35 protein-coding genes and 2 pseudogenes are annotated in these 40,860 nt (G+C 65.1%); 25 read left to right on the top strand and 12 right to left on the bottom strand.

Annotated features, from left to right (window positions below; all coding sequences use genetic code 11):
* Positions 1-283: 283 nt before the first annotated feature.
* Positions 284-1,021: an IclR family transcriptional regulator domain-containing protein gene (locus tag GVY41_RS18735; RefSeq protein WP_170301240.1), complete on the bottom strand. Its 738-nt coding sequence runs from the start codon at positions 1,019-1,021 to the stop codon at positions 284-286.
* Positions 1,022-1,161: 140 nt separating this feature from the next.
* Here GVY41_RS18735 and GVY41_RS18740 point away from each other — a divergent pair, with 140 nt between their 5' ends.
* Genes GVY41_RS18740 through pcaF form a run of 3 tightly spaced genes read left to right on the top strand, consistent with a single transcriptional unit; the run spans position 1,162 to position 3,760 of the window.
* Positions 1,162-1,896 carry a 3-oxoacid CoA-transferase subunit A gene (locus GVY41_RS18740; protein WP_161348531.1) on the top strand — a complete coding sequence of 245 codons (735 nt, stop codon included), beginning with the start codon at positions 1,162-1,164 and terminating at the stop codon, positions 1,894-1,896.
* Positions 1,893-2,558, top strand: a complete 666-nt coding sequence (locus GVY41_RS18745) for a 3-oxoacid CoA-transferase subunit B (protein WP_161348530.1) — start codon at positions 1,893-1,895, stop codon at positions 2,556-2,558. Before GVY41_RS18740 ends, GVY41_RS18745 begins: the two co-directional genes overlap by 4 nt.
* Positions 2,559-2,560: 2 nt before the next feature.
* Positions 2,561-3,760 carry a 3-oxoadipyl-CoA thiolase gene (pcaF, locus tag GVY41_RS18750; protein WP_161348529.1) on the top strand — a complete coding sequence of 400 codons (1,200 nt, stop codon included), beginning with the start codon at positions 2,561-2,563 and terminating at the stop codon, positions 3,758-3,760.
* 305 nt (positions 3,761-4,065) lie between these two features.
* On the opposite strand, the gene GVY41_RS18755 is transcribed toward pcaF, so the two are convergent.
* From GVY41_RS18755 to GVY41_RS20645, 5 genes are read right to left on the bottom strand one after another with little or no spacing between them, the layout of a single operon-like run.
* Positions 4,066-5,520 (bottom strand): NAD-dependent succinate-semialdehyde dehydrogenase, encoded by a 1,455-nt coding sequence (locus tag GVY41_RS18755; RefSeq protein ID WP_161348528.1) that lies wholly within the window; start codon positions 5,518-5,520, stop codon positions 4,066-4,068.
* Positions 5,517-5,957 carry an acyl-CoA thioesterase gene (locus GVY41_RS18760; protein ID WP_161348527.1) on the bottom strand — a complete coding sequence of 147 codons (441 nt, stop codon included), beginning with the start codon at positions 5,955-5,957 and terminating at the stop codon, positions 5,517-5,519. The genes GVY41_RS18755 and GVY41_RS18760 overlap by 4 nt, the downstream gene beginning before the upstream one ends.
* 1 nt (position 5,958) lies before the next feature.
* A complete protein-coding gene (locus tag GVY41_RS18765; protein ID WP_161348526.1) occupies positions 5,959-7,116 on the bottom strand; it encodes an iron-containing alcohol dehydrogenase in 1,158 nt (385 codons plus the stop codon).
* Between the two features lie 42 nt (positions 7,117-7,158).
* Positions 7,159-7,914 carry an SDR family NAD(P)-dependent oxidoreductase gene (locus GVY41_RS18770; RefSeq protein ID WP_161348525.1) on the bottom strand — a complete coding sequence of 252 codons (756 nt, stop codon included), beginning with the start codon at positions 7,912-7,914 and terminating at the stop codon, positions 7,159-7,161.
* Between the two features lie 32 nt (positions 7,915-7,946).
* Complete coding sequence (locus GVY41_RS20645; RefSeq protein WP_161348524.1) at positions 7,947-8,711, bottom strand: SRPBCC family protein; 765 nt, start codon at positions 8,709-8,711, stop codon at positions 7,947-7,949.
* A 192-nt stretch (positions 8,712-8,903) separates the two neighbouring features.
* Here GVY41_RS20645 and GVY41_RS18780 point away from each other — a divergent pair, with 192 nt between their 5' ends.
* Genes GVY41_RS18780 through GVY41_RS18795 form a run of 4 tightly spaced genes read left to right on the top strand, consistent with a single transcriptional unit; the run spans position 8,904 to position 13,429 of the window.
* Positions 8,904-9,794, top strand: coding sequence for an FAD binding domain-containing protein (locus GVY41_RS18780; RefSeq protein ID WP_161348523.1), 891 nt, complete (start codon positions 8,904-8,906; stop codon positions 9,792-9,794).
* 13 nt (positions 9,795-9,807) lie between these two features.
* Positions 9,808-10,281, top strand: coding sequence for a (2Fe-2S)-binding protein (locus tag GVY41_RS18785; protein WP_269150505.1), 474 nt, complete (start codon positions 9,808-9,810; stop codon positions 10,279-10,281).
* On the top strand, positions 10,278-11,039 hold the full coding sequence (locus tag GVY41_RS18790; protein WP_161348521.1) for an N-acyl homoserine lactonase family protein: 762 nt from the start codon (positions 10,278-10,280) through the stop codon (positions 11,037-11,039). Before GVY41_RS18785 ends, GVY41_RS18790 begins: the two co-directional genes overlap by 4 nt.
* Complete coding sequence (locus tag GVY41_RS18795; RefSeq protein ID WP_161348520.1) at positions 11,036-13,429, top strand: xanthine dehydrogenase family protein molybdopterin-binding subunit; 2,394 nt, start codon at positions 11,036-11,038, stop codon at positions 13,427-13,429. The genes GVY41_RS18790 and GVY41_RS18795 overlap by 4 nt, the downstream gene beginning before the upstream one ends.
* 10 nt (positions 13,430-13,439) lie before the next feature.
* Here GVY41_RS18795 and GVY41_RS18800 read toward each other — a convergent pair whose 3' ends face one another.
* Complete coding sequence (locus GVY41_RS18800) at positions 13,440-13,907, bottom strand: MarR family winged helix-turn-helix transcriptional regulator (protein WP_161348519.1); 468 nt, start codon at positions 13,905-13,907, stop codon at positions 13,440-13,442.
* Between the two features lie 127 nt (positions 13,908-14,034).
* Here GVY41_RS18800 and GVY41_RS18805 point away from each other — a divergent pair, with 127 nt between their 5' ends.
* The 7 genes from GVY41_RS18805 to GVY41_RS18835 all read left to right on the top strand — a co-directional run bounded on the left by GVY41_RS18805 (position 14,035) and on the right by GVY41_RS18835 (position 24,178).
* On the top strand, positions 14,035-15,834 hold the full coding sequence (locus GVY41_RS18805; protein ID WP_161348518.1) for an AMP-binding protein: 1,800 nt from the start codon (positions 14,035-14,037) through the stop codon (positions 15,832-15,834).
* The gene (gene bktB / locus GVY41_RS18810) at positions 15,831-17,024 is read left to right on the top strand and encodes a beta-ketothiolase BktB (protein WP_161348517.1); all 1,194 of its coding nucleotides are present in this window, start codon (positions 15,831-15,833) and stop codon (positions 17,022-17,024) included. The genes GVY41_RS18805 and bktB overlap by 4 nt, the downstream gene beginning before the upstream one ends.
* A 12-nt stretch (positions 17,025-17,036) precedes the next feature.
* Positions 17,037-19,388: a 3-hydroxyacyl-CoA dehydrogenase/enoyl-CoA hydratase family protein gene (locus GVY41_RS18815; protein WP_161348516.1), complete on the top strand. Its 2,352-nt coding sequence runs from the start codon at positions 17,037-17,039 to the stop codon at positions 19,386-19,388.
* Positions 19,389-19,456: 68 nt separating this feature from the next.
* Positions 19,457-20,590: an ABC transporter substrate-binding protein gene (locus GVY41_RS18820; protein WP_161348515.1), complete on the top strand. Its 1,134-nt coding sequence runs from the start codon at positions 19,457-19,459 to the stop codon at positions 20,588-20,590.
* A gap of 69 nt (positions 20,591-20,659) precedes the next feature.
* Positions 20,660-21,694: a branched-chain amino acid ABC transporter permease gene (locus GVY41_RS18825; RefSeq protein ID WP_161348514.1), complete on the top strand. Its 1,035-nt coding sequence runs from the start codon at positions 20,660-20,662 to the stop codon at positions 21,692-21,694.
* Between the two features lies 1 nt (position 21,695).
* Positions 21,696-23,459, top strand: a complete 1,764-nt coding sequence (locus tag GVY41_RS18830; protein ID WP_161348513.1) for a branched-chain amino acid ABC transporter ATP-binding protein/permease — start codon at positions 21,696-21,698, stop codon at positions 23,457-23,459.
* Positions 23,456-24,178: an ABC transporter ATP-binding protein gene (locus tag GVY41_RS18835; RefSeq protein ID WP_161348512.1), complete on the top strand. Its 723-nt coding sequence runs from the start codon at positions 23,456-23,458 to the stop codon at positions 24,176-24,178. The genes GVY41_RS18830 and GVY41_RS18835 overlap by 4 nt, the downstream gene beginning before the upstream one ends.
* Positions 24,179-24,229: 51 nt before the next feature.
* Here GVY41_RS18835 and GVY41_RS18840 read toward each other — a convergent pair whose 3' ends face one another.
* The 5 genes from GVY41_RS18840 to GVY41_RS18860 form a co-directional block, all read right to left on the bottom strand.
* Positions 24,230-25,192 carry a winged helix-turn-helix transcriptional regulator gene (locus tag GVY41_RS18840; protein WP_161348511.1) on the bottom strand — a complete coding sequence of 321 codons (963 nt, stop codon included), beginning with the start codon at positions 25,190-25,192 and terminating at the stop codon, positions 24,230-24,232.
* Positions 25,193-25,277: 85 nt separating this feature from the next.
* Positions 25,278-26,276 carry a branched-chain amino acid ABC transporter permease gene (locus GVY41_RS18845; RefSeq protein WP_202456134.1) on the bottom strand — a complete coding sequence of 333 codons (999 nt, stop codon included), beginning with the start codon at positions 26,274-26,276 and terminating at the stop codon, positions 25,278-25,280.
* 1 nt (position 26,277) lies between these two features.
* Positions 26,278-27,165 (bottom strand): branched-chain amino acid ABC transporter permease, encoded by an 888-nt coding sequence (locus GVY41_RS18850; protein WP_161348510.1) that lies wholly within the window; start codon positions 27,163-27,165, stop codon positions 26,278-26,280.
* Positions 27,166-27,174: 9 nt separating this feature from the next.
* Positions 27,175-27,879 carry an ABC transporter ATP-binding protein gene (locus tag GVY41_RS18855; RefSeq protein WP_161348509.1) on the bottom strand — a complete coding sequence of 235 codons (705 nt, stop codon included), beginning with the start codon at positions 27,877-27,879 and terminating at the stop codon, positions 27,175-27,177.
* Positions 27,872-28,633, bottom strand: coding sequence for an ABC transporter ATP-binding protein (locus GVY41_RS18860; protein ID WP_170301239.1), 762 nt, complete (start codon positions 28,631-28,633; stop codon positions 27,872-27,874). Before GVY41_RS18860 ends, GVY41_RS18855 begins: the two co-directional genes overlap by 8 nt.
* A gap of 274 nt (positions 28,634-28,907) precedes the next feature.
* Here GVY41_RS18860 and GVY41_RS18865 point away from each other — a divergent pair, with 274 nt between their 5' ends.
* The 11 genes and pseudogenes from GVY41_RS18865 to GVY41_RS18915 all read left to right on the top strand — a co-directional run.
* A complete protein-coding gene (locus GVY41_RS18865; protein WP_161348508.1) occupies positions 28,908-30,098 on the top strand; it encodes an ABC transporter substrate-binding protein in 1,191 nt (396 codons plus the stop codon).
* A 52-nt stretch (positions 30,099-30,150) separates the two neighbouring features.
* Positions 30,151-30,921, top strand: coding sequence for an enoyl-CoA hydratase-related protein (locus tag GVY41_RS18870; protein ID WP_161348507.1), 771 nt, complete (start codon positions 30,151-30,153; stop codon positions 30,919-30,921).
* A 41-nt stretch (positions 30,922-30,962) separates the two neighbouring features.
* The gene (locus GVY41_RS18875; RefSeq protein WP_161348506.1) at positions 30,963-32,480 is read left to right on the top strand and encodes a class I adenylate-forming enzyme family protein; all 1,518 of its coding nucleotides are present in this window, start codon (positions 30,963-30,965) and stop codon (positions 32,478-32,480) included.
* A gap of 185 nt (positions 32,481-32,665) precedes the next feature.
* A pseudogene (locus GVY41_RS18880) lies at positions 32,666-32,836 on the top strand (IS110 family transposase); the annotation flags it as partial.
* 217 nt (positions 32,837-33,053) lie between these two features.
* Positions 33,054-33,844: pseudogene (locus GVY41_RS18885) on the top strand (IS5 family transposase).
* Between the two features lie 916 nt (positions 33,845-34,760).
* The gene (locus GVY41_RS18890) at positions 34,761-35,135 is read left to right on the top strand and encodes a hypothetical protein (RefSeq protein WP_161348505.1); all 375 of its coding nucleotides are present in this window, start codon (positions 34,761-34,763) and stop codon (positions 35,133-35,135) included.
* Positions 35,136-35,142: 7 nt separating this feature from the next.
* Complete coding sequence (locus GVY41_RS18895) at positions 35,143-35,508, top strand: hypothetical protein (RefSeq protein ID WP_161348504.1); 366 nt, start codon at positions 35,143-35,145, stop codon at positions 35,506-35,508.
* Positions 35,486-37,345: a relaxase/mobilization nuclease domain-containing protein gene (locus tag GVY41_RS18900; protein WP_161348503.1), complete on the top strand. Its 1,860-nt coding sequence runs from the start codon at positions 35,486-35,488 to the stop codon at positions 37,343-37,345. Before GVY41_RS18895 ends, GVY41_RS18900 begins: the two co-directional genes overlap by 23 nt.
* Positions 37,346-37,589: 244 nt before the next feature.
* The gene (locus tag GVY41_RS18905; protein WP_161348502.1) at positions 37,590-39,503 is read left to right on the top strand and encodes a DUF927 domain-containing protein; all 1,914 of its coding nucleotides are present in this window, start codon (positions 37,590-37,592) and stop codon (positions 39,501-39,503) included.
* A 547-nt stretch (positions 39,504-40,050) separates the two neighbouring features.
* Entirely contained in the window at positions 40,051-40,416 is a 366-nt protein-coding gene (locus GVY41_RS18910; protein WP_161348501.1) for a hypothetical protein, read from the top strand.
* A 326-nt stretch (positions 40,417-40,742) separates the two neighbouring features.
* A partial coding sequence (locus GVY41_RS18915) for a transposase (RefSeq protein WP_161656903.1) occupies positions 40,743-40,860 on the top strand: 118 nt, incomplete at its 3' end.

Below are 40,860 nucleotides of genomic sequence, written 5' to 3' on the forward strand. Positions count from 1 at the left end.
CGATCGCTGTATTGCTGCTCTGACGGCGTGCGTGGTCGTGGCGCTCCCGTGACGAACTTGTCCCATAGTGCTTCCTTCCATTCCTTCGAAAGGATCGCACCATCAAACCATGGGATCAAACACCTAGCTGCCCGGATAACCCCTTTGGATTTGCAACCCTGTCTGGACTGGGTTCCGGTCAAGGAAAGCGAACTTGCTGGCCGAGCATGGAGCGGCAATGGCGAAGGTCGTGCAGGACCGTCACCGCACGGGCCGCCCGACCCTTGAACCGCCTCAATCCTGTTCAGCGCAAAACGGCCCGCGTTTCGACGGCCACTGCCCTCAGCGCCGGCAGCAACGTCTCGGCGGTTGTTTCAAGGGGAACCTGACCCACAGCCAGCCCCACGTTCAGCGCGGCCACGGTCCTCCCATGCGTGTTCAGCAGCGGCACCGCGACCGACCGCAGCCCCAGTTCCACCTCCTGGTCGATGACCGCAAACCCCTGTGCCCGCACCTGCGCCAGTTCAGCCAGGATCGCCTCTGGGTCGGTGCGGGTGAAGGACGTGCGCGCCACCGGCGGGTGTGCGGCCAGCAACGCGCGCACCTCCGCCTCTGGCCGCGACGCCAGCAGCACCCGGCCCATCGAGGTGCAGAAGGCCGGCAGGCGCGAGCCGGGCATCAGCGCGATGGACATCAGCTTGCGCTGCGCCGCGCGCGCCACATAGACGATCTCGGCCCCGTCGAGGATCGACACCGAGGAGCTTTGCCCGATCCGGTCCGACAGCTCATCCAGCAGCGGCTGCACGATCTGCGGCAGCGGCATGGTGGCCAGGCAGGCGGTCCCCAGCCGCAGCACCCGCGGTGTCAGCGTGAAGAACTTGCCGTCCCAATCGGCATAGCCGTGATGCGCCAGCGTCAGCAGGCAGCGCCGCGCCGTGGCCCGGTCGAGGCCAGAGGCCGCCGAGACCTCGGCAATCGACTGGCGCGGGCGGTCCGCGGTGAAGGTCTCGATCACCAGCAGCCCCTTGGCCAGCCCGCCCATCGTGTCGCGCTCGCTGATCGTCACCTGCGCCCCGTGCGATATGTCAACAAATGCAGCATATCGCACAACCTTGGTAGACGGAAGCCCCACGCTGGCCCTATTCCTTCCTCAGCCCCTGCGGGCCTGAGGAGAGTGCGAGCATGGACAAGACCCTTCCCGATCTCGCCACCGCCGTGGCCGGGATCGACGACGGCATGACCGTGATGATCGGCGGCTTTGGCGGCTCTGGTGCGCCCATCGAGCTGGTTCACGCGCTGATCGACAGGTTTCTGGCCACCGGCCATCCCAAGGATCTGACGGTGGTCAACAATAACGCCGGCAACGGCCATGTCGGCCTTGCCGCGCTGATCGAGGCGGGGATGGTGCGCAAGCTGATCTGCTCCTTCCCGCGCTCGGCCGATCCGGTGGTGTTCACCGAGGCCTACCGCGCCGGGGCCATCGAGCTGGAGCTGGTGCCGCAAGGCACGCTGGCCGAGCGCATCCGGGCGGGCGGGGCGGGCATCCCGGCCTTCTACACCCCCACCAGCTTTGGCACCGATCTGGCGCAGGGCAAGCCGGTCGAGGAGTTCGAGGGGCGACCCTATGTGCAGGAACGCTGGCTCAAGGCCGATGTCGCGCTGGTGAAGGCGCATCTGGGCGACCGGCTGGGCAACCTGACCTACCGGATGGCGGGGCGCAACTTCAACCCGCTGATGTGCATGGCGGCAGCGCAGACCATCGTGCAGGTGAGTCATATCGTGGAACCGGGCGGGATCGACCCCGAGGCGGTCGTCACCCCCGGCATCTTCGTGCAGGGCGTGGTCGAGGTGGCAAGCCCCGCGCAGGAAGAAGACCTGAACCGCGCAGGCGCGGTCTATCCGGAGGCAGCAGCATGAAGCTTACCCCCAGCCAGATGGCCTGGCGCGCGGCGCAGGATATCGCCGACGGCGCCTATGTGAACCTTGGCATCGGCTTCCCCGAGATGGTGGCGAAATTCCAGCCTCCGGGGCGCGAGGCGATCTTCCACACCGAGAACGGCATCCTTGGCTTTGGCGAGGCCCCCGCGGCGGGCACCGAAGACTGGGACCTGATCAATGCCGGCAAGAAGGCGGTCACGCTGAAGCCCGGCACGGCCTTCTTCCACCATGCCGACAGCTTCGCGATGGTGCGCGGCGGGCATCTGGATGTGGCGATCCTCGGTGCCTATGAGGTGGCCGAAACCGGCGATCTGGCGAACTGGTCCACCGGGCCCAAAGGCGTGCCGGCGGTGGGCGGGGCGATGGATCTGGTGCATGGCGCCAGGCAGGTCGCCGTGCTGACCGACCATGTCACCAAGGACGGCAAGCCCAAGCTGGTGCAGCGCTGCTCGCTGCCGCTGACCGGGGTGGGCTGCGTGACACGGATCTATTCCAGCCTCGCGGTGATCGACGTGTCGCTCGGCCGCTTCGTGCTGCGCGAGAAGCTGGCGGAGCTGACCCTCGAAGGCCTTCAGGCGCTGACCGGCGCGACCCTGCATCTTGACGGCCCCGTAGCCGATCTGACCGTATCGGAGCTTTGACCATGACCGACGTCTTCATCTGCGACTATATCCGCACCCCCATCGGCCGCTATGCCGGCGCGCTGTCCTCCGTTCGCCCCGACGATCTGGGCGCGGTGCCGCTGCGGGCGCTGATGGCGCGCAATCCGGGCGTGGATTGGGAGGCGGTCGATGACGTGATCTTCGGCTGCGCCAATCAGGCGGGCGAGGATAATCGCAACGTGGCGCGCATGTCGCTGCTGCTGGCAGGGCTGCCGGTGGGCGTGACCGGCACCACCATCAACCGGCTTTGCGGGTCGGGCATGGATGCGGTGCTGACCGCCGCACGGGCGATTGCCGCAGGCGAGGCGGGGCTGATGATCGCGGGCGGCGTGGAAAGCATGTCCCGCGCGCCCTTCGTGATGCCCAAGGCTGATGCCGGCTTCAGCCGGCAGGCCGAGATCCATGACACCACCATCGGCTGGCGCTTCATCAACCCGGCGATGCACAAGGCCTACGGCACCGACTCCATGCCGCAGACCGGCCAGAACGTCGCCGACGACTATGGCGTGAACCGTGCGGCGCAAGATGCGATGGCGCTGGCCTCGCAGGCCAAGGCCGCCGCCGCGCAAGGTAGCGGACGGCTGGCGCGAGAGATCACGCCGGTGAGCATCCCGCAGCGCAAGGGCGATGCGCTGGTGGTGGACCGCGACGAGCATCCGCGGGCGACGACCCCCGAGGCGCTGGCCAAGCTGAAGCCGCTGTTCCCGAATGGATCGGTCACCGCCGGCAATGCCAGCGGCGTGAATGATGGCGCGGCGGCGCTGATCCTGGCCGATGCGGCCACGGCTGCGAAATACGGGCTGACCCCGATTGCCCGCATCCTCGGCGGGGCCACGGCGGGCGTGCCGCCACGGATCATGGGCATCGGCCCGGCGCCGGCCAGCCAGAAGCTGCTGGCGCGGCTTGGCTTGACCCAGGCCGATTTCGACGTGATCGAGCTGAACGAGGCCTTCGCTGCCCAAGGCATCGCCACGCTGCGCCAGCTTGGCATTGCCGATGACGATGCCCGCGTGAACCCCAATGGCGGCGCCATCGCACTTGGCCACCCGCTTGGCATGTCGGGCGCGCGCATCACCGGCACCGCCGCGCTGGAGCTGCAACTGACCGGCGGGCGCCGCTCGCTCTCCACCATGTGCATCGGCGTCGGCCAAGGCATCGCCGTCGCGCTGGAGCGGGTATGATCGGCAGATCGGACCGCCGTTCGATGGTCAATGCTCCTATCCGTTGGATAGCAGTCACCAAGCGCTGATCTCGGGCGATAATGTTGAACTGGGGCCCAGCGGTTGGTGGTTCACCTTGGCAGCGTTTGCACGCTGGTCCTTGAAGACAGTGTTTGGACATTGAACCTCCGTCTTTGGGGCATGGCGCGTGTTGGGTCTGCTAAGCGTATGCCTTGAGAGACCGACCTGAAGTCAGGCCGCGCCCTTCCCGCCCCGCGGCTATGCGCCCGCGATGGCACCCGGAGCGCGGCCGCCCGCTGCGACCCTCAGAGCTGCAGGCAAAGGTATTTCACCTCGAGGTAGTCCTCGATCCCGTATCGGGACCCTTCCCGGCCCTGCCCGCTCTCCTTGATCCCGCCGAATGGCGCGGCTTCGTTCGATATGAGGCCCGTGTTCACGCCGACCATGCCGCATTCCAGCTTCTCTGCCACACGGAAGATCCGGCCGACGTCTCGCCCGTAAAGGTAGGAGGCCAGTCCGAACGGGGTGTCATTCGCAAGCCGGATCACTTCCTCCTCCGTCTCGAACCGGAAAATCGGCGCAACCGGCCCGAAGATCTCTTCCTCGAAGAAGGCCATTTCTCGGGTCGTCCCGGTGACGATGGTCGGTTCGAAGTACGTGCCGCCAAGCGCATGCGCCTTGCCGCCGACCGCGATCGTCGCGCCCTTGGCGGTGGCGTCAGCCAGGAGGTCTCGCACCTTGGCAACTGCTGCATCATCGATCAGCGGCCCAATTTCTGTGCCGGGCGCGGTGCCCTCTCCCACACGCAAGGCTGCGACCCGCTCCGACAATTGGCGAACAAAGGCATCATGGACGCCAGCCTGAACGAACAGGCGGTTCGCGCAGACGCAGGTCTGCCCGGCATTGCGGTACTTCGAGATGATCGCGCCCTCTACCGCGGCCTCGATGTCGGCGTCGTCAAACACGATGAAGGGCGCGTTGCCGCCAAGTTCCATGGACGTGCGTTTCACCGTGCCAGCGCATTGGCGCATCAGTTCCTTGCCGACCTCAGTTGACCCGGTGAATGACAGCTTGCGGATCGCCGGGTTCGAGGTGATCTCTGCCCCGATCTCGCGTGCGGCACCCGTCACGACCGACAGCAGCCCAGCCGGGACACCCGCGCGTTCCGCAAGCGCGACCAGTGCCAGGGCGGTCAATGGCGTCTGACTTGCGGGCTTGAGGATCATCGCGCAGCCCGCGGCAAGCGCCGGGGCAATTTTGCGCGTCACCATCGCGGCCGGAAAATTCCAGGGCGTGATCGCTGCGGTGACGCCGATCGGCTGTTTCAGGACAATAATCCGCCGGTCAGCCGTCGGGCCGGGGATCGTGTCACCATAGATCCGTTTTGCCTCTTCCGCGAACCACTCGACATAAGAGGCCGCATAGGCGATCTCGCCCCTCGCCTCCGACAGGGGTTTGCCCTGTTCGCTGGTCAGGATCAGCGCAAGATCTTCGGTGGCACCAAGGATGAGGTCGAACCACATTCTCAGAACAGCCGCCCGCTCCTTGGCGGGGCGGGCCGCCCATGCGACCTGCGCGATTTCGGCAGCCGCAATCGCCCTTGCCACTTCAGCGCACGAGACGGAGGGTACGGCTGCGATCAATGCCCCTGTCGCGGGGTTTGTCACGGTGATGGTCCTTCCGCTCTGCGCGGTAACCCATTCCCCCGCGATCAGATTGCGTGTCTCGGGAAAGGAAATGTCCTTGAGAGCGAGCGTCATCCAGCCTCCTTGACCAGCCCCTTCAGGGCGGCACGGGTCTCTTCGGGAATCGGGCAGGGCCGGCGGGTCTGCACGTCCACATAGACATGGACAAGGAACCCTTCCGCTGCAGCGGCATCGTTGTCTTCGGGAAACAGGCCCATCTCGTAGCGGACAGATGAGCTTCCCAGCCTTGCCACCTTCAGCCCGGCCGTTATACCCTGCGGATAGGTCATCTCGCCGTGGTAGCGGCAGCCGGTCTCGGCAACCAGTCCGATGGCCGGGCTGCTCCTGGTATCCAGCAAGCCGTTTCTAATCAGCCATTCGTTTACGGTGGTGTCGAACAACTGATAATGCACCACGTTGTTCAGGTGGCCATAGGTATCATTATCATTCCAGCGCGTCGTGTGCGGGCGGAAATGCACATAGTCGGCACGGGTTCCGGGCGGGGCGCGCATCTCACCAGGCCTCCTTGTAGATCGCCAGCGCATCGGCCTCGGTGACCGGGCGCGGATTGTTCACCAGAAGCCGCTGCTGTTTCATCGCATCCGCGGCCATGCGCGGCAAAGCATCGGCAGGGATGTTCACGTCCCGCAGCCTGGGTGGCATCTGAAGCCGGCCGATCAGGTCCTGTAACGCCGCCACGAATGCCTCGGCGCGGTCTTCCTCGGGAAGGTCCGCCAAATGCGGGAAGGCATCGGCCGCAATCTCGGCATATGCCGCGGCGGCCACGGGACGGTTGAATCGCAGCACAGACGTCAACACCAGCGCATTCGACAGGCCATGCGGGATATGGAAGATGCCGCCCACCGGATAGGCAAGCGCATGGACTGCGGCAACCGGCGAGTTGGCGAAGGCCTGCCCGGCCAGCATCGAGCCCAGAAGCATCCCCTCGCGCGCGGCGACGTCCGAGCCGTCCGACACAGCGGTCGCAATGTGCTGTCCCAGCAGCCGCAGGGCCTCGCGGGCAAGGCTTCGCGACAAGGGGTTGTTGTTGGGATTGGCCGAGGCATAGGCCTCGATCGCATGTACCATTGCGTCCACGCCGGTTGCGGCGGTGATGTGCGGCGGTAGGCCGAGGGTCAGCTCTGCATCAAGCACGGCGATATCGGGCAGCAGGATCGGCGAGGAGACGCCGCGCTTTTCATCCCCGCCGATGGTCAGGATGGCGACCGGCGTCACCTCGGAGCCTGTTCCCGAGGTTGTCGGGACCAGAGCCAGCGGCAGACGCGGGCCTTTGGCGTTGTTTACGCCCCAGGCCTCGTCCAGCGGCTGGCCGGAGCCCAGAAGCAGCGCCGTGACTTTCGCAACATCGAGCGAAGAGCCGCCACCAAAGCCGATGACGCCTGTCGCCCCCGCCCCAAGGCCTGCATCGACGGCAGCCATGACCGTGGCGACCGAAGGATCCGCCTCGACCGCGTCGAAGACGGTGACCTCATGCCCCGCGTCTCGCAGTCCCGCGATTGCTGGCTCGGCCAGGCCGAGCCGGCGAAGACCCGGATCGGTCACCAGCAGGACCTTAGCACCCAGCAGTTCGCCGGCATGTCGGCCCAGTTCCCGCGCTGCGCCAAAGCGGAACAGGATGGATTTCGTGGTATTGAAGACGAAGGGATTCATGTTTGCCTCCGGTTGCCGGTCTGCGCCTCGGGTTCGAGACGGTTAGACCATCGAGAATCCGCCGTTCACGCTGATGACCTGGCCGGTGATCCAGGATGCTGCGTCGCTGACCAGAAAGGCAACCATCGGCGCGACGTCGTCGGGCCGGCCGATGCGGCGCAGCGGGTAGGCCTTGACGATCTTGTCCATGTTCTTGGCAAGGAAATCCGCATCGCTGTGCGAAGTCTGGATCAGCCCGAGCGCCAGGGTATTCACCGTGACATTGTTTCGGCCAAGCTCGCGCGCGATGGATTTTCCCAGCTGCACGGTGGCGCCCCGCGACGCCGCGGCAAGGGCAAGACCGGCCTCGCCGATGCGCGAACTGTCACCGACGATATTGACGATGCGGCCGCCATCCTGTGCGATGAAGTGCGGCGCAACGGCGTGGCAGCAATGAAGCGCGCCATAGAAGCAGGTATCGACCTGCGCCTTCCAGTCGTCCGGGGTGCTGTCCACGAACTTCTGGTACTTCACGTAGCCGGCGTTGTTGACCAGAATATCGATCCGCCCGAAATCCGCAGTGATCGCGCCAATCATCGACTGCACCTGGTCATAATCGGAAATGTCGGCCCGATAAGCCTTGGCCTTGCCGCCGGCCGCCGTCAGTTCCGCGACCAGATCGGCAGCCTCGGATTCGGATTTGCGGAAGTTGACGGCGACCGTCGCCCCGATAGTGGCCAGTTCGCGGGCGATCTCGGCGCCGGTATCACGGCCGCCGCCGGTGACCAGGGCCACCTTGCCGGACAGGGAAAGTTGCATGAAGAGACTCCTTTGTGTTCGACCGCTCCGTTTCAGCGATCCGAGAGGCGACCGAAGAGATATCCGACCGCTGCGACGAGGATGAGCTGCACCGCAGCGCCGAATTCGGGCGAGAGCGGCGCAGTGGCGGCCAGCTGCGGGACGCCCCCCTGCCGGGAGGTGAGCCACAGGAAGCCGAAGACGAGCGCCAGCACCAAGGTAGCAAGGAACGCCATCCGGTAAGACCCAGCAGGTTCGGCGAGAGGCGGCTGGGCAAGGGGGGAAACCCCCACAGCCACACCCGGCGAAGCTTGCGGCAGCGGTGCAGGCGGGACAGCGCTGGCACCGCCTTCCGTGGCAGCGCCCTCGCCATGGTACTGGCGCCGGATTTCCAAGGCGAACTTCTCGAAGAACGCTTCCGACATCTTTTTCGCCGTCGCGTCGATCAGCCGCCCGCCAAGCTGCGCAAGCTTGCCGCCCACCTGCGCATCGACCGTGTAGGTCAGCATCGTGCCGCCCTCGACGTCCTCCAGCTGGATGAAGGCCTCGCCCTTGGCGAAACCTGCAACCCCGCCCTGCCCCTCTCCGGTGATGCGATAGCTGATCGGCTCGTTCAATTCAGAAAGTGAAACCCTGCCGCCGAACTTGGCCGAGACGGGCCCGACCCTGATGGCGGCAACGGCCTGCATCTCTGTTTCGGACGTCTTTTCAAGCGACTGGCATCCCGGGATGCAGTTGCGCAGAATCTCGGGACTATTAAGGGCTTTCCATACATTTTCCCGCGTTTCGTGAATCAGTTTTTGGCCCGACATATGCATGGAAGCGCCTCCTCAACCCGCAGGGCCAGATGAACTATGCGTCCGGCCCTGCCCGCTGCTCTTCCATTGACATGCCTCATAGTAGTCTAGTAAAGCAAGTGAAAAGTTGAGTTCTACTGACAGACGGTGAACTCGGAGCGTTTGATGTCCAACGTCAGGCGAGCCTTGTCAGCCGCGCGGGAGGCGAAGGTTATGAAGCCAGCAAGGTTCGACTATGTCCGGCCTGACAGTGTCGATCAGGCGCTGGACCTGCTGGCGAGATATGGCGGCGATGCCAAGATCATCGCCGGCGGGCAGAGCCTAATGCCAATGATGAACTTCCGCCTGGTCAAGCCAGCGGTGCTGGTCGATATCAACCGCATTCCCGGGCTTGAAGTGATCGAGGATCAGGGCGAACGGGTGCGGATGGGCGCTTTGGCGCGCCACCGCATGACGGCGACCGACAGCATGATCGCCAGCAGGATCCCGGTTCTGCACGACGCGATGCACCATGTCGCTCATATGACGGTCAGGAACCGTGGCACCTTCTGCGGAAGCGTCTGCCATGCCGACCCCGCCGCCGAAATTCCCATGATTGTGCTGATGCTGGACGGCCAGGTGGAAGTCGCCTCGGCGTCGCGCAGGCGCGTTCTGCCTGCCGCCGAGTTCCTCGTCGGGTCTTTGGTGACGGCGCTGGAGGCCGACGAGATGGTTACCGGCATCACCATCGGCATGTCGGACCCGCAGTCCGGCTGGGCCTTCGAGGAATTCTCGCGCCGGCACGGCGATTTCGCACTGGCAGCGGTTGCTGTCACGCTGGGGGTCGATGCCGACGGCGCCATACGCAACCCGCGCATCGGCATGACCGGGGTCGGCGAGACGGCGATGCGCATGCGGGGCGTGGAAGCCCTGATCGACGGCTGCCATCCCGACGAGGATATGCTGGGCGAGGTCTCGGAATGGCTGAACGACAATCTTGTGCCGAACACGGATATTCACGCCGGTGCCGATTACCGGCGCCACCTGTCCGGGGTGCTTGCCGGCCGCGCGATCCGCGCTGCATATGCCAGGGCCCGGACACTGAGGGGGAAACAGGATGAGTGAACACACAGACGATCTGGTTGCCGTTACCGTCACGGTCAATGGCATGACCCACAGTCGCCGGATCGAGCCCCGGATGCTGCTGTCCGATTTCCTGCGCCATGGCCTGGGCCTGACAGGAACCCATGTGGGTTGCGAGCATGGCGTCTGCGGGGCCTGCACGATCTCGGTCGGCGGGCGGTCGGCCCGGTCGTGCCTGATGCTGGCGGTTATGGCTGAGGGGCTCGAGATCGAGACCATCGAGGGCCAAGGTACGCCCGAAGCCCTGTCGCGGATCCAGAAGGCGTTTCAGGACCATCACGGCCTGCAATGCGGCTTCTGTACACCGGGCATGGTCATGGCCATTGCCGATCTTCTGGCGCACCACCCGCTAGAGACGGATGACCAGATCCGTGAGGGGCTTTCGGGGAACCTCTGCCGTTGCACCGGCTACATCAACATCATCGCCGCTGTGCGCGAGCTGGCGCGGGAAAGGGGACCGCTGACATGAAGATGGATGTTATTTCCGCCGGACGACTGAAGATGCGCAAGTCCATCTACATGCCTGCCGAGAACAAGGATGACATGGTAGAGCTTCCGGTGGTTTCGGTGCTGCTGCGGCACCCCTCGGGCAATGTGCTCTTCGATACCGGCTGCGCACCGGAGGCCGGGGAGGACCCGATCGCGCGTTGGGGGGGTCTCGCGCGAGTGATGCAGCCGATCTTCGGACTTGGCGACACCGTGGTTGCGCAGTTGCCCCGGTTCGGTCTGGGTGCCGACGATATCGATGTGGTGATCTGCTCTCACCTCCACCCGGACCATTGCGGCTGTAACGCGGCCTTCGCACGGGCCACGGTCATCGCCCACCGCGCCGAACTGGCCGCGGCCCGCGCCGAGGACGGGCCGCGGCAAGGCTACCTGCCGCAAGAATGGGACATCCCGCAGGGGTATGAGGAGATCGAGGGCGAGAAGGACCTGTTTGGCGATAATCGCATCGTGCTTGTGCCGATGCCGGGCCATTCTCCGGGCCTGACGGCCGCGAGGGTGGAGCTCAACCGCGACGGCACTTTCCTTCTGGCGTCGGATGCCGCCCCGATGATGTGCCATGTCGATGAGACCCGTGCGCCGAAGAACAGCTGGGATATCGGCCTTGCCACAAATGCCCTGGCCGAGATCCGCGCCGAGAAAGACCGGGGCACGACGGTGATCTGCGGCCATGACGATGCGCAATGGCAGGAGCTTCGTGCCCGCAAGGAGGGCTTCCGGTGAACAAGCCCGACTATTCCGATGTCGTGATGCGCCCCAAGCTTGTGGGCAAGCGGATCAAGCGCACCGAAGACCTGCGCCTGCTGACCGGCACCGGCGAATATGTCGACGATGTTCAGGCGGCCGGGATGGTTCATGTCGCCATCCGGCGATCCGACCGGCCTCATGCGCGCATTATCGCGGTCGATGCGCATGCCGCCTTCGATATCCCGGGGGTGATCGGTGTCTATGACATGACCGATTTCGAGGGCGAGTGCGAGCCGGCGGTGCCGACATCGCGGATGAAGGACTATTATGCGACGCCGACCTGGCCGCTCGCCCGCGGCAAGGTACGCTACGTCGGCGAGCCTGTGGTCGCGGTGGTGGCCGAAAGCCGGTATGCGGCAGAGGATGCGCTTGATCATATCGTGATCGACTACGAGCCCCTGCCTTTTGCGATCCGACAGGTCGATGCGGTCAAGGATGACGCCCCCCTGTTGCACGAAGAGGCCGGAACCAATGTCATCGTCAGGCGCGAGTTCGTCCGCGGCGATGTAGAAGAGGTGTTCCGCACTGCGCCTCACAAGGTCGGCGGAACGTTCCGCATGACCCGAAAATGCCCCAGTCCCATGGAAAACCGCAGCTACATGGCGCAGTGGGACAAACGGAACCGCGCGCTGACGCTGTATTCCGCATCGAACATTCCGGGCGTGGTGCGCGACGTGCTGTCCGGATGCCTTGGCCTTTCCAGCCACCAGCTGCGGGTCATCGCGCCGGACGTGGGCGGAAGCTTTGGCGGCAAGGGCTCGCTCTATAGCGAGGAAATGCTGGTCTGCCTTCTGGCACGCAAGCTGCAGCGCCCGGTCAAGTACGTGGCCGACCGGTTGGAGGATTTGGCCGCGATGAGCCAGGCCTTCGACGAATTGATAGAAGCGGAGCTTGCATTCGACGACGAGGGCAGGTTCCTGGGCCTGCGCGCCGATGTGATCGGCGATGTCGGGGCGTTCTCGATCTACCCGTGGACGGCGGCGCTGGAAACCGTGCAGGTCATCAGCTTCCTGCCGGGACCCTACAAGACCGAGGCCTACCACGGCCGGATCCGCGGCGTGCTGACGCCCAAGCCCCCCACCGGCCCCTATCGCGGCGTGGGGCGTCCGTCATCGACTCTTGCGATGGAACGGCTGGTCGATATGGCGGCGCGGAAGATCGGCATGGACCCGGCAGAGATCCGGCGCCGCAACCTGGTGCGCAGAGAAGATTTCCCCTATCGCACCGCGCCCGGCATCATCTGGGATCAGTCAGCCTTCCTGGAATGTCTGGAGGGTGCCTGCGCCGCGCTTGACTACCCTGCCCTTCTGGACCGGCGCGACGCGATGCGCGCCGAAGGGCGATGGGTCGGCCTCGGGTTCGCCAGCTATGCCGAACTGACCGGCATCGGCTCGCGCATTTCCGTGGCGCCGGGCATGCCGATCAACACCGGAACCGAAACCGCGAACATCTCGATCGATGCCACCGGCGTCGTCACCGCGGCCTTCGGTGTTGCGTCGCACGGGCAGGGGCTGGAAACCACGCTTGCCCAGATCATCGCCGACGAGTTGGGGTGCGCGATGGCGGATATCATCGTCCTGCATGGTGACAGCTCGCTGGTTCCGATGAGTACGGGCACCTATGCCAGCCGCTCAGCAGTGCTGGGAGGCGGGGCGGCGACAGTCACCTCGCGCGGTCTTAAAGCCAAGGTTCTCAGGATGGCCGCCCTGCTCATGGAACAACAGACCGGCGATCTCGACCTCCATGACAGCACCGTCACTTCGCGCGCATCCAATCAGAGCCTGACGATCAAGGAAATTGCCAAGGCCGTCTATAACCAGATGGGCCGCATTCCCCGCGATCAGCGCGAAGATCTGGTTTTTCAAGAGACCTATGACCCCTATCTTGGAACAGCGTGCTCATCGACCCATCTGTGCATGCTCGAGGTCGATCCGGGCACCTTCGGTGTCAGGATTCTGGACTATGTGGTTTCCGAGGATTGCGGCCGGATCATCAATCCGATGATCGTGGACGGTCAGGTCCACGGCGCGGTCGCACAGGGTATCGGCGCCGCTCTGCTCGAGGAGGTCATTCACGATGGCGAGGGCCAGAGCGTCGCAGCAAGCCTTGCCGACTATCTGCTGCCGGTCGCGACCGACATCCCCGATATCGCCATCGTCCATATCGAAGCCGAACTTCCCAACAATGTCGGTGGCTTCCGCGGCATGGGCGAGGGTGGAACGATCGGCGCTCCGGCGGCCATAGCGAATGCGATCTCGGATGCGCTGGCGCCGCTGGGGGTAGAGGTCAACAAGCTGCCAGCGACACCGGACCGCCTGTTTGCGCTTGTGCGGGCGGCTAGGCAGGACAAGCCGCCGGCGGAGTGACTGCCCTTCGCTAGGCCCGCAGCCGCGCCACCTTCCAGAGCAGGCTCAGGACGTCCTCGGGCCGGCTCTCCGCCAGCCAGGCACTCAATCTCGCCTCATGATCCGAGAATCGCCGCTTGTGCTCATCCAGCATCAGCCGGCCCGCGTCCGTCAGCTTTAGGCTCTTGTTCCGGCGATCATGCAGGTTGGCTTCGCGGCTGACAAAGCCGGACTTCTCAAGATCGTTGAGGAGCGGCACCATCCTCGGACGCTCGACATCCAGCGCCTCTGCAAGCATCGCCTGATTGATGCCCGGATTGTCGGCGATAACGGCTAGGACCGAGAACTTGACCACGGTCAAACCGTCCTTGCCGAAGGATCGGTAGATATCTGCAAAGACAGCAAGTTGTGCGCGGCGGATGGCATAGCCGATCGTGCCCTCCAAATAGGACATGTCGATCTTTGGCGCGTCATTGCGTTCGGGTTCAGCGTCAGCCACAGCATGTTCCTTTCCGTTTCGTCTGCACGATCACTCAACCCCATACAACACCAAACGAGCGTTGACCACATTAGGTAATGCTGTTATCTAATGTGATGGGCGCTCCATGGCGCTCATGGGAGGAATCATGGAAAACAAGGCGCTTTATGCGCCCGTGGTTGCACATAACGCAGCCACGGGAGAGGTATTGCTGACAGGTCCGCAGCCTCGTCGGAACCCGTTTGACACCGTCGGAGACATGCTTCGCGCCAGTGCAGGGCGCGCTCCGGACTGCTCGTTTCTGATCATGCCCCATGCCCCCGGCGCCAAGACGCTAAGCTATCGCGACGCGCTTGCCGGCGCCGAGGCCCGCGCCCGGGCTATGATAGCAGCCGGGCTGGGGCCCGAACGACCCCTGGCCATCTTGTCGGGAAACAGCATCGAACATGCCCTTATGGCGCTTGGCGCAATGCTGGCAGGAGTTCCCTATGCTCCGCTCTCGGTTCCCTATTCCCAGCTTTCCGACCGGAGCCGGCTTCATGCCATACTTGACTGTCTGACGCCGGGCCTCGTCTGGGTCGAAACCGAGGCTGACTTCCACGCTGCCCTGACAGACGCTCGCGCGCTCGGACTGGCGACCACGACGCCCGAGCGCGGCGCCAATGGCGGTCTGGGTCAGGATCCGGCGGATGTTCCGCTTCCGCTGGTCGGCCCCGCCGACATGGCCAAGGTTCTGTTCACCTCCGGCTCCACCGGTGCCCCGAAGGGGGTCATCACCACCCATCGGATGATCTGCACAAATCAGGAGGCAATGGCCGAGCGCTGGCCATTCCTTCTGGATGAGCCGCCGACCATCGTCGAGTGGCTTCCGTGGAACCACTGCTTCGGGGGCAACCTGGTCTTTGCGTGCGCGCTGCGTCACGCCGGAACGCTGGTCATTGATGCCGGCCGGCCAATGCCCGCCCAGTTCGATGCTACGATCCGCAATCTGCTCGACCATCCACCGACGGTCCATTTTGGCGTTCCGCTCGGATTTACAGAACTGGTGGCACGGCTCGAAGCCGATGAGGGGCTCGCCGCGCACTACTTTTCCCGGCTGAAGCGGATGTTCACCGCCGGGGCTGCTTTGCCCGGCCCGGTCTGGGACAGCTACCTGGCGCTCGCCGACCGTCACGCGCGCCCGGAGTTCCGGGCCCATGTGTCATGGGGCTCGACCGAGACGGCGCCGGTCGTGACCCTCTCGCCGGATGAAAACCGGCTGGCCGACAATCTGGGCGTTCCGGTTCCCGGCTGCGAGGTCAAGCTCGTGCCCAACGATGAAAAGATGGAACTGCGCCTGCGCGGGCCGATGGTGACGCCCGGCTACTGGCGACGCCCGGACCTGACGGGCCAGTCGTTCGACGAAGACGGCTTTTACCGCATCGGCGACGCCGGCAAGCTGATTCATGACGGGGCCGATGTGATCGGGATCCGCTTCGACGGCCGGACCGCCGAGAACTTCAAGCTGGTTAGCGGGACCTGGGTGCAGGTGGGAACGCTCCGACTTGTCTTTGTCGGGGCAACGCGTCCGGTCGTCCAGGACGCTGTTATCACCGGCCATGACCGCGACGAGATCGGCGCGCTGGTCTTCCTGTCGCTGGAGGGTGCGCGGGCGACGGTCGGGCTTCCCGAGGCGACTCTGGCCGAACTGGCGCAGAACACCGTGATCCAAGACAGCATCAGCCGCGCAATGGCGGCGATGGGGGGCCGCGGATCAACGCGGATCGCCCGCGCCTTGATCCTGTCCGAACCGCCATCGCTCGAGCGGGGCGAGCTTACGGACAAAGGATACCTCAACCAGCGCGCCGCCCTGCGCCACCGCGCCGAAGACGTGGCGCGGCTCCATGCCGCCACCCCCTCGCCCGATGTGATCATCCCCGGCCTAACCCCACTGAGAGAACTTGCATGACACAGGAAATCTTCATTCTTGACGGTGCCCGCACCGCCATCGGCACCTTTGGCGGAGGCCTCAGCGGGCTCAGCCCGACAGCCCTGGGAACGATTGCTGCCAAGGCCGCGATCGCACGCTCCGGCCTCTCACCGGCCGACATCGACAACAGCGTGATGGGCACCGTCATCCCGACCGAGGCGGCGGACCTGTTCCTGGGCCGAACCGTGGGGATCGAGGCAGGGCTTCCAATTGAAAGCCAGGGTCTGACGCTGAACCGCCTCTGCGGCTCGGGCGCGCAGGCCATCGCCACGGCGGCGACGATGATCCGGGCCGGGGAAAGCCACATCGCGATTGCCGGAGGCGCGGAAGCGATGAGCCGCGCCCCATTCTCCATCGAGGGCCTGCGATATGGGCGCCGCATGGGCAATGGCCAGGTCTATGACTGGCTCAGCAACACCCTTGCCGACCCGTTCGGCCATGGTGGCATGGGCGACACTGCCGAGAATGTCGCGGAGAAATACCAGATCACGCGCCAGCGGCAGGACGAGTTCGCGCTTGCGAGCCAGACCAAGGCGGCCCAGGCGCAGGCCGAGGGTCGGTTCGACAGCCAGATCGTTCCGGTGACCATCAAGACCCGCAAGGGCGAGGTCGTGGTCAGCCGCGACGAGCACCCGCGGGCAGACACCACGATGGAAGGCCTTGCCGCATTGAAGCCCGCCTTCCGCAAGGATGGCACCGTCACCGCGGGCAATGCCAGCGGGATCAACGATGGGGCAGCGGTGGTGGTGCTGGCCTCTGCGCAAGAGGTTTCGGCCAGGGGCCTCTCGCCGCGCGGCAAGCTGCTTGCATGGGGCGTGGCCGGTGTGCCGCCGGAAATCATGGGCATCGGTCCGGTGAAGGCGGTGCCGCTGGCTCTGGAACGGGCGGGACTGACGATCGGGCAGATCGACGTGATCGAGTCGAACGAAGCTTTCGCAGCCCAGGCCATCGCCGTGAACGACGGGCTCGGCCTGCCGGTCGAGAAGGTCAACCCGAACGGCGGAGCGGTCGCGCTTGGCCATCCGTTGGGGGCCACGGGCGCGATCCTCACGATCAAGGCGCTTTACGAACTGGAACGCACCGGCGGCCGCTACGGCCTCGTCACCATGTGCATCGGCGGCGGCCAGGGCATCGCGCTTGTCGTCGAGAATCTGCGGCGCAAAGACTGAGGGAGGCAACCGATGTTTGAAGGCAAGACTGAAGGCGCGATCCTGCCGCGCCTGCGCGACCCTGGGCTGATCCGTTCTGCGGTGGTCATCGGGGCCGGTTCGATGGGCTCTGGCATTGCCGCGCATCTCGCCAATGCAGGGGTGCCGGTCCTGCTGCTTGACCGGCCCGGCGACGGCGAGGCGCGTAACGCCCCGGCACAAGCTGGCATCACCCGCCAACTCGCCGGCGGCGGATTCATGCATGCCCGGCTTGCCTCGCTTGTCGAGGTTGGCAATGTCGAGGACGACCTGCCCCGCGCCGCAGAGGCAGACTGGATCGTCGAGGCAGTGTTCGAAGACCCGGCGATCAAGCGCGACCTTTATGCGCGCATCGACGCGGTGCGGGCGCCGGGGTCGATCGTGTCGTCGAACACCTCGACCATTCCGCTGTCGGTTCTGCTGGAAGGGATGAGCGACAGGTTCGCCGCGGATTTCGTGGTGACGCATTTCTTCAATCCGCCCCGGGTCATGGAACTGCTTGAAATCGTCACCACGCCCCGTACAGACCCCGCAGTTGCCCGGCGGATCGGCCGGATCGGCCGCGAGGTGCTTGGCAAGACCGTGGTCGAATGCCGCGATACGCCCGGCTTCATTGCCAACCGCATCGGCAATTTCTGGATGTCCGTGGCGGTGCTGGAGGCCAGACGGCTGGGGCTGTCGGTCGAAGAAGCCGACGCCATCATGTCGCGCCCGTTCGGAATTCCGCGCACCGGCATCTTCGGTCTCATGGACTTTGTCGGGTTGAACCTGGTCCCGCTAGTCTGGGGCAGCTTCATGCGCATCCTGCCCGAGGATGACCTTCACCGGCAGTTCGACATCACCGTCGATCCGTTCCTAGCCTACATGCTCGAAAAGGGGCTGACCGGGCGGTTCGGCCCGGGCGGGTTCTACCGCCGCAAGGATGCTTCCGGCCAGCGCGTCGACGAGGTGATCGATTTCACCAGCGCAGAATATCGCCTTCGCGCCGAACCCGCACTGGCAAGCCTGGAAGCCGGGGATTTGCGCACGCTCATGCAGGGCGACGACCGCGGATCTGCCTATGCGTGGTCGGTGTTTTCGGCGCTGATCCGCTACGCCGCCCAGATCGCCCCGGCCATCGCGCCGGATGTCGCCGCGATCGATACCACGATGCGGCTTGGCTACAACTGGCAGCTGGGTCCGTTCACCCTTGCCGACCGGATTGGCGCGGACTGGATAGTGGCAAGGCTGGAGAGCGAGGGGCATGACATCCCGCCTTTGCTCCGCAGCGCAGCCAAGGCGGGGGGCTTCTATCCGGCGCCCGACCGGTTGCTCTCCACGGATGGTGCGACCACGGGCAACAATGCAGCGGCCGTTGCAATGTCCGCTGCCGCCCTGCGCCGGGCGCGTGGGCCTGTCTCGGGCAATGCGGCAGCGTCGGTGCTTGATATGGGCCACGGCGTCGCGCTGCTGGAGATCCACACCAAGATGAATGCCGTGGACCTCGACGTGGTCGAGGTGATCGAAGCCCTGCCCGGGCTGGTGGCGCGCAATTTCCAGGCGCTTGTGATTGGGTCGGACAATGCCCGCGCTTTCTCGGCCGGCGCACGTCTGGATGTCTTCGTCGATCATGTGGCCGGGCAGGACTGGCCCGGCCTTGATGCTTTCGTCGCCCGGGGCCAGCGCGCTTGGTCCGGCCTGAAGTATGCGCCCTTCCCGGTGGTCGCGGCGGTTGGCGGCCTCGCGCTTGGCGGCGGAGCGGAACTGATGCTGCATGCCGACCGGGTTCTGGCCCATGCCGAGGCGCGGATCGGCCTGCCGGAGCGGAAGGTCGGCATCATCCCAGGCTGGGGCGGCGTCACCCAGTTGCTGCTGCGCGCACAAGAGGAGCTTGGCGATCCGGTGGCGGCCGGAATGCGGGCCTTCAACGTGATCTTCGCGGCAGAGGTTGCGGCTTCGGCAGATCTGGCACGGCAAGCGGGCTTCCTGCGCGCAGATGACCGGGTGGTCCTGCAACAGGCAGGTTTGTTGCAGGCCGCACGCACGCTCGCGCTGGCAATGACCGCAGGATACCGGGCTGCCGCGCCTGCGCAACTGCTTGCTGCGGGCGCCGCCCTCAAGGAATCAGCGCGCAGCATGGTGCAGGCGCGTCTCTCGGGCGGCGGCGGGCCTACCGACACCGATGCCGGCATTGCCGAGGTGCTTGCCCATGTTCTGGCTGGCGGCGATGCCGCCGCCGGCACCAGTCTGGCCGAGACGGATTTCTACCGCCTTGAACGCGACGCGATACAGGAACTGGCGCGCCGCCCTACGTCGCAGGCGCGACTAGTGCACATGCTGAAAAACAACCGGTCGCTGGCCAACTGAACGCGACCCGGCCCCAAAGGGCAGGGGACAATCACCACTACGTTCAAAACGATAAGGGAGGAGTGTCCATGAACAGACTACAGACGATGAGTGTCGCCCTGATCGCCCTCACACCGCTTGCGGCGCAGGCGGAGGTCACGATCTGCGCATCGCTTTCGGTAACGGGGCCGGCGGCGTCGCTGGGGATTCCCGAGCAGCAGACGTTGGCCTTCCTGCCGGAAGAGGCCGGAGGGCAAGCGATCCGTTATGTCGTGCTGGATGACGCGACCGATCCTACCAAGGCGAACACCAACGCCCGCAAATGCGTCGAGGATGAAAAGGCCGATATCCTGCTTGGCTCCTCGACGGCCCCCACCTCTGCCTCGGTCGCGGCAGTCGCTGGCGAGACCGGCACGCCGGTCATCGCCCTCGCGCCCGTCACGGTGGATGCAGCGGTGGAACCCTGGGTCTACCGCTCGGTTCAGAAAAACGCGCTGATGGCCAGCGCGCTGATTGAACACATGCAGAAGACAGGCGTAACACGTCTGGGCTTCGTCGGCTTTGCCGATGCTTATGGCGAAGATTGGTTGAAGACGGTGACGCCGATGCTTGAAGCCGCGGGCATCAAGCTGGTGGCGGTCGAACGCTTTGCCCGGACCGATACCTCGGTCACGGGGCAGGTGCTGAAGCTTGTAGCCTCTGCGCCAGATGCGGTGCTGGTCGCTGGCTCTGGCACACCTTCGGCACTTCCCGCCGTGGGGCTGCGCGAGCGCGGCTTTGCCGGGCAGATCTACCAGACCCATGGCTCGGCCACCACCGAATACATCCGCGTCGGTGGCCCTTCGGTCGAGGGCTCGATCCTGCCGGTTGGGCCTGTCGTGGTGGCCCCGCAACTGCCGGTGAGCCACCCGTCGCGCGGTATCGGAGTCGAATATTACACCGCCTATGTCGCGCAGTATGGCGAAGGCAGCGTCTCGGCATTCGGTGGCATGATGTTCGACGCAGGACAGCTTGCTGCCGCCGCAATCGCAGCCGCGGAGGGTACCCCGGGAACGCCCGAGTATCGCATGGCGCTGCGGGACGCGCTGGAAGGCCTGACGGATGTAGTTTCGGTCAACGGGGTCTACAACCTGTCGGCCGATGATCACTATGGCCACGATCAGCGCAGCAGGGTGCTGGTCCAGGTCACGGATGGCGCCTTCAAGTACCTCGCTCTCGACTGAGCCGGATACTGGTACGGGCTGCGCGTTGGTGCGCGCAGCCTTCCCTTCCCTCCAACCGTCATCGGGCCCATGGATTCGACAATCGCTCTGTTCCTCGTGCAGGACGGGCTGATCAACGGAGCAATCTACGCTCTGCTTGCGGTCTGCTTCGTGCTGCTCTTCGCTGTCACGCGGATCATCTTCATTCCACAGGGCGATTTCGTTGCCTTCGCTGGGCTGACTCTTGCCGCGCTGGAAATGGGCGTGGCCCCCGGCTCTGCGCTGCTGTTGGTCTGCCTTGGCGTCGCCTGCGCCCTTTTCGACCTCGCGGGACTGAGAAACTGGCCCCCTGCGGGTTGGCTGCTGCGGCGGCTTGGTGCCTATCTGGCGCTTCCCCTGGTGCTCTGGCTCGGGGTCCGGGACCTCGCGCCGATGGATCTGCCAGTCTGGGCCGACATCTGCCTTACATTGGTGATCGTGGTTCCGATGGGCCCGTTCACCTACCGGCTCGCTTTCGAGCCGATGCGTAACGCCTCAATCCTGGCGCTGCTCATCACCTCGGTGGGGGTGCATCTGGTGATGATGGGACTGGGCCTGCTCTTCTTCGGCGCCGAGGGTTATCGCAGCACCCCGATCTGGGGCGGCACAATTTTGTTGGGTCCGATGATGATCCAGGGACAATCCGCCCTTTTGATGGTGTGCACGCTGGTGATCCTTGGTCTGCTGTGGTGCTTCTTCACCCGCACTCTGGCAGGCAAGGCGTTGCAGGCCGCCGCGGTCAGTGCCCGGGGCGCCGAGCTGGTCGGGATTTCGGTCGAAACCGCAGGCCGCCGGGCTTTCGTGCTGGCCGGGTTGATAGCGGCCATAGCCGGCATCCTGATCGCGCCGATTACCACGCTCTACTATGACAGCGGCTTCCTGATCGGGCTGAAGGGCTTTGTCGCGGCCATCGTCGCCGGCTTCGCAAGCTTCCCCGGCGCGGTGTTCAGCGCCATCGTCCTGGGTATCATCGAAGCCTTCGCGGCGTTCTGGGCATCGGCGTTCAAGGAGGTGATCGTCTTCGGCCTCGTGCTGCCGATCCTGCTTTGGCGGTCGCTGACCAATCCCCATGACGAGGAGCACTGACATGCGCACGCCCCTGCTCACATTTCTTGCGGCGGTCGTTCTGGTGCTGCCGGCAAGCGGCGTTCTGCCTGCCTTCTGGGCAACCTTGCTGAACATGATCGGCATTTCCGCAATCGTCGCCCTTGGGCTTGTGGTGCTGACCGGTGTGGGCGGCATGACATCCTTCGGACAGGCTGCCTTTGTCGGGGTCGCTGCCTACTGTTCGGCTTTGCTGACCACGCGCTACGGGTTCTCGCCCTGGCTGGCCCTGCCGGTGGTGCTGGTCGTCACCTCGATCGCCGCCACCCTGATCGGGCTGGTGACCGTGCGGCTGTCGGGGCATTACCTCCCACTTGGCACGATCTGCTGGGGAATGGCGGTTTACTACCTCTTCGGGAACCTCGATCTCCTGGGCGGATTCAACGGCATCTCGGGCATCCCCCCGGTCAGCCTGTTCGGCCACCCGCTGCTGGACTCGCGCCAGTTCTGGCCGCTGGTCCTGGTCATGCTGGGCGTCTCGCTCTACCTGACGCGCAACCTTCTGGACAGCCGGGCGGGCCGGGCGATCCGGGCGCTTCGCTCTGGCACCACCGCGGCGGAAGCCTTTGGCATCGCCCCCGCCCGGGCCAAGCTTGCGGTGTTCATCTATGCCGGGTTTCTTGCAGGGCTCGCCGGGTGGCTCTTTGCCCATCTGCAACGCAGCGTGACCCCGACGGCATTCAGCCTGAACGCAGGCATCGAGTTCCTGCTGATGGCCGTCATCGGTGGCTCAGGGCGGCTCTGGGGCGCGGTTCTGGGCGCCGCCATCGTCGTACTTCTCAAGAACGCCCTACAGGACTATCTCCCGCTCTTGTTTGGCAGTATCGGCAGCCTTGAAGTCATCTTCTTCGGAGTAGTCTTGGTGCTGACGCTACAAAAGGCACGCGAGGGGTTGTGGCCGGTCTTGGCCGAGCACATCCCGCAGCGCAGATCGCCGGTGGACGAGATCGCCACTGCGCTTGCGATGCCGGTCCGCCCGAAGGGTGAGGGCCCGTTTCTTCTGGAGGCGATCGGGATCAACAAGCGGTTCGGCGGGCTCGTGGCGGTCAACGACGTCAGCTTCTCGCTGGCAAAAGGCGAGATCCTGACGCTGCTTGGCCCGAACGGCGCCGGCAAGAGCACCACCTTCAACCTTCTGACGGGCGTCCTGTCGCTCAGTTCAGGCGAGGTGCGGATCGCCGGGCATTCAGTTGCGGGTGCCTCGCCCTCGCAGATCGCGGGGCTTGGCGTTGCGCGGACCTTCCAGCATGTGAAGCTGGTGCCCGAGATGAGCGTACTCGAAAACGTGGCCCTCGGCACGCATCTGCGGGGCGACAGCGGCTTTCTGCGCTGCCTGCTGCGCCTTGATCGGCCGCAGGAGGCACAGCTTCTGGCCGAAGCCGCCCGGGCGATCCGGCGCGTGGGGCTGGCCGACCGGATCCATTCCCCAGCGGACAGCCTGTCGCTGGGAGAGACGCGGATCGTCGAGATCGCGCGCGCCATCTGTTTGGCTCCACGGGTGCTGTTGCTTGACGAACCGGCGGCGGGGCTTCGCAAGGCCGAGAAGAACCGGCTCGCCGAACTGCTTCGCGAACTGCGCGCCGAGGGTCTAGGGATCTTGCTGGTCGAGCATGACATGGATTTCGTCATGTCGCTGACGGACCGGATCGTGGTGCTGGACTTTGGCACCAGGATCGCGGCGGGCCTGCCGGACGAGATCCGCAAGAACCCCCGTGTCCAGGAAGCCTATCTGGGGAGTGTGGCATGACTGTGCTTCTTTCGGTCGAAGACGCCGCGGTATCCTATGGCGCGGTCGAGGCGGTCCGCGGCGTGGCGCTACAGGTTGCAAGCGGAAGCGTGGCGACCATCATCGGCGCGAACGGCGCCGGAAAGACCTCGCTCCTCTCAGCGCTCGGGGGCCTTTTGCCGATGCGTGGCCGGGTGATCTATGACGGGCATGACATCACCCGGCTCGGCACCGCCGACCGCGTTGCGGCCGGGTTGGCGCTGGTGACCGAAAGCCGGGACTTGTTTGGAACGATGACGGTCGAGGACAACCTTCGCTTGGGCGCATATACTCGGACCCGTGCCGAAGCGGCGCAGGGGATCGAAGAGGTGTTCGGCCGCTTTCCCAAGCTGAAGGAGCGGCGCACCCAGCTGGCGGGCACCCTGTCCGGGGGCGAGCGGCAGATGCTGGCCACGGGCCGCGCCTTGATGTCCCGCCCGAGCGTGCTGATGCTGGACGAGCCCAGCCTCGGCCTCGCGCCGCTCATCGTGCGGGACATCTTCCATATCATCACCGAGCTGCGCAACGACGGAATCGGGGTGCTACTGGTCGAACAGAATGCCCGCGCGGCGCTGCAGACCGCCGACCATGCCTATGTGATGGAGCTGGGGCGCTTTGTCATGCAGGGCGCGGCGGCCGAGATGATGCACGACCAGCGCCTTGTCGAAACCTATCTTGGCATCTCGGGCGCGGGGAATTGACCGGAAGGCAGGATGCGCTGGCCGGGCGCATCCACCACTGCCTGAGCGGGTTTAATCGGCCAGATCGTAGCGGAGGATGTAGCCGGTATCGCGTGCGGTGATGATCTCCTTGCACTCTGAACACACGACGATCGCGGTAAAGTCGCGTCCGCAGCGCTTGTGCCGCAGGCGCGTCGGCGGCTTGCCATCGGTGAGCCATCGGTCTCCCCAGACCATCATCACGATCATCGGCTTGTAGAGAGCCATCCCCTTACGCGTAAGCCTGTACTCCTGCCGATCGCCATTGCCGTAGGGCACCCGGCGGAACACCTCTGCCTCGACCAGCCGGTTCAGGCGATCGGTGAGAATATTGGGGGCAATCCCTAGGTTCTCACGCATCTCCTCGAACCGGCGGACGCCTGTCCAGCCCTCCCGCAACACCAGAAAACTCCAGCGATCACCGATGATGGCAAGGGCGCGGGCGACAGAACAGGGCCGCACCCGCTGCAACAGCGTCGGGTCGGAGCTGCGGCGCGAGCGCGGCCTCGCTTCCACCGTCTCGAACCCGGCGCCGGGACCATCCCGCGGCGCGACGTCCCACGCCTCGACGGGTTCGAAGCATGCGGAGCAGACAGTCATCGGATGGCATTCGCTGCCGCACTGCGTGTGGATCAGTTGCAGCGGGGGAAGGGCACCCGCGGCCAGCCAGGTGTCGCCGAACTCCATCAGCGACAGCATTGCAGGAAACAGGTCCTTTCCCCGCTCGGTCAGGAAATACTTGTGACCGGGCTCGCCAGCCTTGTGCCCTATCGTCAGCACCTGTTTCTCAACCAGCAGATTCAGCCGCGACGACAGCGTCTGACGCGGGATACCAAGCCGCGACTGAAACTTGTCGAACCGGCGGACCCCAAAGAATGCCTCGCGCAGGATGAGGAAGTTCCAGCTGTCGAGAACGATATCGATCGCCTTGCGCACCGAAGAATGCCGCTGCAACTGTAGGGGTAGAGCCGAAGGTGCGGGTTGCGCGTCGGTCATCGTGCTGAAGCTCTCGAGTGAGGACGGTCCTAGTTAGTCCCTTGGTCTGCAAGTTGCAAATCCGCGGCGGATCTGCCGGCAGGGCCTATTTGTCCGCCTTGGGCGTGGCTTGCGGGCCGGACAGGAGCCGCGTCCGCAGGTATTCGACCGTCTCGCCATAAAAGCCGCGGCGGAACAGCATCACGCAGGCCATGAAGACCAGACCGACGACCAGCGAGACCGGAAGCCCCGAGGTGGCCAGGAAATGGCCGATCATCACCACGAAGATCGCGCCAAACAGCGGCCCCGAGAGCGTGCCGATCCCTCCGATCAGCACCATAAGCACCACCTCGCCGGAGATGTGCCACGACACATCGCTCAGTGTCGCCAGCTGGAAGGCTGAGGCTTTCAACGCCCCGGCGAGGCCGGACAAGGCTGCCGACAGCGTGAAGGCCAGAAGCTTGTAGCGGCTGGTGTTCAGCCCCAGTGATGTGACGCGGGTCTCGTTCTCGCGGATGGCGCCGAGGATATGACCGAAGGGCGAATGCACCATGCGCCGAATCTGCAGCAGGCAGACGACCACGATCACCAGCACGACATAGTAAAGCGTGATGGTATCGCGCAGGTCGATCAGCCCCAGCAGGCTCCCGCGGGGCACGTTCTGGATCCCGTCCTCGCCGCCGGTGAACGGCGCCTGCACGGCAAGGAAATAGACCATCTGCGCCAGGGCGAGGGTGATCATGGTGAAGTAGATGCCCTGACGGCGGATGGCGACCAGCCCGAAGGCGAACCCGAGGGCCGCGCCCACGACCACTCCGAACAGGATCGAGACCTCGAACGGCCAGCCCCACACCTTGGCCGCCTGAGCAAAGGCATAGGCCGCCCCGCCGAAGAACGCCGCATGGCCCAGCGACAGTAGCCCGGCAAAGCCCACGACCAGGTTCAGCGCTGCGGCAAACAGCATGAAGCACAGGACCTTCACCAGAAAGAGCGGGTAGATCACCAGCGGGGCCAAGACCGCGACGGCGGCGACCACGGCCAGCAAGCCATAGCTCTGCATCGGCGACACCAGCCGCGGGCGGAAATCCTTGTAACGATGCGCCATCTTACTTGTCCTTTCCGAAAAGGCCCGCCGGGCGCAGAAGCAGAACGAGGATCATCACGATGAACACGGTGAGCGCCGAGGCCGTCGGGAAAAAGACCTTTGTCAGCCCCTCGAGTACCCCCAGCATAAGGCCCGTGAGGATGGATCCCATGATCGAGCCCATGCCGCCGATCACCACCACGGCGAAGACGATGATGATCAGGCTGGACCCCATGTTCGGGCTGACCTGATAGATCGGCGCAGCCATTGCTCCGGCGAGCCCGGCCAGCCCCACGCCGGCGGCATAGGTCAAGGTCAGTATCAGCGGCACGTTGATGCCGAAGGCGGTCACCAGGCTCGGGTTCTCTGTGGCCGCGCGAAGCCGCGCACCCAGCGACGTCTTCTCGATCACCAGCCAGGTTCCGACACAGACCGTCAGCGATGCGACGATCACCCAAGCCCGGTAGATCGGCAGCACCATGAAGCCCAGGTTGTAGACGCCCGTCAGGCTCGGCGGCACCGCATAGGATTTGCCGCCGGCGCCATAGATCCAGCGGAACATCCCCTCCAGCGCCAGCGCGAGACCGAATGTCAGCAGCAGGCTGAACAGGTGGTCAAAGCCGTAGAGGCGGCGCAGCATGGTCCGTTCGAACAGCGCCCCGAAGGCCCCGACAATCAGGGGCGTCAGCACAAGCGACGGCCAGTAGCCGATACCGGCATAGGTCAGCAGCCCCCAGGACACGAAGGCCCCAACCATGTAATAGGCACCATGGGCGAAGTTGATCACGTTCAGCAGGCCGAAGATGATCGCCAGCCCGAGGGACAGGAGCGCATAGAAAGAGCCGTTGATCAGCCCGATCATGACCTGTCCAGCCAGGACGGCAAGCGGCACTCCGAAAAGTTCGGTCATGGCTCCCCCTCAGATGCCCAGATAGCGGTTCAGCTTGTCCATGTTGGCGGACATGCTGTCGTTTTCGAATTCATCGACGATGCGGCCCTGCTCCATCACGTAGTGACGGTCCGCCGCGCCGCGGGCGAAGTTCAGGTTCTGCTCGACCAGAAGCACGGTGAAGCCCTTCTCCTTGAGGCGGATCAGCGCCTTGCCGATCTGTTCGACGATCACCGGTGCCAGGCCTTCGGTCGGTTCGTCGAGCAGGATGAAGTCACAGCCGGTCCGCAAGATGCGTGCGATGGCCAGCATCTGCTGCTCGCCCCCCGAAAGCCGGGTGCCGAAGGTGGTATCGCGTCCCTTCAGGTTCGGGAACAGGTCCTCGATAGCCTCGACAGTCCAGCCGCCGGGGCGGATGACGGGCGGAAGCATCAGGTTCTCGCGCACAGTCAGGCTTGCGAAGATGCCGCGCTCTTCCGGCACAAAGCCGAGGCCGAGATGCGCCACGCGGTGCGGGGGCGTGGCCAGCAGGTCGCGCCCGTCGAATGTCGCGCTGCCCCGGCGCTTGCGCATCACGCCAGCCAGCGCCCGCATGGTCGAGGTCTTGCCTGCGCCGTTTCGGCCCAGCAGGGTCACGATCTCTCCGCGCTTCACCTGCAGCGATGCGCCATGCAGGACATGGCTTTCGCCATACCAGCCCTCCAGCTCCCGAACGTCCAGCCGCATGTCAGCCATGTGCACCCCCCATATAGGCCGAGCGAACCTCGTCATTCGCGGCGACTTCATCGTAGGATCCTTCGGCGATCTTCTCGCCCCGGCGCAGCACGGTGATCTTGTCCGAGATGTCGGCAACCACCTTGAGGTTGTGCTCCACCATCAGGACGGTGTGCCGCCGTGCAAGCGAGCGGATCAGGGCCGAAGTCCGCTCGACATCCTCCTGACCCATGCCCGCCATCGGCTCGTCGAGAAGGATGAGTTCGGGCTTCAAGGCCAGGGTCGTCGCCAGTTCCAGGGCCCGCTTCCGGCCATACGAGAGATCAGCCGCGCGGGTGTAGACCAACGGCTCAAGCCCGACCTGCGTCATCAGGTCATGCACATCCTCGTCGAAGCGGTGCAGGGCCTGCTCCGACCGCCAAAACCCCCAGGTGTCGCGGGCATGGGCCTGCAGGGCGATGCGGATGTTCTCGTACACTGTGAGATGCGGAAACACCGAAGAGATCTGAAACGAGCGCACCATGCCCAGCCGCGCGATCGTCGCGGGCATAGCGCTCGTCACGTCCTGCCCCTTGAAGCGGATCTCGCCGGCCGAGGGCTGGATGAACTTGGTCAGCAAGTTGAAGAGCGTGGATTTCCCCGCCCCGTTCGGCCCGATGAGCGCGTGGAGATGTCCCGTCTGGACCCTCAGATCGACGCCCGCAATTGCGACGAAGCCGCCAAACACCTTACGGAGCCCCCTGGCTTCAAGGATGCAGTCCGATTCGATCACCATGTGCCCTCCCCGCCACCGATGCAGATGGTCCGCTACGCCAGATCGCTTCGGACCCGGATCATCTGCTCAGGTCTAACAATGAAAGTTATATGTCTGTCAATATGCGTTCGTTCTCTTCTTCCAGTTTCGCGTTTGCAGAATGAAAATTGAAGGATTGACGCACCCAGTCCAATAGTGCAATGAATATGGAGTTCCACAATGATACTGGAGACAGTATCCCTTCATTTGGGAGGATGAAGAGATGATGCCACGTCCGACAGCAGTATTCCGCCCCATGACGCTTGCCGCAGCGCTGATGGTTTCGGTTGCCCATGCGCCTGCCTGGGCACAGCAAGAGCCGGTGCGGATCGGCGTTCTGACCGACATGAGCGGGCAGTTCAGCCACGAGGCCGGCGAAGGCTCGGTCGCGGCCGTCTCCATGGCGGTCGAGGATTTCGGCGGCGAGGTCTTGGGCCGCAAGATCGAGGTGCTGGTCTCGGATCACCAGAACAAGCCCGAGCTGGCCGTCTCGACAGCACAGGAGTGGTACGAGTCACGCGGCGTGAACCTGATCGCCAACCTGATCAACTCTGGCATTGCGCTGGCGGTGGCGGGTGTCGCGGCCGAGCATGATGGCATCGCCATCGTGAACGGATCGGGCTCGTCCAAGTTGACGGGCGAGGGCTGTACCCCGCATTCGATCCACTATGCCTATGACACCTATTCGCTTGCGGTCGGTACCGCGCGCGAGCTTGCAAACCAGGGCCACAAGAACTGGTTCTTCCTGACTGCAGACTATGCGTTCGGCCACGCGCTCGAGGCGGATGCCTCGGCCATCGTGACCAAGCTTGGCGGTGCGCTCGAAGGTTCCATCCGTTACCCGATCGAGACCACGGATCATTCGTCGTTCATGCTGCAGGCGATGGCCTCGCCTGCAGATGTCGTGGCGATTGCGGGCTCTGGCACGACCTTCATCAATGCCGTGAAGTCGGCGGGCGAGTTCGGCCTGGGCGACAGCGGCAAAACCCTCGCGGGGCTGCTGGTCTGGCTGACCGATACCCACTCGCTGGGGCTAGAGGCTGCGCAGGGCATGATCCTGACCAACGCCTTCTACTGGGACCGCGACGATGAAACACGCGCGTTCTCGGCTCGGTTCGCCGAACGCATCGGTCGGCCGCCCCATATGGGGGATGCGGGAGACTACTCCTCGACCCTGCACTATCTGAAGGCAGTCGAGGCGGCGGGCAGTACCGACGCCGATGCCGTCATGGCCAAGATGCGGGAAACCCCGGTCGATGATTTCTTCGCCAAAGGCGGTGTGATCCGCGAAGATGGCCGCATGGTCCATGACATGTATGTCTATCAGGTGAAGTCCCCTGATGAATCCACGGGCGAATGGGATGTCTACAAGCTGGTGAACGTGATCCCGGGTGAGGAGGCTTTCCGCCCGCTGTCGGAAAGCGCCTGTCCGCTGGTCAAGAAGTAATGCCGGCGGGCGGCGCGCCGCCCGCCTTCCCTTGCACCGGACGACTGGGAAAATGACGGATATTCTGATCGAGATTACCGATGGGGTGGCGCTGGTCACATTGAACCGCCCCGCACAGCGGAACGCATTGACCTACGCGATGTGGAACGCGCTGGACCCGGTCTTTGGCGATCTGGGACGCGATCCCGAGGTGAAGGCCGTCGTGCTGACCGGCGCCGGCGCCGACTTCACAGCCGGCGCCGATATCGCGGAATTTGGCCGCATCCGCGACGATGAGGATCAAGCCCGTGCCTATGAGGTGGCCGTCGACCTGGGCTGCGATGCGATTGCCCGCTGCCCCAAGACGGTGATCGCGGCCTGCAAGGGCTATACACTTGGTGGGGGGATGCATGTGGCGATGTCCGCCGATTTCCGGTTCGCCCCCGCCGCAGCGCAGTTCGGGATCCCCGCGGCGCGGCTGTCCATCGTCTATGGGGTGCAGGCCACACGCAAGCTGATGACGCTCGTGGGCCTGACCGAGGCCAAGCGCATCCTCTATGGCGGCCATCGCTTCGGGGCCGATCACGCGCAGCGCTTCGGCCTGATCGACCGGCTCTGCGATGACCCGCTGGCCGAGGCACTGAGCTATGCCCGGGATATTGCCGCCACCTCGGCGCCGCTGACCATAGGCGGGGCCAAGTATATCTTGAACGGCCATGCCCTGGGCGGGTTCGATCCGGCAGAGGCTGCGCGCCTGATCGACCATGCCGCTGCAAGTGGGGATTACCGCGAGGGGCGCGCCGCCTTCGCCGAAAAACGCCCGCCGGCCTTCCACGGCCGCTGAACCGCATTGAAAACTGCGGCCTGCGCCGCCGGGAGAACCGCATGATACGACTGGATCTGATCGCGCCCGTCGGCACGCTGTTGCAGCGCCACGCAACTGCGACTCCAGGCAAGGTGGCGTATATGGATGACGAGCGCAGCATCACCTGGGTCGCGCTCGAGGCCGAGACCGCGGCTCTGGCCCGCCATCTGCTGGCCGGGGGCCTGCAGCCCGGGCAGTCGGTCGGCGTCTGGCTGGCAAATTCGGTGGACTGGATGGTCGCCGCCCTTGCCATACTTCGCGCCGGCGGAGTGGCCGTCCCGATCACGATCGAGGCGACGCTTCCCGAAGCAGAATACCGGATCTCGGACAGCGGCGCCCGGATCGTCTTCGTCGATGCTGCGGCACGGCCGGTGGTCGCGCAGATGGCCGCCACTGGCCGAAGCTTGCCGCACTGGATCTGGTGCGATGGAGGGCTCCCCATGCCCGCCCCGTCGGACATCGCCCTGCCGGCAGAAGATATCCACGCCCCGGCCTTCATCGTCTATACCTCGGGTACGACGGGCAAACCCAAGGGGGTGGTGCTGACCGCCCATTCGATGCTTTGGGTCAACGCGGCCTGCTGGGCGCCGATTGCCGGGCTGTCGGCGGATGACGTGGTCCTCTCGCCGCTACCGCTGTTTCATTCCTATGCGATCAACATCTCCGTTCTGGGCGTCCTCGCCACGGGCGCGACCGAGCGGATCATGCCGAAGTTTTCACCTGGGCGGGCATTGGACCTGCTGCAAAAAGGCGAGGTGACGCTCTTGCCCGGCGTGCCGACGATGTTTCACTACCTGCTGCTCACGGCCCGCGAAAAGGCGATCACCTCGCTCGGACGGTTGCGCCTGTGCATTTCGGCGGGGGCGATCCTGCCGGCAGCGCTCAACCGTGACTTCGAGGCGCAGTTTGGCGTGGAGTTGCTGGACGGCTATGGCATCACCGAGACCTCGACCATGGTGACGATGAACTGGCCGGGCAGGAACCGGGTGATGGGATCTTGCGGCTTACCGGTTCCGGGGGTTGCGGTGCGCATCGTGGACCCGGAGACCGGGCAGGACCGCCCGCGCGGCGAAGAGGGAGAATTGATCTGTTCGGGCCCCAACGTCATGCGGGAATATCTGAACAAGCCCGAGGATACGGCCAAGGCGGTGCGAAACGGCTGGTATCATACCGGAGACCTGGCGCGCTCGGACGAGAACGGGTTCCTGACGATCACCGGCCGGCTGAAGGAACTGGTGATCCGCGGAGGGCAGAACATCTCCCCGGCCGAAATCGAGGAGGCGATCCTGCAACACCCGGCAGTGCGGGATGTCGCCGTTGTGGGCGTTCCGCACGAAACCTTGGGCGAGGTGCCGGTCGCCTACGTCGTCTGGGTGGCCGACTCGGTCGCGTTCGAGGTCTTGATCGAACATTGCCGTTCCGTCTTGGCGCCCTACAAGGTTCCGGCCGATCTGCGGTCCACCGACATAATCCCGCGGACCGGCTCGGGCAAGACCATCCGCTTCAAGCTCCGCGAGCTTTACGTCAGCCAAAGCTGAAGTTTGATCAATCGGTCCTGGCTCACGATCCGGGCCTCTTATCCACGCAAGCGACGGCAGCCAAGTATGTCGATACCCTGATATTTTCTGGGACGGATCGGCTCTAATGATGTGACCGCCCCCGACGGCATCGCTGTGCCAAGGTGGGTCTGCGAGGATCCACAAAGGAGGACGGTCACGTCGCGATTACCTCTGTCGGGCTCGACCTGGCGAAGAATGTGTTTCAGGTCCACGAGTTTGGCCAGGCGGTGCTGCGCAAGAAGGTGAGGCGGGATCAGGTGCTGGCGTTCTTTGACCAGATGCCGCGCTGCGTCGTTGCGATGGAAACCTGCGGCGGCGCGCACTACTGCGGCCGCTGGTCGACGCGAGGTTGAGGTACAGGGCACCCTCGGCCAGCACCCGGGAGATCTGCTCGGCGATCTCGTTCATCCACGCCAGATAGATGTCCCTCGGTTTCCGGTCGTCATAGCTGCGGTAGGCAACCCCGCAGTTGTAGGGCGGATCGACATTCAGGATTCCCAAACCTGCTGAAGGCTGACGCATAGTCATCCGTGGCAATGCGCGGGACATATGATGGGGATCAAGCGATACGAATTGAGCGAGGCACAGTGGGCGCGGATAGCGCCGCTGCTTCCTGGCAAGGCGACGGACCCTGGCCGGACGGGTTCGGATAACCGCTTGTTCGTCAACGGATGTTTGTGGGTGCTGCGCTCAGGCGCGCATTGGTGCGATCTGCCGGAGCGTTACGGCAAGTGGAAGACGGTGCACCGGCGGTTCAGCCGCTGGTGCCATGCCGGTGTCTGGGAGCGGGTGTTCGAGGCGCTGACGGCGGATCGCGACAGCCAGTATCTGATGATCGACAGCACCATCGTTCGCGCCCACCAGCAGGCAGCGGCCGGAAAAGGGGGGCCAAGGATCAGGCGCTGGGGCGTTCCCGAGGCGGATTGACGACCAAGATCCACATGCTCGCCGACACGTTCGGGCGGCCCTTGCGGTTCCGCGTCACGCCCGGTCAGGCCAGCGACATCGCCGCCGCGCCGGGTCTGCTCGAAGGCCAGAGCGCCGGCGCAGTGCTCGCCGACAAGGCCTATGACGGCAATGCCTTGCGCGCGCAGATCGCGGCGATGGACGCCCAGGCGGTGATCCCCGCCAAGCGCAACCGCAAGATCCCCATCCCGCACGATGCCGCCATCTACAGGCACCGCAACCAGATCGAACGGTGCTTCGGCCGCCTCAAGCACTTCCGCCGCTTCGCCACCCGCTACGACCGGCGCACCGCCCACTTCAGAGGCTTCGTCCATCTCCGCTGCAATGATCTGGCTAAGGTGGGTGAATGCCGATTCGGCCTAGGGGGGGAGAGGTGACCACGGCGTCGATGCTGCCAGCCGGCATGGCGCGCAGGATGACGAGGCAATCGCCGACGATGACGTTCTGCGTAGTTTCCTCCTGCTCCGGAGGCGGTGCTGTGCCCGCGGGCACAGCAGTCTCGACCGAGGTGATAGATGCGCCTGCCAGGAAACGGGGATCGATGATTGTCATGTCGGTGCTCGTGTTGTTGTTGACCGACACCCATCATAGGGGCGCAGACGGGGCTGAGAACAAGCGTCTCACCGTTGTCCACATGTTTAGGCTTTCTCGTTAGAGGCGCGACGCGGCCCGGTTCAGACATCAATGCGAGTGCACCGCACCATGGAACCTCGCTACCGCCCTGACCGGCATGCGGGGTTCACGCCGGGGGCGCCGTCATGGGTTCCGGTCCTGACAAAGAACAACCCTCCCCTCCACAGGCCGTTGGACCTGTTGGACCGTTGGACGGGTTTGCCTCACCTGTCCGGAACCTCGGCGGCAGCCTTCTGCGGCTCAGGTGTCGCGCACACGATCCGTGTCCGCCTGCATCTCCCGGACGCGGCGGCACCGACCCTGTCCCCTGCCCGCTCTGAAGCCTCCCGCGCCCTCTCCCTCCAGACCCCACAGGAGCGAGCCTGCTCGTCGCCCGGTCATCGCGGGCCTTGTCGCTGACACCATGACGGTCACACCGTCCGCATACCCTGCTCAAAGAAGAATTTCGACGCGCAGCAGAACAGGGCGTTCCTCACAACAGCCGATGATCGCCCAGTTTGACACGCCGGTCAGACAGCAGAACTGCCGCTCAACGCCTTTCCGGAACAACCTTGAACTGCAGTTACGCAAACCTTCCGTGGCAACAGGAGAGCCCGTTCGATGATTTTCGGTGTCCAGGCATATTGATAGGGTCGGCCTAAAAAACAGGAGAACCGACATATGAAACGAGCCCCACTTCGCATTCCGCGCGACCAGCTCGAACAGATCCGGACGATGTTGAACACGCTGCCCGCCAAACCGCGCGTTCAGTTCGGCGCCCAGGATCTGGTGCTCGAGCTGCAGCAGGAAATCCGGCACGCGATCGAGCAAGGTTACACGCTGCGCGACATCGCGGCCCTCATCAACAACCAGGATGTGCCGATCAGTGCCAGCACCCTCGCGACCGCCTTGCGCAAGTCTCGCGCGATGGAAAGGGCGGCAGGACCTGACGCGCCAGCGACGGCGAAACCTGCGGGTCGCGCCTTGGCACAGATCGGGCGGGCTGGGTCGGCACCATCGACAGCCGCTCCCCTCGCGCGCCCCGGAGAGGTGTGAGGCGACCATGGCACATGCAGGAGATGGCGAGCGGCGCTCCGAACGCCGCAGGCGGACGGTGACCGTCAGCCTGCGGATGAGTGTCGAAGACAAGCGCGCGTTAGAGACGCGTGCGGTGGAGAGCGGCTATCCGAACCTCAGCGCCTGGGCGCTTGACCGGCTGTGGCAAGACGGCGTCGGCGCGCGCGAGCGGCGCGTGATCTACGGCCTGCTGGGTCGGCACGGCGCACGGCTCTCGGCGCTGCTGCGCAACGGCCGGGGCCGCGGGGGCTGTGATCCGCGCAGCGAGATCCGGCAACTGGCGGCCGATGTGCTGGAGCTTCAGAGCCACGTGATGCGGGGGCAGGCCGATGCTGGCGAAGAAAATCGCTAACCGCCCGCGTGCCGATACCGGGCAGAACCTGTTTCATGCCAGGATCAGCTACATCTGCAGCAAGGCAGTCCTCACACGTGTGGTGAACTTGGCCGGTGAATGGCCGGATGCCGCACGGCAGATGCAGTATTCCGCGGGCCTCAACCCACGCCTGCGCGCGCCCGCCTGTCATCTTGTGCTCTCCTGGCACGAAACCGAACGCCCTACCGATGCACAGATGATCGTAGCGGCAGGGGAGGTGATGTCAGTGCTCGGGGCAGATCAGCACCAGCGGGTGATCGCGGTGCACCGCGACCGGGATCATGCCCATGTGCATGTCGTGCTGAACCGGGTGCATCCGATCACCGGGAAGTCGCTCTCCGACAGCCACGATCATGCGCGGCTCGAACTGGCCTGTCGGCGCATCGAACAGCGCCACGGCTGGCCGCAGGATCGCGGCCGGTTCCAGGCGGCGGTGGTGGACGGTGTCGTGCAGCTCGTGCCGCAACCCGCCGAACACTGGCTACGGAGGACGCGGGCGCGCCGCCTCGGCCTGCGGCCCGATGGCCAAGGGGCGCGCTCGCGGGAGCACCGCAGCCCCCTGCCGCCGCTGCGCGATCTGCTCGCGCCCGTGCAGATCGCCGCGCTGCACACGCAGCTCCGGGCGGCAGCGGGATGGCAGGCAGTGCATGACTTGCTCGGCGCGGCCGGGTTGCGGTATAGGCTGCAGGGTTCTGGCGCCCGGATCACCCGCCTGGTTGACGGCTGCATGATGGCGGCAAACCAGCTCGGGCGCGCGTTCGGCCTGCCGCGACTGACGCTGAGGTTCGGCCCATTCCGGGCGGATCGCAGCACGCCGGAACTCCGCGGGCCAGTTGCGCGGGAGGATGACCCCGCCCAAGTCGAGCCGCAGTCGGCACAGGCGGGCCGCCGGGGCCGCAACGCAGACCAACACCAGGCGCGCAAGGGCTTCAGGACGGCACGTCATCAACTCGCCGAACGGCAGTCGGCAGAGCGGCACGAGATCCAGGACCAGCTCGGCACCAACCGCAGCCCGCTTGCGAGGGCGATCCGCGCGGTGATGCGCGAGCGGCACCGCGAACAGAGTCGGACCCTGCGGGAGCGGTGGCCCGCCTCGGCGCGGCAGAGCGGCGCCAACCCGGCGGAACCGCCCGTGCCATTGGGCCCGGAGTCTTCCCTGCGCCGGCGCTATCGTCAGCCACTGCGCCACCTGGCGATCCGTGCCTCCGCGCCGGACCTGGCGCCGATGGACCCGCCCGACCACACGGCCTCCCGACAGGCCTGGATGCTGTCGGACCTCCTGTCAGCACAGGATCCGCTTCCGACGCCACTCGCCTCTAGGGTCCGCGACATCCGCCAGGACGGCCGGGGGCACCTGCTGATCGCGCGCCGGTCTCAGAACGGGGGCATCATCGGGTTCGAGCGGCTGGATCCATCCGCAGGCACACCGGCCGGAGAGCTGGCAGCAGGAGGCCGGCGCGGCATCGGGCACATCGGCGCGCGTGCGGCGCCGCGTTGCATCGTGGTGCCGGACATGCTCTCGGCTCTGGCATTGGCCGCGACAGCGCCGGACGCGCTGATCCTCATCGCAGACGACCTCCGCGCACCTGGGATTGCGCGACACCTGCAGCGCATCACCGAAGGCCGCCGGGTGCTGGTCGCAAGCCGCGCAGGCGACGGGTGGACCGACCTCGCGACCGGCGCCCTTCCGCATGCCAACCTGCTTCCCTGGGATCCGCAGGCGCTTCGACAGGCGTTGCAGCCTGGGGCGGAGCAGACCCGCGCGGATGAAACCACCGGGCCGGCCCCGCCCCTTCACGGTCCAGCCGGACCCTGATGGCCGCCACAACTGGTGCACGGCTTGCGTCGCGCAACTCCCCGGTCCGGTCCGGCGGTCCAACGGGTCCGACGGACGCGGGAGGAGACCGCAAGTTGTTCCGCCCCGTTATCCACATAAAACGCGAGGATCGGCATTTCCAACGGCACGCACCTGTGGACAACGGGATGACGGACGGGCGGCGGCACATCATAATCTAGGCACCAGCGCAACTCCGCGCCAAACCCATCCAGGAAATTTTGAAATGCATGACGAGGACGCAGCAGCGCCCGCGCCCGAAGAGGTTATCGAGCACGAGAGCGCAACGAACGACGACACTGACACCAAGGAGGAGGGCACCGGCCGGCATGGCGATCCAGGGACCCGCACGCGCGGCGAACCGGCGCCGGACTATCCCCTGCCCGCGCTCATCGCGGATCCTGCAAACGAGCATCGCGCAGACCCGCCGCCGTCCGAGGCCGAGCGCATGCTGGCCGACATGGTCGAGCAGCTGCCCCTCGGATACCTTTTTTTCCATGAGCAATCCCTGATCACCTACCCGGTTGGTAGCCTCTTCTTGCCGCTCTGCGGTCCGATCCGTGTCGCCGCCATGCTGCGCGACATCGGCGGAAACGACTGGTCCTACGAGGTGGAATTCCTCGACCGCGACGGTGCGCTCCGTCGCCAGCTCATCCCCGCCGCCGCGCTGCAGGAGCGCCCGCGCGCGGTCGCGGCCGGCCTGGTGAACTCGGGGCTCCGGCTGATGACGCGCCCCGCGGAACTTGTTCGCCTGTTCCAGAACTGGCAGACGCCCGAGCGGATCTGGACGACGCGCCGCACGGGCTGGACCGAGCTGGTGGACCGCACCGCTTTCGTGCTGCCGTCCGGCGACGTGCTCACGCATCCCAAAACGTCCACCTCGCCGGTCCGCTACACCGGTGCAGCTCCTTCGACTCGAACGGCAGGCACCCTCGCGGGATGGCAGAACGGGATCGGCCAGCTGACCCTTGGAAACCCGTCGCTGATGATAGCGATCTCCGCAGCGCTGGCGGCTCCCCTGCTGCGGCTCGCGCAGGTCGACACCGTGGGCATCAACTTCTACGCTTCCACCAGTTCGGGAAAAACCACCGCGATGCGGGCCGCGCTGAGCTGCGGGCAGGACCCATCGCGGATGCATCGTTGGAACGCAACCAACACCGCCATCGAGATCCTCGCAGCCTCCGCGCATGACGGCCTGCTGGTGCTCGACGAATTCCCGGCCACTCCGGACAGGTCGATCGTCGATGTCATCTACGCGATCGGCAATGGCACCGGCCGCGCCCGTGGCACCCACGACATCACGCTGCGCGACAGTGACCGCTGGCGTCTGGTCACCCTCTCGACATCGGAACTGCCGATTCCGGAACACTGCGCCCGGGGGCGGCTTGCCTACCCCGAGGGCCTGGCCGTCCGGCTGATAGATGTGCCAGTGCGGAGCTGGGCGCACGGCGCGTTCGCAGAGCTACACGGCCATGCGGACGGGCACGCGTTCGCGGTGGCCGTCAACGCAGCGGCTCAGGAAAATCATGGACATCTGCTGGAGGCGTTTGTCGACCTGGTGCTGAACGGCGAGGCTGCGCTCACCGTTGCGCTGACCAGGATCCTGACCGCTTTCCGCACGCGAGCGCTGCGGGCGCTCGGCCTGGAGGCCGGCACGGTGCATGGCCCGGCGATGCGGGTGCTGGACGGGATCGGGGTGATGGTGGCAGCAGGAACGCTGGCAGCCCGTGCGGGTCTGGTCCCGTGGCCGCGGGGGGCGGTCGAGGCGGCAGGCCTCGAGATCGCGCGGCTCTGGCATGCTGGAAGGATGGAGCGGACGGATGGTCCGGGAGCGGCCATCGAGCGGCTCCGGGAAATGATCGAGGAAGGACGGTTCGTCGATCTCGACGACCCGGTCCCCGCGGCCGATCCTGCGGCCGGATGGATGGATGCTCGCTGGATCTACATCGACAGTGCCGTGTTCGCCGACGAGATCGCATGCGATGCTGCGCCGGGCAGGGTATTGGACCAACTGCTCGACGCGAAACTGCTCGTGCCGGGCGGCGAGCAGCGGTCGCTGCAATACCGTATGCCGGCCAGCGTCATCGCCTCCCGTCCCCGCGTCTACCGGTTCCGCCGCGAGCGGGTGAGACAGGCGTGAGACCTATGACAGGGGAAAGGGCTCAGCCGTTCTCATTGTTCAGCATCCCGATCCGTCGAGGCGGATCGGTTCAAGGCCGCAACGATGCGGCAGGCTCGGCCTGAGAGGCACCGCCATCGCATACGGAGCCATCTTGAGACACTCTATCGAGATTTATTGAAGATCGATCTTGACATAGACTTGCCCACCATTTAGGTTGAGATCATTCCGAGGCTTCAGGGCCAAGGAATACGGGCCGCAGCTTCTCACGCTGAATGTCCCAATCTTCCGCCGGATAGGCGGCTTAGAAGACGACAGACGACGCTAGATAATCTTCAGAGATCTAGATCATCGTGAGATGTCCACCGGTACGCCGCCGGATAGGCGGCAGAACCCGAGGGGGCCTCGCAAGAGGCTCCCTCGGACACTTCCCCGAGACGCCTCTGCGGAGCCAGAAGTGCCGGACGCACAAATTGCAGCTGCGGCTGAACAGGACGGTCGAGAACTCTTGTGCGCATCCTGGATACCTCGGTATTCCCGGGCCATATGGACCACTGACAGGAAACCGATGGCCACGGGACCGCAAGAACTCAAAGACCACTGGAAGCGCTACACGCAGGCGCGGCGTGAGGCGCTGCGATCAGTTGACGTTGTCTATATCACGTTGCCGATACCCAAGGGCGACAAGGAGAAGATCCTTTCGCTCCTGCAGCCCTACACCGACCGGGTGCGGCTGCTCTCGATCCTGGTCGGGGCGTCCCCCTATGATCGGCCGCTGGTTGTCGGGCTGCTGCAATCGTTGCAGGAATCCCTGACGCTTGAAGAGGTGGAAGCGATCCTCCATTTCCGGAGCGAGGGCGTGGGCGAGGCAGCCGTTCGCGCCATCGTCGCCCGACGCGGGTTGCCCGCTGCCCTGGCCGAGCTGCCAGATTAGCACCGCCGGCCCCTGCTCCGCATCCTGCGCGGCTCATGCGAACGCGCTGATTCTGCGCTTTCGGGCGTTGCCAGAACCGAATGGACGACAGCGAAGCGGCTCCTGGACGATGGCGTCCTAAGCGCGGGAACCGGGTTCGAAAGCAACACGGGACGTTATTGGCCCAGATCCGGGCCGCGACATGGGTGAGCTCCTCCCCGAAAACTGGACAGTGACGGAAGCTACGATCTGAAGTCTGCTGGTCTCCAAGCACGAGGAGATCATGACCTGCCACGGGATTTTTCCTCCAGTTGTGACTAGAGTCCGCCCCAAGGAAGGGACGGACGATGAAGCGAACGATACGAACCGAAGAGCAGATCATCGGCATTTTGCAGGAGCATGAGGCCGGGGCGAAGTGCGCAGATCTCTGCCGCAAGCACGGGATGTCGGAAGGCACGTTCTATG

The organism is Frigidibacter albus, from assembly GCF_009908165.1.
Classification (GTDB): Bacteria; Pseudomonadota; Alphaproteobacteria; order Rhodobacterales; family Rhodobacteraceae; genus Frigidibacter; species Frigidibacter albus.

What these genes read in the sequence shown, in the direction of transcription:
- GVY41_RS18910 (WP_161348501.1), top strand. Translation starts at nt 40,051, where the DNA reads ATGGCCACGGGACCGCAAGAACTCAAAGACCACTGGAAGCGCTACACG.
- GVY41_RS18805 (WP_161348518.1), top strand. Translation starts at nt 14,035, where the DNA reads ATGGAAAACAAGGCGCTTTATGCGCCCGTGGTTGCACATAACGCAGCC.
- bktB (WP_161348517.1), top strand. Translation starts at nt 15,831, where the DNA reads ATGACACAGGAAATCTTCATTCTTGACGGTGCCCGCACCGCCATCGGC.
- GVY41_RS18745 (WP_161348530.1), top strand. Translation starts at nt 1,893, where the DNA reads ATGAAGCTTACCCCCAGCCAGATGGCCTGGCGCGCGGCGCAGGATATC.
- GVY41_RS18825 (WP_161348514.1), top strand. Translation starts at nt 20,660, where the DNA reads ATGGATTCGACAATCGCTCTGTTCCTCGTGCAGGACGGGCTGATCAAC.
- GVY41_RS18815 (WP_161348516.1), top strand. Translation starts at nt 17,037, where the DNA reads ATGTTTGAAGGCAAGACTGAAGGCGCGATCCTGCCGCGCCTGCGCGAC.
- GVY41_RS18900 (WP_161348503.1), top strand. Translation starts at nt 35,486, where the DNA reads ATGCTGGCGAAGAAAATCGCTAACCGCCCGCGTGCCGATACCGGGCAG.
- GVY41_RS18840 (WP_161348511.1), bottom strand. Translation starts at nt 25,192, where the DNA reads ATGACCGACGCGCAACCCGCACCTTCGGCTCTACCCCTACAGTTGCAG.
- GVY41_RS18845 (WP_202456134.1), bottom strand. Translation starts at nt 26,276, where the DNA reads ATGGCGCATCGTTACAAGGATTTCCGCCCGCGGCTGGTGTCGCCGATG.
- GVY41_RS18830 (WP_161348513.1), top strand. Translation starts at nt 21,696, where the DNA reads ATGCGCACGCCCCTGCTCACATTTCTTGCGGCGGTCGTTCTGGTGCTG.
- GVY41_RS18895 (WP_161348504.1), top strand. Translation starts at nt 35,143, where the DNA reads ATGGCACATGCAGGAGATGGCGAGCGGCGCTCCGAACGCCGCAGGCGG.
- GVY41_RS20645 (WP_161348524.1), bottom strand. Translation starts at nt 8,711, where the DNA reads ATGCATATGTCGGGCCAAAAACTGATTCACGAAACGCGGGAAAATGTA.
- GVY41_RS18855 (WP_161348509.1), bottom strand. Translation starts at nt 27,879, where the DNA reads ATGGCTGACATGCGGCTGGACGTTCGGGAGCTGGAGGGCTGGTATGGC.
- GVY41_RS18835 (WP_161348512.1), top strand. Translation starts at nt 23,456, where the DNA reads ATGACTGTGCTTCTTTCGGTCGAAGACGCCGCGGTATCCTATGGCGCG.
- GVY41_RS18735 (WP_170301240.1), bottom strand. Translation starts at nt 1,021, where the DNA reads ATGGGCGGGCTGGCCAAGGGGCTGCTGGTGATCGAGACCTTCACCGCG.
- GVY41_RS18740 (WP_161348531.1), top strand. Translation starts at nt 1,162, where the DNA reads ATGGACAAGACCCTTCCCGATCTCGCCACCGCCGTGGCCGGGATCGAC.
- GVY41_RS18870 (WP_161348507.1), top strand. Translation starts at nt 30,151, where the DNA reads ATGACGGATATTCTGATCGAGATTACCGATGGGGTGGCGCTGGTCACA.
- pcaF (WP_161348529.1), top strand. Translation starts at nt 2,561, where the DNA reads ATGACCGACGTCTTCATCTGCGACTATATCCGCACCCCCATCGGCCGC.
- GVY41_RS18755 (WP_161348528.1), bottom strand. Translation starts at nt 5,520, where the DNA reads ATGACGCTCGCTCTCAAGGACATTTCCTTTCCCGAGACACGCAATCTG.
- GVY41_RS18765 (WP_161348526.1), bottom strand. Translation starts at nt 7,116, where the DNA reads ATGAATCCCTTCGTCTTCAATACCACGAAATCCATCCTGTTCCGCTTT.
- GVY41_RS18860 (WP_170301239.1), bottom strand. Translation starts at nt 28,633, where the DNA reads ATGGTGATCGAATCGGACTGCATCCTTGAAGCCAGGGGGCTCCGTAAG.
- GVY41_RS18875 (WP_161348506.1), top strand. Translation starts at nt 30,963, where the DNA reads ATGATACGACTGGATCTGATCGCGCCCGTCGGCACGCTGTTGCAGCGC.
- GVY41_RS18780 (WP_161348523.1), top strand. Translation starts at nt 8,904, where the DNA reads ATGAAGCCAGCAAGGTTCGACTATGTCCGGCCTGACAGTGTCGATCAG.
- GVY41_RS18760 (WP_161348527.1), bottom strand. Translation starts at nt 5,957, where the DNA reads ATGCGCGCCCCGCCCGGAACCCGTGCCGACTATGTGCATTTCCGCCCG.
- GVY41_RS18890 (WP_161348505.1), top strand. Translation starts at nt 34,761, where the DNA reads ATGAAACGAGCCCCACTTCGCATTCCGCGCGACCAGCTCGAACAGATC.
- GVY41_RS18865 (WP_161348508.1), top strand. Translation starts at nt 28,908, where the DNA reads ATGACGCTTGCCGCAGCGCTGATGGTTTCGGTTGCCCATGCGCCTGCC.
- GVY41_RS18850 (WP_161348510.1), bottom strand. Translation starts at nt 27,165, where the DNA reads ATGACCGAACTTTTCGGAGTGCCGCTTGCCGTCCTGGCTGGACAGGTC.
- GVY41_RS18905 (WP_161348502.1), top strand. Translation starts at nt 37,590, where the DNA reads ATGCATGACGAGGACGCAGCAGCGCCCGCGCCCGAAGAGGTTATCGAG.
- GVY41_RS18770 (WP_161348525.1), bottom strand. Translation starts at nt 7,914, where the DNA reads ATGCAACTTTCCCTGTCCGGCAAGGTGGCCCTGGTCACCGGCGGCGGC.
- GVY41_RS18820 (WP_161348515.1), top strand. Translation starts at nt 19,457, where the DNA reads ATGAACAGACTACAGACGATGAGTGTCGCCCTGATCGCCCTCACACCG.
- GVY41_RS18790 (WP_161348521.1), top strand. Translation starts at nt 10,278, where the DNA reads ATGAAGATGGATGTTATTTCCGCCGGACGACTGAAGATGCGCAAGTCC.